General features: G+C 72.0%; 55 protein-coding genes (2 of these 55 running past the window's edge). 12 read left to right on the top strand and 43 right to left on the bottom strand.

From position 1 onward, the window contains the following. Both FHX78_RS09320 and FHX78_RS09325 read right to left on the bottom strand, forming a co-directional pair. Window positions 1-237, bottom strand: partial view of a hypothetical protein gene (locus FHX78_RS09320; protein ID WP_145866987.1) — the start only. The gene continues 294 nt to the left of window position 1, outside the view; the window shows 237 of its 531 coding nt (coding positions 1-237); its start codon is at window positions 235-237; its stop codon lies off the left edge, out of view. A gap of 107 nt (window positions 238-344) precedes the next feature. Next, a complete protein-coding gene (locus tag FHX78_RS09325; protein WP_145866988.1) occupies window positions 345-1784 on the bottom strand; it encodes a gamma-aminobutyraldehyde dehydrogenase in 1440 nt (479 codons plus the stop codon). Between the two features lie 207 nt (window positions 1785-1991). On the opposite strand from FHX78_RS09325, the gene FHX78_RS09330 reads away from it, so the two are divergent. The 7 genes from FHX78_RS09330 (at window position 1992) to FHX78_RS09360 (ending at window position 8724) form a co-directional block, all read left to right on the top strand. Further along, the gene (locus FHX78_RS09330; protein WP_145866989.1) at window positions 1992-2510 is read left to right on the top strand and encodes an Lrp/AsnC family transcriptional regulator; all 519 of its coding nucleotides are present in this window, start codon (window positions 1992-1994) and stop codon (window positions 2508-2510) included. A 2-nt stretch (window positions 2511-2512) separates the two neighbouring features. Next, on the top strand, window positions 2513-3886 hold the full coding sequence (locus FHX78_RS09335; RefSeq protein WP_145866990.1) for an aspartate aminotransferase family protein: 1374 nt from the start codon (window positions 2513-2515) through the stop codon (window positions 3884-3886). Window positions 3887-4102: 216 nt separating this feature from the next. Further along, the gene (locus FHX78_RS09340; RefSeq protein ID WP_145866991.1) at window positions 4103-4852 is read left to right on the top strand and encodes an ABC transporter ATP-binding protein; all 750 of its coding nucleotides are present in this window, start codon (window positions 4103-4105) and stop codon (window positions 4850-4852) included. Next, entirely contained in the window at window positions 4834-6147 is a 1314-nt protein-coding gene (locus FHX78_RS09345) for a hypothetical protein (RefSeq protein WP_145866992.1), read from the top strand. Before FHX78_RS09340 ends, FHX78_RS09345 begins: the two co-directional genes overlap by 19 nt. Window positions 6148-6321: 174 nt before the next feature. Continuing rightward, window positions 6322-6729 carry a VOC family protein gene (locus tag FHX78_RS09350; protein WP_145866993.1) on the top strand — a complete coding sequence of 136 codons (408 nt, stop codon included), beginning with the start codon at window positions 6322-6324 and terminating at the stop codon, window positions 6727-6729. 26 nt (window positions 6730-6755) lie between these two features. Next, on the top strand, window positions 6756-7877 hold the full coding sequence (locus tag FHX78_RS09355) for an LOG family protein (RefSeq protein ID WP_145866994.1): 1122 nt from the start codon (window positions 6756-6758) through the stop codon (window positions 7875-7877). Window positions 7878-8025: 148 nt separating this feature from the next. Continuing rightward, window positions 8026-8724, top strand: coding sequence for an LAETG motif-containing sortase-dependent surface protein (locus FHX78_RS09360; protein ID WP_145866995.1), 699 nt, complete (start codon window positions 8026-8028; stop codon window positions 8722-8724). 67 nt (window positions 8725-8791) lie between these two features. On the opposite strand, the gene FHX78_RS09365 is transcribed toward FHX78_RS09360, so the two are convergent. From FHX78_RS09365 to rpsB, 11 genes are all read right to left on the bottom strand, one after another. After that, window positions 8792-9592 carry a maleylpyruvate isomerase family mycothiol-dependent enzyme gene (locus tag FHX78_RS09365; RefSeq protein ID WP_145866996.1) on the bottom strand — a complete coding sequence of 267 codons (801 nt, stop codon included), beginning with the start codon at window positions 9590-9592 and terminating at the stop codon, window positions 8792-8794. A gap of 25 nt (window positions 9593-9617) precedes the next feature. Continuing rightward, on the bottom strand, window positions 9618-10637 hold the full coding sequence (locus FHX78_RS09370; RefSeq protein ID WP_145866997.1) for an ABC transporter ATP-binding protein: 1020 nt from the start codon (window positions 10635-10637) through the stop codon (window positions 9618-9620). Continuing rightward, window positions 10638-12239, bottom strand: coding sequence for an ABC transporter permease (locus tag FHX78_RS09375; protein ID WP_145866998.1), 1602 nt, complete (start codon window positions 12237-12239; stop codon window positions 10638-10640). A gap of 47 nt (window positions 12240-12286) precedes the next feature. After that, window positions 12287-13372, bottom strand: a complete 1086-nt coding sequence (locus tag FHX78_RS09380; protein WP_145866999.1) for a thiamine ABC transporter substrate-binding protein — start codon at window positions 13370-13372, stop codon at window positions 12287-12289. 210 nt (window positions 13373-13582) lie between these two features. Further along, complete coding sequence (gene rlmN, locus FHX78_RS09385; RefSeq protein WP_145867000.1) at window positions 13583-14689, bottom strand: dual-specificity RNA methyltransferase RlmN; 1107 nt, start codon at window positions 14687-14689, stop codon at window positions 13583-13585. A gap of 76 nt (window positions 14690-14765) precedes the next feature. Then, a complete protein-coding gene (locus FHX78_RS09390; protein WP_145867001.1) occupies window positions 14766-15215 on the bottom strand; it encodes an SRPBCC family protein in 450 nt (149 codons plus the stop codon). A 168-nt stretch (window positions 15216-15383) separates the two neighbouring features. Beyond that, window positions 15384-16508, bottom strand: coding sequence for a phosphatidate cytidylyltransferase (locus FHX78_RS09395; RefSeq protein ID WP_145867002.1), 1125 nt, complete (start codon window positions 16506-16508; stop codon window positions 15384-15386). After that, window positions 16508-17065, bottom strand: a complete 558-nt coding sequence (gene frr, locus FHX78_RS09400; RefSeq protein WP_145867003.1) for a ribosome recycling factor — start codon at window positions 17063-17065, stop codon at window positions 16508-16510. Before frr ends, FHX78_RS09395 begins: the two co-directional genes overlap by 1 nt. A 117-nt stretch (window positions 17066-17182) precedes the next feature. Further along, on the bottom strand, window positions 17183-17941 hold the full coding sequence (gene pyrH / locus FHX78_RS09405) for a UMP kinase (RefSeq protein ID WP_145867004.1): 759 nt from the start codon (window positions 17939-17941) through the stop codon (window positions 17183-17185). A 191-nt stretch (window positions 17942-18132) separates the two neighbouring features. Then, window positions 18133-18969, bottom strand: coding sequence for a translation elongation factor Ts (gene tsf, locus FHX78_RS09410; protein WP_145867005.1), 837 nt, complete (start codon window positions 18967-18969; stop codon window positions 18133-18135). Window positions 18970-19125: 156 nt separating this feature from the next. Continuing rightward, a complete protein-coding gene (gene rpsB, locus FHX78_RS09415) occupies window positions 19126-20028 on the bottom strand; it encodes a 30S ribosomal protein S2 (protein WP_145867006.1) in 903 nt (300 codons plus the stop codon). A 547-nt stretch (window positions 20029-20575) separates the two neighbouring features. Between rpsB and FHX78_RS09420 the strand changes: the two genes are divergently transcribed. Beyond that, a complete protein-coding gene (locus FHX78_RS09420; RefSeq protein ID WP_229924183.1) occupies window positions 20576-21064 on the top strand; it encodes a murein hydrolase activator EnvC family protein in 489 nt (162 codons plus the stop codon). A gap of 229 nt (window positions 21065-21293) precedes the next feature. Here FHX78_RS09420 and FHX78_RS09425 read toward each other — a convergent pair whose 3' ends face one another. From FHX78_RS09425 to FHX78_RS09505, 17 genes are all read right to left on the bottom strand, one after another. Continuing rightward, the gene (locus FHX78_RS09425; protein ID WP_145871808.1) at window positions 21294-21851 is read right to left on the bottom strand and encodes a TetR/AcrR family transcriptional regulator; all 558 of its coding nucleotides are present in this window, start codon (window positions 21849-21851) and stop codon (window positions 21294-21296) included. Between the two features lie 90 nt (window positions 21852-21941). After that, a complete protein-coding gene (whiG, locus tag FHX78_RS09430; protein WP_145867007.1) occupies window positions 21942-22784 on the bottom strand; it encodes an RNA polymerase sigma factor WhiG in 843 nt (280 codons plus the stop codon). Between the two features lie 272 nt (window positions 22785-23056). Next, window positions 23057-24217 carry a DNA-processing protein DprA gene (gene dprA / locus FHX78_RS09435; RefSeq protein WP_145867008.1) on the bottom strand — a complete coding sequence of 387 codons (1161 nt, stop codon included), beginning with the start codon at window positions 24215-24217 and terminating at the stop codon, window positions 23057-23059. After that, window positions 24214-25839 (bottom strand): YifB family Mg chelatase-like AAA ATPase, encoded by a 1626-nt coding sequence (locus FHX78_RS09440; protein ID WP_145867009.1) that lies wholly within the window; start codon window positions 25837-25839, stop codon window positions 24214-24216. Before FHX78_RS09440 ends, dprA begins: the two co-directional genes overlap by 4 nt. A 1-nt stretch (window position 25840) precedes the next feature. Next, the gene (locus FHX78_RS09445; protein ID WP_145867010.1) at window positions 25841-26242 is read right to left on the bottom strand and encodes a YraN family protein; all 402 of its coding nucleotides are present in this window, start codon (window positions 26240-26242) and stop codon (window positions 25841-25843) included. Between the two features lie 123 nt (window positions 26243-26365). Continuing rightward, window positions 26366-26674, bottom strand: coding sequence for a DUF2469 domain-containing protein (locus FHX78_RS09450; protein ID WP_003965949.1), 309 nt, complete (start codon window positions 26672-26674; stop codon window positions 26366-26368). 56 nt (window positions 26675-26730) lie between these two features. Then, complete coding sequence (locus tag FHX78_RS09455) at window positions 26731-27270, bottom strand: NUDIX hydrolase (RefSeq protein WP_145871810.1); 540 nt, start codon at window positions 27268-27270, stop codon at window positions 26731-26733. Between the two features lie 4 nt (window positions 27271-27274). Then, window positions 27275-28048 (bottom strand): signal peptidase I, encoded by a 774-nt coding sequence (gene lepB / locus FHX78_RS09460; protein WP_145867011.1) that lies wholly within the window; start codon window positions 28046-28048, stop codon window positions 27275-27277. A 33-nt stretch (window positions 28049-28081) separates the two neighbouring features. Further along, window positions 28082-29056 carry a signal peptidase I gene (lepB, locus tag FHX78_RS09465; RefSeq protein ID WP_145867012.1) on the bottom strand — a complete coding sequence of 325 codons (975 nt, stop codon included), beginning with the start codon at window positions 29054-29056 and terminating at the stop codon, window positions 28082-28084. Beyond that, entirely contained in the window at window positions 28944-30035 is a 1092-nt protein-coding gene (gene lepB / locus FHX78_RS09470) for a signal peptidase I (RefSeq protein ID WP_145867013.1), read from the bottom strand. Before lepB (FHX78_RS09470) ends, lepB (FHX78_RS09465) begins: the two co-directional genes overlap by 113 nt. Continuing rightward, window positions 30028-30768 (bottom strand): signal peptidase I, encoded by a 741-nt coding sequence (lepB, locus tag FHX78_RS09475; protein ID WP_145867014.1) that lies wholly within the window; start codon window positions 30766-30768, stop codon window positions 30028-30030. Before lepB (FHX78_RS09475) ends, lepB (FHX78_RS09470) begins: the two co-directional genes overlap by 8 nt. 45 nt (window positions 30769-30813) lie before the next feature. Continuing rightward, a complete protein-coding gene (gene rplS, locus FHX78_RS09480; RefSeq protein WP_004924850.1) occupies window positions 30814-31164 on the bottom strand; it encodes a 50S ribosomal protein L19 in 351 nt (116 codons plus the stop codon). Between the two features lie 135 nt (window positions 31165-31299). Continuing rightward, window positions 31300-32133 (bottom strand): tRNA (guanosine(37)-N1)-methyltransferase TrmD, encoded by an 834-nt coding sequence (trmD, locus tag FHX78_RS09485; RefSeq protein ID WP_145867015.1) that lies wholly within the window; start codon window positions 32131-32133, stop codon window positions 31300-31302. Next, window positions 32133-32687, bottom strand: a complete 555-nt coding sequence (rimM, locus tag FHX78_RS09490; RefSeq protein WP_145867016.1) for a ribosome maturation factor RimM — start codon at window positions 32685-32687, stop codon at window positions 32133-32135. Before rimM ends, trmD begins: the two co-directional genes overlap by 1 nt. An 83-nt stretch (window positions 32688-32770) precedes the next feature. Next, window positions 32771-33010: an RNA-binding protein gene (locus FHX78_RS09495; protein ID WP_003973401.1), complete on the bottom strand. Its 240-nt coding sequence runs from the start codon at window positions 33008-33010 to the stop codon at window positions 32771-32773. Window positions 33011-33012: 2 nt separating this feature from the next. Next, window positions 33013-33432, bottom strand: coding sequence for a 30S ribosomal protein S16 (gene rpsP / locus FHX78_RS09500; RefSeq protein ID WP_145867017.1), 420 nt, complete (start codon window positions 33430-33432; stop codon window positions 33013-33015). 291 nt (window positions 33433-33723) lie between these two features. Continuing rightward, the gene (locus tag FHX78_RS09505; protein WP_145867018.1) at window positions 33724-34323 is read right to left on the bottom strand and encodes a hypothetical protein; all 600 of its coding nucleotides are present in this window, start codon (window positions 34321-34323) and stop codon (window positions 33724-33726) included. Between the two features lie 594 nt (window positions 34324-34917). Here FHX78_RS09505 and FHX78_RS09510 point away from each other — a divergent pair. Beyond that, the gene (locus tag FHX78_RS09510; protein WP_145867019.1) at window positions 34918-35784 is read left to right on the top strand and encodes a methyltransferase domain-containing protein; all 867 of its coding nucleotides are present in this window, start codon (window positions 34918-34920) and stop codon (window positions 35782-35784) included. 61 nt (window positions 35785-35845) lie between these two features. Here the strand turns inward: FHX78_RS09510 and ffh are convergent, their stop codons facing one another. The 5 genes from ffh to nsdA form a co-directional block, all read right to left on the bottom strand. Then, window positions 35846-37396 carry a signal recognition particle protein gene (gene ffh, locus FHX78_RS09515; protein WP_145867020.1) on the bottom strand — a complete coding sequence of 517 codons (1551 nt, stop codon included), beginning with the start codon at window positions 37394-37396 and terminating at the stop codon, window positions 35846-35848. An 83-nt stretch (window positions 37397-37479) separates the two neighbouring features. Then, window positions 37480-39906, bottom strand: coding sequence for a [protein-PII] uridylyltransferase (locus FHX78_RS09520; RefSeq protein WP_373313135.1), 2427 nt, complete (start codon window positions 39904-39906; stop codon window positions 37480-37482). A gap of 43 nt (window positions 39907-39949) precedes the next feature. Beyond that, the gene (locus FHX78_RS09525) at window positions 39950-40288 is read right to left on the bottom strand and encodes a P-II family nitrogen regulator (RefSeq protein WP_003993253.1); all 339 of its coding nucleotides are present in this window, start codon (window positions 40286-40288) and stop codon (window positions 39950-39952) included. Then, window positions 40285-41625 carry an ammonium transporter gene (locus FHX78_RS09530; RefSeq protein ID WP_145867022.1) on the bottom strand — a complete coding sequence of 447 codons (1341 nt, stop codon included), beginning with the start codon at window positions 41623-41625 and terminating at the stop codon, window positions 40285-40287. Before FHX78_RS09530 ends, FHX78_RS09525 begins: the two co-directional genes overlap by 4 nt. A gap of 346 nt (window positions 41626-41971) precedes the next feature. Continuing rightward, on the bottom strand, window positions 41972-43468 hold the full coding sequence (gene nsdA / locus FHX78_RS09535; RefSeq protein ID WP_145867023.1) for a transcriptional repressor NsdA: 1497 nt from the start codon (window positions 43466-43468) through the stop codon (window positions 41972-41974). Between the two features lie 446 nt (window positions 43469-43914). On the opposite strand from nsdA, the gene FHX78_RS09540 reads away from it, so the two are divergent. Beyond that, a complete protein-coding gene (locus FHX78_RS09540; RefSeq protein WP_145867024.1) occupies window positions 43915-44580 on the top strand; it encodes a bifunctional DNA primase/polymerase in 666 nt (221 codons plus the stop codon). Between the two features lie 105 nt (window positions 44581-44685). Here FHX78_RS09540 and ftsY read toward each other — a convergent pair whose 3' ends face one another. The 5 genes from ftsY to FHX78_RS09570 form a co-directional block, all read right to left on the bottom strand. After that, on the bottom strand, window positions 44686-45888 hold the full coding sequence (gene ftsY, locus FHX78_RS09545; RefSeq protein WP_145867025.1) for a signal recognition particle-docking protein FtsY: 1203 nt from the start codon (window positions 45886-45888) through the stop codon (window positions 44686-44688). 219 nt (window positions 45889-46107) lie between these two features. After that, window positions 46108-47526, bottom strand: coding sequence for a sugar porter family MFS transporter (locus tag FHX78_RS09550; RefSeq protein WP_145867026.1), 1419 nt, complete (start codon window positions 47524-47526; stop codon window positions 46108-46110). Between the two features lie 195 nt (window positions 47527-47721). Next, on the bottom strand, window positions 47722-51276 hold the full coding sequence (gene smc, locus FHX78_RS09555) for a chromosome segregation protein SMC (protein WP_145867027.1): 3555 nt from the start codon (window positions 51274-51276) through the stop codon (window positions 47722-47724). Window positions 51277-51543: 267 nt separating this feature from the next. Next, a complete protein-coding gene (locus tag FHX78_RS09560) occupies window positions 51544-51747 on the bottom strand; it encodes a hypothetical protein (protein ID WP_029384211.1) in 204 nt (67 codons plus the stop codon). 377 nt (window positions 51748-52124) lie between these two features. Further along, a complete protein-coding gene (locus FHX78_RS09570; protein ID WP_145867029.1) occupies window positions 52125-52406 on the bottom strand; it encodes an acylphosphatase in 282 nt (93 codons plus the stop codon). Between the two features lie 175 nt (window positions 52407-52581). Here FHX78_RS09570 and FHX78_RS09575 point away from each other — a divergent pair, with 175 nt between their 5' ends. Continuing rightward, on the top strand, window positions 52582-53760 hold the full coding sequence (locus FHX78_RS09575; RefSeq protein ID WP_145867030.1) for a CAP domain-containing protein: 1179 nt from the start codon (window positions 52582-52584) through the stop codon (window positions 53758-53760). A 15-nt stretch (window positions 53761-53775) separates the two neighbouring features. Here the strand turns inward: FHX78_RS09575 and FHX78_RS09580 are convergent. Then, a protein-coding gene (locus FHX78_RS09580) for an IS5 family transposase (RefSeq protein ID WP_225252626.1) occupies window positions 53776-54608 on the bottom strand; the annotation gives its coding sequence in 2 pieces (ribosomal slippage) (window positions 53776-54269 and window positions 54269-54608; 834 coding nt in all). Between the two features lie 140 nt (window positions 54609-54748). Between FHX78_RS09580 and FHX78_RS09585 the strand changes: the two genes are divergently transcribed. Further along, entirely contained in the window at window positions 54749-55150 is a 402-nt protein-coding gene (locus FHX78_RS09585) for a winged helix-turn-helix transcriptional regulator (RefSeq protein ID WP_145867031.1), read from the top strand. On the opposite strand, the gene mutM is transcribed toward FHX78_RS09585, so the two are convergent. Both mutM and rnc read right to left on the bottom strand, forming a co-directional pair. After that, window positions 55123-55983, bottom strand: a complete 861-nt coding sequence (gene mutM / locus FHX78_RS09590) for a bifunctional DNA-formamidopyrimidine glycosylase/DNA-(apurinic or apyrimidinic site) lyase (RefSeq protein ID WP_145867032.1) — start codon at window positions 55981-55983, stop codon at window positions 55123-55125. The genes FHX78_RS09585 and mutM overlap by 28 nt on opposite strands. A gap of 77 nt (window positions 55984-56060) precedes the next feature. After that, window positions 56061-56521: the 3' portion of a ribonuclease III gene (gene rnc / locus FHX78_RS09595; RefSeq protein ID WP_145867033.1), read on the bottom strand. It continues 358 nt past the right edge of the window; only the last 461 of its 819 coding nucleotides appear in the window; its start codon lies beyond the right edge, outside the window; its stop codon occupies window positions 56061-56063.

Below are 56521 nucleotides of genomic sequence, written 5' to 3' on the forward strand. Positions count from 1 at the left end.
GCCGTAGAGGAGGAAGGGGTAGGTGGCGTCGGCCGTGTCGAGCCCGTCGCGTACGCGCTCGATCCACTCCATGAGGGCGGGAAGGTGCTCGGGCGCGGACAGCGACCGGAGCAGGTCCTCGGCCCAGCGCAGTTCGTGGACGAGGGGGAAGGCCGTGGCGCCGCTGAGCACCAGGCAGACGACGAAGAGGACCAACCACGCGCGGATGCCCTTGAGCAGGGCGGCTCTGTCGCTCATGGCAGCAGCGTACGCCTGGAATTGAACATGTTCAAAAATGCTGCCGGAGGCGGAAAACACGTCGGCCCCGGACGGTGGGTCACCGTCCGGGGCCGACGTTCGGACGCCTACGCGTCCAGGGACGTCATCACGTGCTTGATGCGCGTGTAGTCGTCGAAGCCGTAGGCGGAGAGGTCCTTGCCGTAACCGGACTTCTTGAAGCCGCCGTGCGGCATCTCCGCGACCAGCGGGATGTGGGTGTTGATCCACACACAGCCGAAGTCGAGCTTCTTGGACATGCGCATCGCGCGGGAGTGGTCCTTGGTCCACACCGAGGAGGCCAGCGCGTACTCGACGCCGTTGGCGTACTCGACGGCCTGGTCCTCGTCGGTGAAGCGCTGCACGGTGATGACCGGGCCGAAGACCTCCTTCTGGATGATCTCGTCGTCCTGGGTGAGGCCGGAGACGACGGTCGGCGCGTAGAAGAAGCCCTGCTCGCCGACGCGCTTGCCGCCGGCCTCCACGCGCGCGTGCGCGGGCAGCCGCTCGATGAAGCCCTCGACCTGCTTGAGCTGGTTGGGGTTGTTGAGCGGGCCGAACAGGACGTCCTCGTCGTCCGGCATGCCGGTCTTGGTCTCGGCGGCGGCCTTGGCCAGCGCGGAGACGAACTCGTCGTGGATCGACTCGTGGACCAGGACGCGGGTGGCGGCCGTGCAGTCCTGGCCGGCGTTGAAGAAGCCCGCCACCGAGATGTCCTCGACGGCCTTGGCGATGTCGGTGTCCTCGAAGACCACGACCGGCGCCTTGCCGCCCAGCTCCAGGTGGACCCGCTTGAGGTCCTTGGACGCGGACTCGGCGACCGACATGCCGGCGCGCACCGAACCGGTGATGGACGCCATCGCCGGGGTGGGGTGCTCGACCATCAGGCGGCCGGTGTCGCGGTCGCCGCAGATGACGTTGAAGACGCCCTTGGGCAGGATCGAGCCGAGGATCTCGGCGAGCAGGACGGTGGAGGCCGGGGTGGTGTCCGAGGGCTTCAGGACGACCGTGTTGCCCGCGGCGATCGCCGGGGCGAACTTCCACACGGCCATCATCATCGGGTAGTTCCACGGCGCGACCTGGGCGCAGACGCCGACCGGCTCGCGGCGCACGATGGAGGTCAGGCCCTCCATGTACTCGCCGGCCGAGCGGCCCTCGAGCATCCGCGCCGCGCCCGCGAAGAAGCGGATCTGGTCCACCATCGGCGGGATCTCCTCGGTGCGGGTGAGCCCGACGGGCTTGCCCGTGTTCTCCACCTCGGCCGCGATGAGTTCCTCGGCGCGCTCCTCGAAGGCGTCCGCGATCTTCAGCAGCGCCTTCTGCCGCTCGGCGGGGGTGGTGTCGCGCCAGCCGGGGAACGCCTCGGCGGCGGCGGCCATCGCGGCGTCCACGTCCGCCTGCCCGGACAGCGGAGCGGTCGCGTACGCCTCGCCCGTCGCGGGGTTGACCACCTCGGTGGTCCGTCCGTCGGCGGCGTCCCGGAACTCCCCGCCGATGTAGTTGCGCAGACGACGCAGCTCGGTGCTCACTGCAGGCCCTCCTGGTGTTCCTCGTGGGTGTCCGAGGTGTCTGGGGTGTCGAGAAATGTCGAGTGTCCAACCTCTGAGACACCCACCCTAAACCGAGGACTGACGTTTTCAACACCCCCACCCGCCCCACTCCTGCGAAATCCGCAAGCTGGAGTGCCACAGACAACGAATTTCATCGATCGAGCCTTGCGAAACTGTCGATACGTCGTGCACAGTGACCCCGTGGCCAGTCGAAGCGCAGACCCGAAGGACTCCCGCGAGTCCAAGAACGGCGGCGGTCCCCAGTTGGACGCCGTCTCCCTCGCCATCATCGAGCAGCTCCAGGAGGACGGCCGCCGGCCGTACGCCGCCATCGGCAAGGCCGTCGGCCTGTCCGAGGCGGCCGTGCGCCAGCGCGTCCAGAAGCTGCTCGACCAGGGCGTGATGCAGATCGTCGCCGTCACGGACCCGCTCACCGTGGGCTTCCGCCGGCAGGCGATGGTCGGCGTCAACGTCGAGGGCGACGTGGAGTCCGTGGCGGACGCGCTGACCGCCATGGCCGAATGCGAGTACGTGGTGATGACCGCGGGCTCCTTCGACCTGATGGTCGAGATCGTCTGCGAGGACGACGACCACCTTCTCGAGGTCATCAACAAACGCATCCGGGCCGTGCCCGGAGTGCGCTCCACCGAGAGCTTCGTCTACCTCAAGCTCAAGAAGCAGACCTACATGTGGGGAACCCGATAATCGTGAGCACCGACCGCACCGAGGACCTCAGCAGGACCGCGTACGACCACCTGTGGATGCACTTCACCCGCATGTCCTCGTACGAGAACGCCCCCGTCCCCACCATCGTCCGCGGTGAGGGCACCCACATCTACGACGACAAGGGCAAGCGCTACCTCGACGGCCTCGCGGGCCTGTTCGTGGTCCAGGCGGGCCACGGCCGTACGGAACTCGCGGAGACCGCCGCCAAGCAGGCGCAGGAGCTGGCCTTCTTCCCGGTGTGGTCCTACGCCCACCCCAAGGCCGTCGAGCTGGCCGAGCGGCTCGCCCACGAGGCCCCGGGCGACCTGAACAAGGTCTTCTTCACCACCGGCGGCGGCGAGGCGGTCGAGACCGCCTGGAAGCTTGCCAAGCAGTACTTCAAGCTCACCGGCAAGCCCACCAAGTACAAGGTCATATCCCGCGCGGTGGCCTACCACGGCACCCCGCAGGGCGCCCTGTCCATCACCGGACTGCCGGCCCTGAAGGCCCCGTTCGAGCCGCTGGTGCCGGGCGCGCACAAGGTGCCGAACACCAACATCTACCGGGCGCCGATCCACGGCGACGACCCGGAGGCGTTCGGCCGCTGGGCCGCCGACCAGATCGAGCAGCAGATCCTCTTCGAGGGCCCGGACACCGTCGCGGCCGTCTTCCTGGAGCCGGTGCAGAACGCCGGCGGCTGCTTCCCGCCCCCGCCCGGCTACTTCCAGCGGGTGCGCGAGATCTGCGACCAGTACGACGTGCTGCTCGTCTCCGACGAGGTCATCTGCGCCTTCGGCCGGCTCGGCACCACCTTCGCCTGCGACAAGTTCGGCTACGTCCCGGACATGATCACCTGCGCCAAGGGCATGACCTCGGGCTACTCCCCCATCGGCGCCTGCATCGTCTCCGACCGCCTGGCCGAGCCGTTCTACAAGGGCGACAACACCTTCCTGCACGGCTACACCTTCGGCGGCCACCCGGTCTCCGCCGCGGTCGGCGTCGCCAACCTCGACCTGTTCGAGCGCGAGGGCCTCAACCAGCACGTGCTGGACAACGAGGGCGCCTTCCGCGCCACCCTGGAGAAGCTGCACGACCTGCCGATCGTCGGCGACGTCCGCGGCAACGGCTTCTTCTACGGCATCGAGCTGGTCAAGGACAAGAACACCAAGGAGTCCTTCGACGCCGACGAGACCGAGCGGGTCCTGTACGGCTTCCTGTCGAAGAAGCTCTTCGAGAACGGCCTGTACTGCCGCGCCGACGACCGCGGCGACCCGGTCGTCCAGCTCGCCCCGCCGCTGATCTCCGACCAGGAGACCTTCGACGAGATCGAGCAGATCCTGCGCGCGACCCTGTCGGAGGCCTGGACCAAGCTGTAGGCCACCCGGGTTCCCGATCTTCCTTCTGGATGATCAACACCGGCCCCGGTGCCGCCCGTTCGAGTGAGAAACGGCGGCCCGGGGCCGCGTGCTGTCCGGCACGGCGCCGCCGCCTGCCTAGCGTGCCAGTGACCGATCGGCCCTGCCTTCGTTCCCCCGGACGGGGGAATTCACGAATCGCGCACGGCATTTCCGATCCGAACCGAGGTGTACGCCATGGTGGCCCCACCGGACAACGACGTGCTCTGGGCACGTGCCCTGCACTTCCGGTACGACGACGGCTCACCCGGCCTGAGCGGGGTCTCGCTCGGTGTCCGGGAGGGCGAGATCCTCGCCGTCGGCGGCCCGCGCGGGAGCGGCAAGACGACCCTGCTGCGCTGCCTCTCCGGCCTGCTGCCCGCCCGCAGCGGCGAGGTCTGGTTCAACAGCGTGCCCGTGCACACCATGGGCCCCGTGGCCCGCGAGCGGCTGCGCCGGGACCGGTTCGGCTGGGTCGACCCGGCGCCGGAACTGGTCCCCGAGCTGAACGTCTGGGAGAACGCCGCCCTGCCGCTGATGCTGCGCGGCACCGGCCGGCGCCGCGCCAAGACCGCCGCCATGGAGTGGCTGGAGCGCCTCGACGTCGGGGACAGGGCCCGCAGGCACCCCGGGGAGCTGACGCAGGCGGAGCGGCAGCGGGTCTGCATCGCCCGTGCGCTCGCCCCGGCACCCTCGGTGCTGTTCGCCGACGAACCCACCGCCCCGCTGTACCGCGTCGACCGGGGGCACGTCCTGCGCACCCTCACCACCGCGGCCCGCTCGCACGGCATCACCGTGGTCCTCGCGACCCACGACGCCCGGACCGCGGCCCTCGCCGACCGCACGGTGTCGCTGCTCGACGGGCGGCGGGTGCGCACCGTGCACCTGCCCCCGGTCTCCGGGACGCCCGAGACGGAAGGCCGGGCGGCGTGCTCGCTCTCCGTCTGACCCGAAGTGCCCATCCGGCCGTCCAGCTGCGCCGCCTCCTGGTCGCGGCCGCGTCGGCGGGCACGGGCTTCCTGCTGCTGTGCGCCCTCGGCCACGCCCTGGGCCACCCGGACACCCCGGCCGCCTCGACGCTCCGGCTGGCCTGGTGCGCGGCCCCGCTGGCGGCCACGGTGTACTTCGCGATCGCGGTCGCCCGCACCGATCCGGGCACCCGGCCCCGGCCCGGACTGTCGGCGGTCGGTCTCGGTCCCGCCCGTCTCATGGCGGTCTCCGCGGCCACCACGGCCCTGTCCTGCGCGCTGGGCTCGGTGCTGGCCCTGCTCGTCTTCCTCCATCTGCGCGGCGACCTGACCGGCATGCCCTTCGACGGTGCCGCGACGGACTTCCTCGCCGCCGGCCGGCCGCTGCCGCTCCCGGCCGCCCTGACCCTGCTGTCCCTGGTGCCGCTGAGCGCGTCGGCGGCGGTCGCGGTGGCCCTGCGGCCGCGCGAGCCGGGGGCGGGCGCGGCCCCGGCGGCACGGTCGTACGGGCGGTTCGGCGCGTACCGGCGCACGACGGTACGGGAGTCCTTCGGGGCGTACGGACGGTTCGGCAAGCAGTTCGGCGCGGCGGCGCGCGTCCGGCGCCCCGCGGTGGCGGCACCGGTGCCGGAGGGCGCGGCGGACGACGGCGCGGAGTCCCCGGCCGGCGTCCCCCCGGCGGGAGCGAGCGCCGCGCCGGCCGGGCTGCCCTGGGGCATCGCGGTGCTGGCGGCGGGGCTGGCCGTGGAGGCCTTCGCGAGCCGCACGGGCGCCGGGAGCAGCCCGGGCGACCGGCCCGCCGCGCTGCTCGGGCTGGCCCTGGCCTCCGTCGGGCTCGCCCTGGCCGGTCCCGGCCTGACCCATCTGTGCGGCCGGCTCCTCCAGACGGTCCGCCCGGGTGCCCTGCGGCTGCTGGCCGGGCGGGTCCTCATGGCGGAGGCCTCCCGCGTCGGCCGCCCGCTGGGCGTGGTGTGCGCCGTGATCTCGGCCGCGTACGCCATGGCCTCGGTGCAGGACGGCCGGGACGCCTCCTCCGGGCCGCTCGTCACGCTCGGGGTGCTGCTGGTGGCCGGCTGCACGGTGGCGACGCTGCTGACGGCCGCCGTCGAGGCCAAGCAGGCCCGGGCCGGCACCACCGCCGCGCTGCGGCGCCTCGGGGCGCCCACGGCGACGCTGCGCCGGGCCGCCGCGCTCCGCGCGGGCGCGCTGCTCGCGCTGTTCGGGCCGCTGACCCTGGCCGTGGCCGAGCTGTCGGCCTGGCCACTGGCCGGCTGAGGCGGGGCCGGCGGGCCGTACCGGTGCGGAACCGGTGCGACAGCCGGCACGGAAGCCGGTGCGAAAGCCGGTGCGAAAGCCGGTGCGAAAAAGATCCTCGCGGGCCGATGAGTTCCGCTCGGGCCCCCGGTCTACCCCCACGTACACGATGGAACGAACGGGAGAGGCCCCGCCATGTACCAGCAGATGATCTTCGTGAACCTGGCCGTCAACGACCTCGAGGCGTCGAAGAAGTTCTTCACCGGGCTCGGCTACTCGATCAACGAGCAGTTCAGCGACGAGACCGCCGCGTCCGTGGTGATCAGTGACACGATCTTCGCGATGCTGCTGACCCGGCCGAAGTACGCGGAGTTCACGAAGAAGGAGATCGTGGACGCCACGAAGAGCAGCGAGGTCATGCTGGCGCTGAGCGCCGAGAGCCGCGAGAAGGTCGACGAGCTGGTGGAGAAGGCCGTGGCGGCGGGCGGCTCGGACACCGGCGAGACGCAGGACCACGGCTTCATGTACGGGCGCGCCTTCGACGACCTCGACGGCCACACCTGGGAGGTCGTGTGGATGGACCCGGCCGCGATCGAGGGCTGAGCGGCGACAGGTCCTAGCATGGGCGGGTGCAGACGAGTCCCGCCCATGCCGCCCATCACGGGGACCGCGAGATAGAGACGATCGAGGAGTTCGACGCGATCGTCTCCGCCCGCGGCACGCTCTCCGGATTCCGCGTCCAGGCCGTCGATCTGACGGACCGGACACGGGAGTTGCTCACCACCGACACCTCCGAGGCCGTCTTCCTCGGCTGCCGGATGCGTCCGGACGCGGCGGAGAAGCTCCGCGGCGACGGCGCCCTGGTCCTCCCGCCCGTCCCGGGCCTGCCCTTCGACCCCTACCGGGGGCACCTCTACACGCCCGGTGACCTGTTCGCCTCGCTCGACAAGGGCTACGAGGCGACCCCCGACGCGCTGGCCTACGCCTGGTTCCAGCGGACCAGGACCGACGGCGACGTCTTCGCCTCCATGCTGCGCGCGGTCCACGACGACTCCATGTCCGACGCCCTCGACGAACTCCTGCGCGGGGCCCGGGTCGTGGGCGTGATGGGCGGCCACGCGATGGCCCGCGGCACCGAGGAGTTCCGCGGGGCCGCCCGGCTCGGCCGGGCGCTGACCCACGCCGGGTTCACGGTCGCCACCGGCGGCGGCCCGGGCGCGATGGAGGCGGCGAACCTCGGCGCCTACGCCGCCCCGTACGACGCGGAGATGCTGGACGCCGCCTGCGAACTCCTCGCCGCGGCACCGTCGTTCACGCCGTCGGTCACCGACTGGGCGCGCGCCGCCTTCGAGGTGCGCTCCCGCTGGCCGAAGGGCAACCACTCGATCGGCATCCCCACCTGGTTCTACGGCCACGAGCCGCCGAACGCCTTCGCCTCCCACATCGCGAAGTACTTCGCCAACGCCACCCGCGAGGACGGCCTGCTGGCCCGCTGCAACGCGGGGGTCGTCTTCCTGCCGGGCGCCGCCGGGACCGTACAGGAGGTCTTCGACAACGCGACGCCGAACTACTACGAGTCGCGGGGCGAGCCCACGCCCATGGTGCTGGTGAACCGGGCCCACTGGACCGAGAGGCTGCCGGCCTGGCCGCTGCTGCGCTCGCTCGCCCGGGAGCGGTCGATGGAGGCTCGAATCGCACTGGTTGACCGAATCGAGGAGGCTCCGGAGGCGTTGAAACGTCTCGCCGGTTAATAAGAAGGCAAAGCTCCGGTGCGCGGTGGGCATATGCGTTGACACTACTTATGTGGCGCTTATAGATGTGAGTGTCACACGGGAGTGCTGATGGTTCATCAACTCTCCCTCAACCCCCCGCATTTGCGTCTTCACGTAAAGGACAAACGTGGCAGTTCTGTCCGTATCCCGCCGCACCGTCGCGCGTTCCGTGCGCGCCCTCGGTGTCGTCTCCGCGTCGGCCGCCCTCGCCCTCGGCGTGGCCGGCAACGCCGCGGCCTGCAACATCAACGAATTCTCGGCCGAGGCCAAGTGCGACGGTGAGAAGGGTGTCATCACCGTCACCGACGTGGACCCGGCCGGTGTCCCCGCGACCATCACCGTGTTCCTCAAGAACAACGGCGCCGAGGAGAAGATCGGCGAGCAGGTGGTCAAGGGCACCCGTGAGGGCACCACCATCACCTTCGAGGAGGACTGGCAGCCCAACGCCCAGTACCGCATCCACGTCGAGGCCAAGCCCTACGTCGACGAGGACATCAAGCCGGACCTGACCACGCCGGCGACGGCGTGCGAGAAGCCGGAGGAGGAGACCCCGACTCCGACGCCCAGCACCCCGACGGAGACGGCCCCCGCCGAGCAGCCGCCCGCCACCCCGGCCCCGTCGGAGTCGGAGCCGGAGAGCGAGAGCACCCCTCCGGCGGACACCGCGAGCAACGCGCCGTCCCCCGCCGGTGAGTCCAACCTCGCCGAGACCGGCGCCGACTCCAACACCGGTCTGATCGCCGGTGTCGCGGCCGCCCTGGTCGTGGCCGGCGGTGGCGCGGTCTTCTTCGGCATGCGCCGCCGGGGCGCGAAGTCCGAGGGCTGACGCCTCACGGCAGCAGCGCGGCGGCCCGTCCCCTCCGGGGGGCGGGCCGCTTCCGTATGCCGGCGGTTCAGCCGAACGACGCCCGCTCCAGCCAGAACTCCAGCAGCTTCCGGTCGCCGAGCACCTCCAGCCCGGGCGCGTCCAGCGGCAGCCTGCGGTAGAAGGCGAGGAGCACGGAGGTGAGCGGACCGCGCAGGGCGACGGTGGCCCCGGCGTGGCCGCGGCGCCAGGCGATGCCGTCCTCGGTCAGCTCGATCAGCCACTCGGCGTCCAGGGCGGGGTCGGCGTCGGTGGCGTGCAGGTGGAGCGACCGGCCGGGCAGGCGCAGCTCGCCCGTCGGCCGGTCGGGCAGGTTCCGCTGGACGAACCGCACGATCCACAGCCACTCGTCCACCGCGTCCGCGGCGACGTCGGCCGGGACGGTGCCGAGGGGGTGGCCCGCGGCGAGCGCGGCGTCCGCGTGGTGGACGACGAGTTCGTGCGTCATCCGGCGGGCCCAGAATCCGGCGGTGGAGTCCCCGGCCCACGACCAGACGGGCGCCGTGGGCCCGGCCTCCCGCAGCGCGGCGACGACCGCCGCACCGGACTGCGCCAGCCACTCCTCCAGGGCGGCGGCGTCCCCTCGGACCCCGGGCCCCGACGCGCCTGGCACCCGCGCGACGGGGACGTCCTCGCGGGCCCGGGTGCGCACGAGCAGGTCCACCCAGCGCAGGGCCTCCCCGACGTGCAGGACCAGTTCCTCCAGCGTCCAGTCCGGGCAGGTCGGCACGGTGGCGGACAGGTCGGCCCCGGAGGCCAGTACCGTCCCGAACCTCTCCACCTGACGGTCGATCTCGTCGCAGTAGCGGTCGTGCGGCAGACGGGTCATGCCGCTCACCCTAGGAAAGGGACGCTCACTCCAGCACCACGATTTCCGCCGCGTCGAACTCCACCCCGACCTCGGCCCCGGTCTCCGGGGCGGCCCTGAGCGCGCAGGCCGCCTCCAGGCGCGGCGCGTCCTCGGGCCGGAGGCGGACCGCCACATGGGTGCCCCGGAAGGTGCGGGCGGCGACCGTGCAGCGCAGGCCCTCCCCGGCCGGGACCAGGCGGACACCGGCGGGGCGGACGAGGAGCGTCCGCGTGCCCTGCGGGGCGTCCTCGGGCACGGGCACCTTGCCCCAGGGGGTCACCGCGACCCCGTCCGCGACCATCGCCTCGACCACGTTCTCGAAGCCGAGGAAACGGGCCACGAACGCGTCGGCCGGCCGCTGCCACACCTCCAGCGGCGTGCCGGACTGGGCGATCCGCCCGTCCCGCATCACCACCACCCGGTCGGCCAGCGCGAACGCCTCGCCCTGGTCGTGCGTCACGGCGAGCACGGTGGTGCCCAGTCGGCCGAACAGCTCGCGCAGTTCGACGACGAGGCGTTCCCTGAGCGAGCGGTCGAGCTGGCCGAGGGGCTCGTCGAGCATGAGCAGACGGGGACTCGGCGCGAGGGCGCGGGCCAGCGCCACCCGCTGCTGCTCACCGCCGGACAGCGCGGCGACGGCCCTCCCGGCCGCCCCCGGCAGTCCCACGAGCTCCAGCAACTCCCGCACCCGCGCGGCCTGTTCGCCCCGGGAGGCGCCGTGCATGCGCAGCCCGAAGGCGACGTTCCCGCCCACGTCCCGCTGCGGGAACAGCTGGTGGTCCTGGAACATCAGCCCCACCCCCCGCCGGTGCGCGGGCACCCCCGCCTGGTCGCGTCCGTCGAGCAGGACCCGCCCGGAGTCCAGGGGCTGCAACCCGGCCACCGCCCGCAGCAGCGTGGACTTGCCGCTGCCGCTGGGCCCGAGCACGCACACGATCTCGTGCTCGGCGACCCCCAGGCCGACGGCGTCCAGCACGGCCCGCCCGCCGAAGCGGACGGTCGCGCCCTCCAGGCTCAGCAGCATCTAGAACTCCCCGGTCCGGTCGGTCCGCAGCCGCTCCAGCACGAGCAGCGCCACCGCGCACACGATCATCAGAATCGTCGACAGGGCCATCGCCTGCCCGTAGTTGAGGTCCCCGGGCCGCCCCAGCAGCCGCGCCACCGCGACCGGCAGCGTCGGGTTGTCCGGCCGCGCGATGAACACCGTCGCGCCGAACTCCCCGAGCGACACGGCGAAGGCGAACCCGGCCGCGATCAGCAGCGCCCGCCGCACCAGCGGCAGGTCCACCTCCCGCCACGCCCGCCACGGCGACGCCCCGAGCACCGCCGCCGCCTCCCGCAGCCGTACGTCCACGGCCCGCAGCACCGGCAGCATGGTCCGTACGACGAACGGGACGCCGACCAGCGCCTGCGCGAGCGGGACCAGGATCCAGGAGGCCCTCAGGTCCAGCGGCGGCTCGTCGAGGGCGATCAGGAAACCGAAGCCGACGGTCACCGCGGACACGCCGAGCGGCAGCATCAGCAGCACGTCGAACCCGCGCACCAGCCGGCCCGCGTCCCGCCGGGTCAGCGCGACGGAGGCGAGGCCGCCGATCAGTACGGCGATGGCGGTGGCGGCGACGGCGTACCGCAGCGAGTTGCCGACCGCCTCGACGGGCGGGACGAGGAACACTCCCCCGTCCTCACGGGTCAGCGCCCGGTAGTAGCCGAGGCCCGCGCCGGCGAAGGACCGTTGCACCAGCACCGCGAGCGGCAGCAGGAGCAGCACGGCGACGGTGGCGACGACCCCGGCGAGCAGCGCCCACTGCCCGGCGCCGCGCGGGCGGCGCGCGGTCGCCCCGGCGTCGACCAGCCGCAGCGCGGTCTCCCGGCGCCGCACGGTCCAGGCGTGCAGGGCGAGGATGGCGCCCACCGCGACGAACTGGATCATCGTCAGGACGGCGGCGGTGGACAGGTCGAAGATCTCGGAGGTCTGCCGGTAGATCTCCACCTCCAGGGTGGAGAAGGTGGGCCCGCCGAGGATCTGCACCACTCCGAAGGAGGTGAAGGTGAACAGGAAGACCATCAGCGCGGCGGCGGCCACGGCGGGCGCGAGCGCGGGCAGGGTGACGGTCCGCCAGGCCGCGAACCGGGAGGCGCCCAGCATCCGCGCCGCCTCCTCCTGCCGCGGGTCGAGCTGGGACCAGAGCCCGCCCACGGTCCGTACGACCACGGCGTAGTTGAAGAAGACGTGCGCGAGCAGGATCGCCCACACGGTGGTGTCCAGCCGTACGCCCCACAGCTCGTCGAGCAGTCCGCCGCGTCCGACGAGCGCCATGAACGCCGTGCCGACCACGACCGTCGGCAGCACGAACGGCACGGTGACCACGGCCCGCAGCAGCTGCTTGCCCGGGAACGCGAAACGGGCGAACACGTACGCGCCGGGCAGCGCGACCAGCAGGGTGAGGGCGGTGGAGACGAGGGCCTGCCAGGTGGTGAACCACAGGACCTGCCGGACGTCGGACTGCGCCAGGACGTCCCCGATCCGCCCGAGCCGCCACGTCCCGTCGGCCTTCAGTCCGCGCGCGACGATCGCGGTGACGGGATAGGCGAAGAAGACGGCGAAGAACGCGACGGGCACGGCCATCAGGCCGAGCCGCGCCGCGCTCCCGCGCCGTGTCGCCGCGGCCCGCGTCACTTCAGTACGAGCGAGGTCCACGACTTGACCCACTGGTCACGGTTGTCGGCGATCCTCGCCGGGTCCATGGTCTCCGGGTCCTTCGCCCGCGGCCCGAACTTCTCGAACTCCTCGGGCACCTGGGCGGCCTCGCGCACCGGGTACACGAACATGTTGAGCGGCATGTCGTCCTGGAACGGCTTGCTGATGAGGAAGTCGAGCAGTGCCTTGCCGCCCTCGGGGTTCTTCGCGTTGCTCAGCAGTCCGGCGTACTCGACCTGCCGGAAGCAGGTGCCCTCGGCGACACCGGTGGGCGCCGTGTCCGGCTTCGGGTCGGCGTAGATCACCTCGGCGGGCGGCGAGGAGGCGTAGGACACCACCAGCGGACGGTCGGCCTTGGCCTGCTTGCCGCCGGCCGAGCCGGAGAACTCCTCGTTGTAGGCCTGCTCCCAGCCGTCGACCACCTTCACGCCGTTGGCCTTGAGCTTCTTCCAGTAGTCCGCCCAGCCGTCGTCGCCGTACTTCGCGGCGGTGCCGAGCAGGAAGCCGAGGCCGGGCGAGGAGGTGGAGGCGTTCTCGACGACGAGGAGGTCCTTGTACCGGGGGTCGACCAGGTCGTCGAAGGTCTTCGGCGGGGTCAGGTCGTGCTCGCTGAACCACTCCTTGTCGTAGTTGACGCAGATGTCGCCGGTGTCGACGGGCGTCACCCGGTGCCGGTCCCCGTCCACGCGGAACTCGTCGAGGATCAGGTCGGCGTCCTTCGCCTCGTAGGGCTGGAACAGCCCGTTGTCGAGGGCGCGCGAGAGCAGGGTGTTGTCGACGCCGAAGAGGACGTCGCCCTGCGGGTTGTCCTTGGTCAGGATGGCCTTGTTGACGGCCTGTCCGGCGTCGCCGTCCTCGAGGACCTCGACCTTGTAGCCGGACTGCTTCTCGAAGGCGGCGATCACGTCCTTGGACGCGGCCCACGAGTTGTGACTGACGAGGGTCACGGTCTTGGACCCGCCGCCGTCCGCGCCGCCGTCGTCGCCGGACGACCCGCACGCGGACAGGGTGACCAGCCCCAGCCCGACGGCGAGGACGGTGACCTTCTTGGTTATGCCCACTGGATTCCTCCTGGAGTGACCAGGAAGAGACGCGGCCCTGCCCGGGACACCGGTGCGGTGTCCCGGGCAGGGCGCAACAGCTCGAGTGATGACCGATCTCCCTACCCAGAATGACCTGGGCGAGGTTCGGAGGGTCTGCGGCCGGTGCCGCACTCTCAGCGCTGTGGCGCTCCCCTGTCGGAATATGAAGATGTGCTTACACGGGTCACATTACCGCTCGCTCGCGGCGAGCTGACCGCATGCCCCGTCGATCTCCTGACCCCGGGTGTCCCGGATCGTCACCGGCACGCCGTGCGCGGCGATCGCCTCGACGAACGCCTTCTCGTCCTCGGGCCGGGAGGCGGTCCACTTGGAGCCGGGGGTGGGGTTGAGCGGGATGAGGTTGACGTGCACGGGCCGCCCCTTGAGCAGCCGCCCGAGCCGGTCACCCCGCCACGCCTGGTCGTTGATGTCCCGGATGAGCGCGTACTCGATGGACAGCCGCCGCCCGGACCTGGCCGCGTACTCGAACCCGGCGTCCAGCACCTCGCGCACCTGCCACCGCGTGTTCACGGGGACGAGGGTGTCGCGCAGCTCGTCGTCGGGGGCGTGCAGCGAGATCGCGAGACGGCACTTGAAGCCCTCGTCGGAGAACCGGTGGATCGCCGGGACGAGCCCGACCGTCGACACGGTGATCCCGCGCTGGGACAGTCCGAGCCCGTCCGGCTCGGGGTCGGTGAGGCGGCGGATGGCGCCGACGACCCGGTTGTAGTTGGCGAGCGGCTCGCCCATGCCCATGAACACGATGTTGCTCAGCCGCGCCGGACCGCCCGGGACCTCGCCGTCCCTGAGGGCCCGCATCCCGTCCACGATCTGGTGCACGATCTCGGCGGTGGACAGGTTGCGGTCGAGTCCCGCCTGCCCGGTCGCGCAGAACGGGCAGTTCATGCCGCAGCCCGCCTGCGAGCTGATGCACATGGTCACCCGGTCCGGGTAGCGCATGAGCACGGACTCCACGAGCGTGCCGTCGAACAGCTTCCACAGCGTCTTGCGGGTGGTGCCCTGGTCGGTCGACAGGTGCCGCACGACCGTCATCAGCTCGGGAAGCAGCGCCTCCTGGAGCTTGCCGCGCGAGCCGGCCGGGATGTCGGTCCACTGCTCCGGGTCGTGCGCGTACCGCGCGAAGTAGTGCTGGGACAGCTGCTTGGCGCGGAACGGCTTCTCACCGGCCGCCGCGACCGCCTCCTTGCGCTCGGCGGGCGTGAGATCGGCAAGGTGCCGCGGCGGCTTCTTGGCTCCGCGCGGCGCGACGAATGTGAGTTCTCCGGGCTTAGGCATGGCTGTACCAGTGTCGCAGATCCACTCGGGTGACCACGGCCGCCGCTTCCGCCGGGGCCGGGGCTCGCGGCCCCGGCTATTCGCCGATGTGCTCCAGGCGGTCCTTCAGGGCTCGCTCGTTGCGGGGGAGCTCCTTACGGGCCTGGGGGCGGACGACCAGCGGGACGAGGGCCCTGCCGAGGCCGTGGCCCTCGAAGTCGATCTCCAGGGTCAGCCGCGAGCGGCTCCCCTCGGCGAGCGGTTCGATCTCGCCGTGCACCCGGGCCCTGACCGGGCCGTCGAGGCCGCGCATGCCCCAGCTGCGCGGTGGGTCGTACTCGGTGTACTCCATGGTCGTCGGGATCTCCCGGGCGCCGATGCGGCGGGTGACGCGGACGCGGGAGCCGGTGTGGACGGGGCCGTCCTCCAGCGGCTGGGCGGACACCGCGCTGAGCTGCCATTCGGGCAGGTGGGAGGGGTCGGTGGCATAGGCGTGGACGTCGTCCGGGGTGCGGTCGACGACGATCGTGCGTCGGATCGTGGACACGGTGACTCCCTTCCAGGGAGCCCTGCCGGGCTTGTCCGCCCATCGTCCCACCCTCCGGCGGTACGGCGCCACGGTCGCCCCCGGCACACGAGCGAGCCCCCGTCCCAGCGCGGGACGGGGGCTCGGACGTGCGAAAAGCTCGCGGACCTCACACGGGCCGGGCGTCGGTCAGCCGGACCCCACGAAGATCACCAGCAGCAGCCAGACCACCGGTGCCGTCGGCAGCAGGGAGTCCAGGCGGTCCATGATGCCGCCGTGCCCCGGGAGCAGGGTGCCCATGTCCTTGATGCCGAGGTCCCGCTTGATCATGGACTCGCCCAGGTCGCCGAGCGTGGCGCTGGCGGCGACCGCGAGGCCCAGCAGCAGGCCCTGCCACCAACTGCCGCCGTCGATCAGGAACTCCATGCACAGGGCGCCCGCCGCCATCGCGAACGCCACCGCGCCGAGCAGGCCCTCGCGGGTCTTGCCGGGACTGATGCGCGGGGCGAGCTTGCGCTTGCCGAACCGCCAGCCGACGGCGTAGGCGCCGGTGTCGCTGACGACCGTCAGCACCAGGAAGGTCAGCACCCTCCAGGCACCGTCGTCGGCCGTCAGCAGCAGGGCGACGAAGGTGGCCAGGAACGGCACGTAGAACGCCGCGAAGAGCCCCGCCGTGACGTCCTTGAGGTAACCCTCGGGGGGTGCCGTCATACGCCACGCCAGCACCGCCAGCGCGGTGAGCGCCATGGCGACCCAGGCACCCTCGGCCCCCCGGGCGTACCCGGCGACGACCATGGCCGCACCGCCGAGCGCGAGCGGCACGAGGGGCGCCTTGATGCCCTTGCGCTCCTCCAGCCGCTTGGTCAGCTCCCACAGGCCCACCACGACGGCGACGGCGATCACGCCGACGAAGACGGCCTTGACGACGAACAGCGACGCGACGATCACCGCACCGAGTCCGACGCCGACGCCTATCGCGGCACCGAGGTCGCGCCCGGCGCTCTTCTTGTGCTGCGCGGGTGCCGGCTGCGGGGCGTCGGGCATGGGCTCCGGATTCTGCGGCACCTCCCCCGGCAGGGGGCGGGCCCGCGTCGGCTCGTCTCGGAACAGGGGGCCGCTCAGCCGAGCGGCCCCTCGGTCCACCTCCTGGTCACCGCCGTGTTCGGGTACGTCGGGCACGATGGGCATGGGGCGAGTCTGCTGCGCGTAGTGCGCATCGTACGCGGGACCCGCCGGGGCAGCCCCCCGGCCGGGTCCGTGGTCGGACGGCCCCCAGTACCCGGTCTGCGGCGCCCCCCAGGAAGAGTCGTTCATCAGACCTCGAGCAGCTCCGCTTCCTTGTGCTTCAGGAGCTCGTCCACCTGGGCGACGTACTTCGCCGTGGTGTCGTCGAGCTCCTTCTCCGCGCGGCGGCCCTCGTCCTCGCCGACCTCGCCGTCCTTGATCAGCTTGTCGATGGCGTCCTTCGCCTTGCGGCGCACGGAGCGGATGGACACCTTGGCGTCCTCGCCCTTGCCCTTGGCGACCTTGATGTAGTCGCGGCGGCGCTCCTCGGTCAGCTCGGGGAACACCACCCGGATGATGTTGCCGTCGTTGCTCGGGTTGACGCCCAGGTCGGAGTCACGGATCGCCTGCTCGATGTTGCGCAGCGCGCTCTTGTCGAACGGGGTCACCACGGCCATGCGCGGCTCGGGCACGGAGAACGAGGCCAGCTGGTTGATCGGCGTCGGCGCGCCGTAGTAGTCGGCCACGATCTTGTTGAACATCGCCGGGTGCGCACGGCCGGTGCGGATCGCGGCGAAGTCCTCCTTGGCGACCACGACGGCCTTCTCCATCTTCTCCTCGGCCTCGAGGAGGGTCTCTTCGATCACCACTTGCTCCTGCGTGTCTTGAGTAGGCCCGGCTGCTGTTCCCTGTCGGGGCGGCCGGCTGCGTCGCGTCTTCTTCCTGCACGGTTCCCGACCGGCAGGACATTGTCCATCCCCCGGTCAGTCGCGACCGGCTTGGTCACCCACCAGCGTGCCGATCTTCTCACCCTTGACGGCGCGGGCGATATTGCCCGCCTTCAGGAGCTCGAAGACGACGATCGGGAGGCTGTTGTCCCGGCAGAGCGTGACGGCCGTGGCGTCGGCGACCTTCAGGTCCCGGGTGATGACCTCGCCGTAGCCGAGCGCGTCGAACTTCACGGCGTCCGGGTTGGTCTTCGGGTCCGAGTCGTAGACCCCGTCCACCCCGTTCTTGCCCATGAGCAGCGCCTCGGCGTCGATCTCCAGGGCGCGCTGGGCGGCGGTGGTGTCGGTGGAGAAGTACGGCATGCCCATACCGGCGCCGAAGATGACCACACGGCCCTTCTCCAGGTGCCGCACGGCGCGCAGCGGGATGTAGGGCTCGGCGACCTGCCCCATGGTGATGGCGGTCTGCACGCGGCAGTCGACGCCCTCCTTCTCCAGGAAGTCCTGGAGTGCGAGGCAGTTCATCACCGTGCCGAGCATGCCCATGTAGTCCGAGCGGGCCCGGTCCATGCCCCGCACCTGGAGTTCCGCGCCGCGGAAGAAGTTGCCGCCGCCGATGACGATCGCGATCTCCGCGCCGTCCCGTACGACGGCCGCGATCTCGCGTGCGATGGCGTGCACCACGTCGGGGTCGACGCCCAGGCCCCCGCCCCCGGAAAAGGCCTCTCCGGACAGCTTCAGCAGAAACCGGCCGCGTACTTTGCCGTCGTCGCTCTTCTCAGCCTTGGTGGTCATCGTCGGATCCCGCCTCTTTCACGTGTTGCACATACGAAGAAGGCCATTGCCGTCGGGGCGTGTTTCGCATCCCATGCGGCAATGGCCTCCTCGTCAGATCTGCTGTCCCACGGCACGCGCGCGCGTGTGCGCGCGTGTCCGGGCGACTGCTGTCGACCCTATCGGGGTCGCGCGCCCGTCGCGGTACGGACTCAGATGCCGACCTTGATGCGCGTGAAGCGCTTCAGGGTGACACCGGCCTCGTCCAGGACCTTCTGGACGGACTTCTTGTTGTCCAGCGCGTAGGGCTGGCCGAGCAGGGTGGCGTCCTTGAAGAAGCCGTTGACGCGACCCTCGACGATCTTGGCGATCGCGGCCTCGGGCTTGCCCTCGGCGCGGGTGGTCTCCTCGGCGATGCGACGCTCGGACTCGATGACCTCGGCCGGCACGTCCTCCTTGGAGAGGTACTTCGGCGCGAAGGCGGCGATGTGCTGGGCGACGCCCTTGGCGATCTCCGCGTTCGGCTTGTCGAGCTCGACGAGCACACCGATCTGCGGCGGCAGATCGGGCATCGTGCGGTGCATGTACGCCGTCACGTAGCCGTCGGTGAACTGGGCGAAGCGGTCCAGGACGATCTTCTCGCCCAGGTTGGCGTTGGCCTCGTCCACGAACGCCTGGACGGTCTTGCCGGCCTCGATCTCGGAGGCGAGCAGGGCCTCGAGGTCGGCCGGGGCGGTCTTGACGACGTGCTCGGCGATGGCCTTGGCCACGGCCTGGAACTTGTCACCCTTGGCGACGAAGTCCGTCTCGCACTTCAGCTCGACCAGGACACCGGAGGAGTTGTCGTCGGCGATGATCGAGACCACGGCGCCGTTCTCGGCGGAGCGGCCCTCGCGCTTGGCGACGCCCTTCTGGCCCTTGATGCGGAGCGCCTCGACGGCCTTCTCGACGTTGCCGTCGGCCTCGTCCAGGGCCTTCTTGCAGTCCATCATGCCGGCGCCGGTGAGCTCCCGGAGCTTCTTGACGTCGGCGGCGGTGTAGTTCGCCATGAGTCTGTGAATCTTTCTCGAAGTCTGGAGGATCGGAGATCCGCGGGGTCAGGACCTACTTGAGGGCAGGTGCCCGACGCGCCACCGACCTACGGGTGAACGGCGGGAGCGGACGAGGTGTCACCGCTCCCGCCGTCATCGGCTCTGACGGAGCGGTCAGGCCTGCTCGGCCTCGGCGGCCGGAGCGGCCTCGGCGGCGGGGGCCTCCTCAGCGGGGGCCTCCTCAGCAGGGGCCTCGGCCGGCTTCTCGCCCTCGGCGGCGGCCGGAGCGGCCTCCTCGGCCTTCTTCTCGCCCTCGAGCAGGTCGCGCTCCCACTCGGCCAGCGGCTCGCCCGCGGCCTTCTCGCCCTTGCCCTCGGTGGCGACACCGGAGCGGGCGATGAGGCCCTCGGCCACGGCGTCGGCGATCACGCGGGTGAGCAGGGTGACGGAGCGGATCGCGTCGTCGTTGCCCGGGATCTTGTAGTCGACCTCGTCGGGGTCACAGTTGGTGTCGAGGATGGCGACGACCGGGATGTTGAGCTTCCGGGCCTCGCCGACCGCGATGTGCTCCTTCTTGGTGTCCACGATCCAGACGGCGCTGGGCACCTTCTGCATCTCGCGGATACCGCCGAGGGTCTTCTCCAGCTTGGCCTTCTCGCGGGAGAGGACCAGCAGCTCCTTCTTGGTGAGGCCGGAGGCGGCCACGTCCTCGAAGTCGATCTGCTCGAGCTCCTTGAGGCGCTGCAGACGCTTGTAGACGGTCGAGAAGTTGGTGAGCATGCCGCCCAGCCAGCGCTGGTTCACGAAGGGCATGCCGACGCGGGTGGCCTGCTCCGCGATGGCCTCCTGCGCCTGCTTCTTCGTGCCGACGAACATGACCGTGCCGCCGTGGGCGACGGTCTCCTTGACGAACTCGTAGGCGCGGTCGATGTACGACAGCGACTGGAGCAGGTCGATGATGTAGATGCCGTTGCGCTCGGTGAAGATGAAGCGCTTCATCTTCGGGTTCCAGCGACGGGTCTGGTGACCGAAGTGGACGCCGCTTTCCAGCAGCTCCCGCATCGTGACGACGGCCATGGCCGTATCTCCTTGAATTTCTCGGTTGTGCCGCGGATGCCGGACGGCTTCCGCGCCTGACGCCCACGACGCGCCGTTGCCACGAAGGACCGAGGGGCGCTGGCATCCGGGTTCCGGCCGTGACCGGCCCAGATGTCGGGGCGTGCGAAGTCGACCCGGTGGCCCGGGTCGCCACCAGAAGTGTACGGGACCCGCGGACCGCCGGGTGACGCCGTTGTCCACAACGTGGGTGGTGGTCCACAGGTCCGGGCAGTGATCGCGACTTTCCGGAACGCTTCTCGTCATGCGAGCGACACGAGCGATGCGAGCGGGCCGTTGCGTGCGGGCCTGTGCCCGGCTGGTGCTGCTGGTGGTCCTGACCCTGACGGCACTCCTGTCCCCACCCCCGTCCCGCCTCCTGGCGACGCCCCCGACGGGCGAGGACGGCGCGGCACCGGCCGCGGGGAGGCCGGACGAGGACGCCGCGACACCGGCGGTGGTCCGCGCGGGCGACGGCAGTGCGACACCGGCGGTGGCCCGGGCCGGCGAGGACGGTGCGACGCCGGCCGTGGCCCCCGCGGCCGAGGACGGTGCGACGCCGGCCCTGGGGCGGGCGTGGCCCGTGGGGTCGCGGCCGCGGGTGCTGCGGGGCTGGGAGCCGCCGGCGACGGCGTACGGGCGCGGGCACCGGGGCGTGGACCTGGCGGCTGCGCCGGGGACGCCGGTACGGGCGGTGGCGGCCGGCCGTGTCTCGTTCGCCGGACGGGTGGCCGGAAGGGGCGTGGTGTCGGTGGAACTGACGGGCACGGGTGATCCCCCGTTGCGCACCACCTACGAGCCGGTCCGCGCGTCCGTCACCGAGGGCGCCGAGGTGACGGCGGGCGAGGTGGTCGGCACGGTGGAGCCGACCGGCTCCCACTGCCCGGCCGCGTGCGTGCACTGGGGCCTGCTGCGGGGCGACGTGTACCTGGACCCGCTCACCCTGCTCCCACCGTGGCTGCTGCACCGCGGCCCGTCGAGACTGCTGCCGGTGCTGGGGGTACCGCTGCCGCGATGAGCCCTGCCCACCACCCGCACCGGCCCGGCGAACGAGTCACGGCCGCCACGGGCCCGGACCCGCGCGGGGTCCGCGACAGCTGCCCATACCCCGCACCCCGGCGACCGCCTCCGATGGCCGGAAACAGCCATGCCGAACGGTCGGCGGTCGAGGCTGCGCGGCACCGAGGAGAACCGCACGACGACCCGCGCACACTGAGGGGCGCACGCCCCTCGCGGCCCCTCGGCCGTCAGCCCCTCACGCCCCTGAGGGCCATGGAGACCGCCGCCTCCGTGACGGCGTCCGGGTGTTCCGCCGCTCCCAGCTCGATCCGGCGGACGGCCGCGTCGACCACGCCCTGGAGCAGCATCGCCGCTAGACGGGGCTGGGCGTGCCCGAGGTCGCCCAGGGCGTCGACGATCATCGCGATGAGCCCGCCGTGCGCCGCGCGGATCTTCTCCCGCGCGTTGGCGTCGAGCTCGCTCGCGGAGATGGCGACCACGGCGCGGTGCCGCCGGTCCCCCACCAGTTCCAGCTGCTTGCGCACATACGCCTCGATCTTGGCCTCGCCGCCGTCGGCGGCCGCCATCGCCGCCTCGACCTCGGCCGCCCAGACCGGGAAGTCGACCTCGCACAGCTCCTCGACCACAGCGGCCCGCGAGCGGAAGTACTCGTAGACGGACGAGCGCGCGAGGCCGGTGCGCTCGGCGAGGGCCGGAAAGGTCAGCGCCTCCGTACCGCCCTCGGACAGCAGGGAGCGTGCCGCGTCCAGCAGGGCGGCTCGCTGCATCGACCGGTGCTCGGCCACGGAGGCCGCTCGAATCCTTGGCACGTCGACCACTGTACGGACGCCCCGCCCACCGCGGCCAGGGGATCGGCCGGGTCCGCGCCGTCCGGGTCAGCGGCCGAAACTCGCCAGCTTCGCGCGGAGCTGGAGCACGGACTTGGTGTGGATCTGGCTGACGCGGCTCTCGGTCACGCCGAGCACGTTGCCGATCTCGGCGAGGGTGAGGCCTTCGTAGTAGTAGAGCGTGACGACGGTCTTCTCGCGTTCCGGCAGCGTGTTGATGGCGCGTGCCAGGAACCTGCGCAGCTCCCGGTCCTCGGCCACCTCCACCGGGTTGTCGGCAGCGGTGTCCTCCAGGGTGTCCATGAAGCTGAGCTGATCGCCGTTGTCGCCCCCGGCGTGCAGCAGCTCCTCCAGGGCGACGACGTTCGCCAGTGACAACTGGCTGAAAACCGCGTGCAGATCGGCCACCGTGATGCCCATCTCGCCGGCGACCTCGCTCTCCGACGGTGTGCGGCGCAGCCGCGCCTCCAGCGTGGCGTAGGCGCGCTCCACGTTGCGCGCCTTCTGCCGCACCGAGCGCGGGATCCAGTCCAGCGCGCGCAGTTCGTCGATCATCGCGCCGCGGATGCGGGTGATCGCGTACGTCTCGAACTTGATCTCCCGGTCGACGTCGAACTTCTCGATCGCGTCGATCAGCCCGAAGACCCCGGAGGAGACGAAGTCCGCCTGCTCGACATTGGGCGGCAGCCCCACGCTGACCCGGCCGGCGACGTATTTCACCAGCGGCGAGTAGTGCAGGATCAGTTGCTCCCGCAGCCGTTCGTCCCCCGTCGCCTTGTACGACCGCCACAGCTCGTCGAGCGTCGAGGGAGCGGGCGGCCGCACGCTGCCACCGTCGCGGGCGGCTGGGGGGATCGCCGCCCGGTCGGACCCGGAGGTGTGCTGGGGCATTCGTCGCCTTGTGCCGTTCTGCCGTGGACTGGTGCTGCCTGGGTGCGCCGTCTGTCCGATGTCGAGTTGCCTGTCCGTGTCGGGATCCTCGTGAGCGTAGCGTGACTGTGGCGTCGCGGTGTGCGAAGAAGCGAGGTAGGACCCTGCGTGGATTCGTTCAGGGGGCCGCCCCGCCGCTGCACACCCGTCGCTCTGCGTCATCACCCGGACACCCCAACTGACGTGTTTTCCAGGGCGTGTCGGGGTTCCCCCGGACGGCCGAACACGCTGCGTCAGCGAGGAGCGGGGTCATCGCGGACCGAGATCATCGCCTGGCGCGTCAACTTCCAGCCGTCGCCGTGTCGTTCGACGTAACCAAGTGCTCGTAGTTCGTACAGTCTCGCGACGGCGTCGTCCGGGGTGGTCTGCGCGGCGCGCGCGACCTCCTCCGGCCGGGCCGCTCCACGGGCCGGCAGCGCGGCGAGGACCTGGCGGCCGGCCGGGTCCAGCAGGTCCCGGGGCAGTACCGGCCCCCGGCGTTCCGGCGCGAGCTCGCCCATGTCGCCGACCAGCTCGACGACCTCGGCGGCATCGGTGACCAGGACCGCGTCCTGGCGCAGCAGTTCGTGCACCCCGGCGGAGAGCCCGCTGGTGGCCGGCCCCGGCACTCCCATCGTGTGCCGTCCCAGGCGCCGGGCCGCCCTGACGGTCACCAGCGAGCCGCTGCGGTGGGCGGCCTCGACGACCACGGTGCCCCGGGTGAGCGCGGCGATCACCCGGTTGCGGAGGATGAACCTGCTCGGTGTCGGGTGCTCGCCCGGCGGCAGTTCTCCGATCACCAGCCCCTGTTCGGCGATCCTGGCGATGAGCCCGGTGTGTCCGCGCGGGTAGGGCCGGTCGACTCCGCTGGCGAGGACGGCGACGGTGGCACCGCCGGAGCCGAGCGCGCCGCGGTGGGCGGCGCCGTCGATTCCGTAGGCGCCGCCGGAGACCACGACCCAGCCGCGTTCGGCGAGGCCGGCCGCGAGGGTGGCGGCCATGTGCGCGCCGTACTCCGTGCAGGCGCGGGCGCCGACGACGGCGACCGAGCGCAGCGCCCACATCCGCGGGTCCGCGCTTCCGCGCACCCACAGCCCGACGGGACGCGCGTCGCCCAGGTCGTCGAGCTGCCGGGGCCAGTCGGCGGCTCCGGGGCACACGAACCGCGCCCCGGCGTCGCGCGCGGCGGCGAGGTCCCTGTGCGGTTCGGCCGCCGCGGCCCGGGCGAGCAGCCCGGCCCACCGCTTGCCGCTCACCCCGGGCAGCGGCTCGCCCCGCTCCCGTAACCTCCTGACCACCGCGCCCACGCCCCGTTCCCGCATCCAGCGCCCGCAGGTCTCGTCACCCGGCTCGACGACCCGGGTGAGGAAGATCCGGTCGAGCAGGTCGTCCTCCGGTCCGGCCGCGGGGCTCATGCCGTCGCCCCGATGGCCATCGGCACACCGCGCGGGACGCCGGTGCGCAACTGCAGGGCGAGGGCCACGTCCCCGGCGTCGGGCCGGTCGTGGCCGGTCAGGTCGGCGACGGTCCAGGCGACCCGCAGCACCCGGTCGAGTCCCCGTGCGGTGAGCGCTCCCCGCTCGAGGCTGCGCTCGGCCTCGTCCATGGCGCCGGGGGCGGCGTGCCAGCGGCTGCGCAGTTCCCGTCCGGGGATCTCGCTGTTGGTGCGCCACGGAGTGCCGGTGAGGCGGGCCGCCGCGCGTTCCCGCGCCGTCCGCACCCGGTCGGCGACCGTGGCGGTGGTCTCGCCGCGGGCACCGCTCGCCGTGAGTTCCCTACGGGTGACCCGGTCGACCTCGACCCGCAGGTCGACCCGGTCGAGCAGCGGCCCGGACAGGCGGGCCTGGTAGCGGCGGATCGCCGAGGGCGGGCACTCGCACTGCTCGTGCGTCCGGGAGAAGCGCCCGCACGGGCAGGGGTTGGCGGCCAGCACCATCAGGAAGCGCGCCGGGAAGCGGACGACACCGGCGCTGCGCGCGATGACCACGTGTCCGGCCTCCAGCGGCTGGCGCAGGGCGTCCAGGGCCCGGCTGCTGAACTCGGGCGTCTCGTCAAGAAAAAGCACGCCTCGATGGGAGAGGGACACCGCCCCCGGCCGTGCCGTCCCCGGCCCGCCCCCGACGAGTGCCTGCATCGTGGCCGAGTGGTGCGGGGCGCAGTAGGGGGCCACGTCGATCAGGGGCTTGCCCGGTGGCAGCAGCCCCGCCACCGAGTGCACGGCCGTCACCTCCAGCGACGCCTGCCGGTCCAGCGGCGGCAGGATCGACGGCAGCCGCTCGGCGAGCATCGTCTTGCCGGCGCCGGGCGGGCCCTCCAGGAAGAGGTGGTGTCCGCCGGCCGCGGCCACCTCCGCCGCCGTCCGCGCCGAGAGCTGGCCCACGACGTCCGCGAGGTCATGGCCCTGGTCGTGCCGGGTCGCGTCGGCACTGTGCATCGCGGTGGCCGCCCCGGTGCCGGGGACGCGCAGTCCGGCGAGCAGTGGGTCGGGGCGCTCCGGCTCCTCGGTCTCCTCGTCGGGCACGGGCTCGTCGGTGAGCACCGCGATCAGCTGGCGCAGGCTCCGCACGCCGAGCACGGACACGCCCGGCACCAGTGAGGCCTCGGCGGCGGCGCACTCCGGCACCACCACCTGCTCGTAGCCGGCGTCGGCCGCGGCCAGCACCGCCGGCAGGATGCCGCGCACCGGCCGCACCCGTCCGTCCAGTCCCAGTTCGCCGATCATGACGATGTCGGCGAGCACCCGTGGATCGATCCGCTCGGCGGCACCGAGCACCGCGCAGGCGACCGCGAGATCGAATCCGCTGCCGGCCTTCGGCACCGAGGCCGGGCTGAGCCCCACGGTGAGTTTCTTCTGCGGCCATTCACCGCCGGAGTTGACCACGGCGGCCCTGACCCGGTCCCGGCTCTCCGTCAGGCTCTTGTCCGGCAGCCCCACCAGCGTGAAGGCGGCGACGCCCGGTTCCAGGTCGGCCTGGACCTCCACGACCACGCCCTCGACGCCCACCAGCGCCACCGAGCACGTACGGGCGAACCCCATGTCAGGCCACCCCCCGGACGTGCTCGACGACGGGTGCGCCGCGGGTGGGCAGTACGACGCCGACCAGGTCGATGCGGACCCCGCCGGGCGGTGCTCCCCCGTGTTCCTGCAGCCAGCGTGCGGCGAGGTCCCTCAGGCGCTCGGCCTTGGCCGGTGTGACGGCCGCCATGGGGTGCTGGTAGGGGCCTGCCCTGCGGGTCTTCACCTCGCAGACGACCAGGGCGTCCCCGTCCCTGGCCACGATGTCGATCTCGCCGGTCCTGCCACAGCGCCAGTTGCGCTGCAGCACCGTCATCCCGGCCTCGGTCAGCCGGCGTGCGGCCAGTGTCTCGCCGTACCTGCCGAGTGCACTGCGTGCCCGTTGTGCGTTCATGTCGGCACCACCTCCGGCGCCAACCGTCACGCATCCCGCCCCACGCAGTGGATCTTGGTGGGCAACTCAGCGGTTGTGGACAACTCCCTCACCCGCGCGAGGGCTCCGGATCAACCGCAGGAGAGCCCCGGATCAACCGCACTAGACGTCCGGTCACCCGCCCGGAAGCTCCAGGTCGCTCTTGTTGAGCTCCTCGATGTTCACGTCCTTGAACGTGAGGACGCGCACCTGCTTCACGAACCGGGCCGGCCGGTACATGTCCCAGACCCAGGCATCCGCCATGGACACCTCGAAGAACACCTCGCCCTGGACCGAGTGCACCTGCATCTCGTAGTCGTTGGTCAGATAGAAGCGCCGCTCGGTCTCGATCACGTATTTGAACAGACCGACGACATCGCGGTACTCCCGGTAGAGCTTCAGCTCCATCTCGGTCTCGTACTTCTCGAGGTCCTCGGCGCTCATGGCATGTTCCCCTTCAGCCGTGCGATCCCACCATTGTGCGCCAGTCCCGGGAGTACCTAGACGATTTCGGTGTCCAGGGTCACGGGTCCGGCCGGGGGACCTTCGTCGAGCAGAGTGCGCAGCAGCTCGGCGAGTCTGGTCGGATACACCGTCTCATGCGCCCGGGCCAGTTCCGGGTACGTCCACCAGCGCGCACCGGCGACACTGCGCCGCTCCAGCTCGGTCAGCGCCGTGGCCGCGGTCGCCGTCTGGGTGGTCCGGGCCAGGTAGTACCACTCGTCCTGGTCCCAGCGGCGCCCCGCGAACGGGAAGGAGCACCGCCGCCGCCACAGCACCGGCCCCAGTTCGACCCGCGTGATGCCGGTCTCCTCCGCGAGTTCCCGCAGTGCGGCCTGTTCACGGGTCTCGTCGCCCTCCACACCGCCCCCGGGCGTGAACCACCAGTCGTCGGCCGGGTCGTCCGGTTCGTGGCCGTGCAGCAGCAGGATGCGGTCCTGCGGGTCGAGCAGGACGACCCGGGAGACTCTGCGCAGTCCGCCCCGGTAGGAGTCCTCGGCCGCCGGAGCCGGCCCGGCGACGGCCGGCCGCGGGGGCACCGGGTCAGCGGCCACCGGCGGACCCCGTGTTCGCCCGGGCGCGGGAACCCGCCGCCCGCTGGGCGAGCGGACCGTACGCGGCACCGCCCAGCACGAGCACGGCACCGGCGATCACCATCGCCACGACCGTCCGCAGCGGGCCGGGTGAGGAGAGGTCGCCCAGCCGCTCGAATCCGGTGGGTGCCGTCAGCATGCCGTCCATCGGCCAGACCACGGCGTCGACCCGGGCCCGTACCGCGTCGCGGGAGACGGTGCCGCCGGCGGCGTCGGTCAGATGGGCCGTGGAGTCGACCGACCCGGCGCGCTCGTCACCGAGCAGGAAGAGGCGTCCCTCCGGCACGGTCACCTCGGGGAAGGCGCCGAACTCGGCCGCCGCGCCCCCGCCGAGGTACGGCTCCTCGATCGCCTCGCCGTTGACCTTCAGCTTCCCGTCCCGGCAGCAGGAGACCGTGTCGCCGCCGACGGCGACCACCCGCTTGATGAGGGGAACGTCCGCCCATGTGGTGTCCGTGAAGACGACGACGTCACCGCGGCGGACGTCGCCGCCGTCGATGCGCTCGGCCAGCACGCGGTCCCCGGCGTCGATCGTCGGCGCCATGGACGGGGTGGGCACGGTGTACGGCCGGTACACCACCGCTCCCCAGGCGAACCCGCCGAGGAACAGCACCAGCCCCAGGGTCACGGCCAGGCCGGACAGGCGCTGCCCGGTCCGGCCGGCCGAGCGGGCGGTGCCCGAGCCGCCGCCGGAAGCCGTACGTGTCGTGCTCTGACCACTCATGGGCGGCACCCTACCCGGCGGTACTACACCCGGTCAGCCCTCTTCGGCGCCGATCCGGCGACGCCGCCAGAGCACCAGCGGCACCGCGCCCACCAGCGCGAGCCCCTGGGGCGCGGCCGACAGGGCGGCGGACGACGCCGAGGCCTGGAGGCCGGGCTGGTCGAAGGTGTCCGGGACGGGCAGGTTGGTCCAGCGGTTGACCGGCCAGGCGATCACGACGGCGCGGCCGACGACCTTGTCCACGGGGACCATGCCGTCGTTCTTGTCGGCCCGGTTGTAGCGGGAGTCCCGGGAGTTCTGCCGGTGGTCGCCCATCACCCAGATGTGGCCCTCGGGAACCTCGACCTTGAACTGGCCGCCCTGGTCGTCCTGGCTGCACGGGGTGTTGCCGGGATACACGTACGGCTCGTTGAGCGCCATGCCGTTGACCGTGAGGGGGCCGGTGCCCTTGCACTCGACCGTGTCGCCGCCCACGCCGACGACCCGCTTGATCAGGTCCTTCTCCTCCGCGGAGGGCATCAGACCGATCCAGCTGAGGACCTTCTGCAGGGCGTTGGGATCGGGCGTCGGCTCGCCCGCCAGCCAGTTGTCGGGGTCGTGGAAGACGACGACCTCACCGCGCTCGGGCTCGGAGCCGAACCAGGGGGTGAGCTTGTCGACCAGGACCCGGTCACCCTGCTGGAGGGTGTTCTGCATCGAGTCGGAGGGGATGGAGAACGCCTGCACCAGGAACGTCTTGATCAGCAGCGCCAGCACCAGCGCGATGCCGATCAGGATCGGCAGCTCCTTCCAGAAGGAGCGGGGCTGCTTCGGCTGGGGCGGGCGGTCGCCCGGGCCCTGGTCACCTGTTTCCGTCCGGTCATCGCTCACTGCGCCGTCCTCGACCGCCCGCGTGTCACTCCCGGAGGGTACGGCGCGGTTCGCGGCCGGGTCGGCCGACTCCGCGGGGCGTCCGCGGTGTTCCTCGCCGCCCTGACCGGACCGTGCGCCAACCGCCACATCCCCCACGCCAACTCCTCACTCTCTGCCGCCGCCCGCGCCAAGCCCGGCGCAGGCCCACCACTCCCATAACGAGCGGGAGTTCCGCAGGGCTCGGGAGCTGGACGATTCCGTTCGGATCCTCCGGGGCAACCCTATGCGACAGCGGGGCGACAGCGGTCGACCCGGACGCCGCGTCCGACACGGAGGCGTAGGCCGTGGGTTCGTCCAGCGTGCTCCAGTGGCCGAGCGGCCAGGCGATGACCATGGCCCGGCCCACCACCTCCTCCTCGGAGACGGTGCCGCCGTAGGCGGTGTCCTGGTGGGAGCGGGAGTCGGCGGAGTTCTCTCGGTGGTCGCCCATCACCCACAGCCGCCCCTCGGGGACGGTGATGTCGAACGGCGTCGCGGAGGGGGCGTTGCCCGGGTACAGGTAGTCCTCGTCCAGGGGGACGCCGTTGACGGTGACCCGGCCCTGTGCGTCACAGCACTGGACGCGGTCGCCGCCGACGCCGACGACCCGCTTGATGAGGTCCTTCTCGTCCTCGGAGGGCAGCAGTCCGATGAAGGTGAGCCCTTCCTTGATCTGCTTGATCCCGACGGGGTCGTCCTTCTTCGGTGCGGTCTGCTCACCCTGGAGCCAGCCGCCGGGGTCCTTGAACACGACGACGTCCCCGCGCTGCGGCGTGGAGCCGAACCACGGGGTGAGCTTGTCGACGAGCACCCGGTCGCCGATCCGGATCGTCTGCTCCATGGAGCCGGACGGGATGACGAAGGCCTGCACGAGGAAGGTCTTCAGCACCAGCGCTATCAGCACGGCGACGCCGATGAGGAGGGGGATCTCCTTGACCGCGCTGCGCCTGCGGCGCCGCTTGACCTTGCGCTGGAGTTTGCGCCGCTCGGCGCGGGTGCGCCCGGGGGCGGGGCCGGACGCGCGGCGGGAGCCGGTGGGCAGCAGGTTCTCCGCGGCGCTGTCCGGGGCGCCGCGCGGCTTGCCGCGGTTACCCATGGGCGTCCTCCGCCGGGTGCGCCGGGTCCACCCCCGGGGCGGGCACGCGCGCGTAGGCGTCGGGCCGGTGCAGCCGGGTGGCGTGGCCGAAGGGCCAGACGATCCCGTCGGCGCGGCCGATCACCTCCGTCACGGGGATCATGCCGCCGCCGGGCGAGCCGAGGTGGTCCCGGGAGTCGCTGGAGGCGCTGCGGTGGTCACCGAGGACGAACAGCCGCCCGTCGGGCACGACGACGTCGAACGGCACCGTGGAGGGGCTGTCCCCGGGGTACAGGAAGCCCGACTCGTCGACCGACCGGCCGTTCACCCGGATCCTCCCCTCCCCGTCACAGCAGACCACGTGGTCCCCGCCCACCCCGACGACCCGTTTGACGTAGTCGGCCTCACCGAAATACCCGGTGCCGTCGAACACAATCACGTCGCCGCGGCGCGGCTCGGCGCCGAAGCGGTACGCCAACTTGTTTACGAGAACGCGGTCCCCGACCCTCAATACCCGTTCCATCGATCCGCTGGGGATCTGGAACGGGCGCGCCACGAACGTGTTGAGCGCCAGCAGGAACAGCAGACAGAGCAGCAGGGTCAGGGTAATGCGCCCGCCGGGCACCGATGCGGTGAGGCGCGACACCAACGCGGAACGCGACCGCCCCTCCGGGCCCGGCCGGTCCGAGGTGTCCTCGGGTCCGTCCGGGGGGAGGGAGCGGTCGCGCTCCGTCGGCTGTGCTTCGGTGTCCATCGGGGCCAGATGCTATCCGGCCGCGATATGACGCCGGTAAAGCGCTCAGTTCTCGCGCTTCTCCTTGATCTTCGCCGCCTTGCCGCGCAGCTCGCGCAGGTAGTACAGCTTGGCGCGGCGGACGTCACCCCGGGTGACGAGCTCGATCTTCTCCACGATCGGGGTGTGCACCGGGAAGGTGCGCTCGACGCCGACGGAGAAGGAGACCTTGCGGACCGTGAAGGTCTCGCGGACGCCGGCACCCTGGCGGCGGATCACAACGCCCTTGAACTGCTGCACACGGGAGCGGTTGCCCTCGATGACGCGCACGTGGACATTGACGGTGTCGCCGGGGCGGAAGGCCGGGACGTCGCTGCGCAGCGACGCGGAGTCGACGGAGTCGAGGAGGTGAGACATTTCGTCTGCTTTCTTCGCTGATGCCGCAGGTCATCAACGGCAACTGGGAGTTCCGGGATTCGGGTCGCGCGGTTCGGGGCGGGCGTCGTGTCCCCCTGCGGCAGGGGCGCTCGCCGGTCGACGCACAACAGCCGCCTATTCTTCCACGCCGTCGGTCCTGCGCCAAAATCGGCCGTACGGCTCCCCCGCGGGGTCCGGTTCCCAGCCGAGGATGGACAGCATCTCGCGGTCCTTCTTGTCGAAGGCCTGGGGATCGCAGCGTTCGATGAGGTCGGGGCGGTGGGCGGTGGTGCGCCGCAGCGCCTCGTCGCGCCGCCAGCGGGCGATCCTTCCGTGGTGGCCGCTGAGCAGCACCTCGGGTATCCCCCGGCCGCGCCAGCCGGGCGGCTTGGTGTAGACGGGGCCCTCCAGGAGGCCGGCCATGGCGCCGGGTGCGAAGGAGTCGTCGCGGTGGGACTCGGCGTTGCCCAGGACGCCGGGGAGCAGCCGGGCGACGGCCTCGGTGACGACGAGGACGGCCGCCTCGCCGCCGGCCAGGACGTAGTCGCCGATGGACACCTCGTACACGGGCATCCGGGTGGCGTACTCGTCGATGACGCGGCGGTCGATGCCCTCGTAGCGGGCGGGGGTGAAGACCAGCCAGGGGCGCTCGGAGAGCCGGACGGCGAGGTCCTGGGTGAAGGGGCGGCCGCTGGGGGTGGGCACGATCAGGGCGGGCTCGCGGGAGCCGGCCTCGTAGCCGTCGGCCAGGACGGTGTCCAGCGCGTCTCCCCACGGCTCGGTCTTCATGACCATGCCGGGGCCGCCGCCGTACGGGGTGTCGTCGACGGTGTTGTGCCGGTCGTAGGTCCACGCGCGCAGGTCGTGCACGTGCACGTCGAGCTGTCCGCGGGCGCGCGCCTTGCCGACGAGGGAGACGTTCAGCGGCTCGAGGTACTCGGGGAAGATCGTGACGACGTCGAGCCGCATCACGACTCTCCCTCGGCGGCGTCCCGCGCGGAGGCGATCTCGGCCCGGTCGTCGATCAGGCCGGGGGGCGGGTCGATGACGGCCCGCTGCTCCTCCAGGTCGATCTCGGTGACGATCTCCTCGACGAACGGCACGTACACCTCGCTGCCGTCGGGGCGCTCGACGACGAAGAGGTCCTGGGAGGGCAGGTGCGAGATCTCGGTGATCCGGCCGACCTCCTCGCCGTCCTTGGTGACGACGTCGAGGTCGATCAGCTGGTGGTCGTAGTACTCGTCCTCGTCCTCGGGCCGCTCGTCGGGGTCGACGTCGGCGATGAGGAGGGTGTTGCGCAGGGCCTCGGCGGCGGTGCGGTCGAGGACGCCCTCGAAGCGCAGCAGGAGGCGGCCACTGTGGACGCGCCCGGTCTCGATGGTGAGCGGCCCGACGGAGGCGGGGTCGGTGGTCAGGACGGCGCCGGGCCCGAGCCTGAGCTCCGGTTCGTCGGTGCGGACCTCCACGGTGACCTCGCCCTTGATGCCGTGGGCGCGGCCGATGCGAGCGACTACCAGCTGCACTGTGCTTGATCTCCTGTCATACGACTACGGGCCGGGGACGGCCCTGTGGCCCTCCCCGGCCCGAGCCGGCGCTGCGTTTGACGTCAGCGGACGTGGTCCACGTCGACGAGGTCGACACGGACACCGCGGCCGCCGATGGCGCCCACGACGGTGCGCAGAGCGCGTGCGGTGCGGCCGTTGCGGCCGATCACCTTACCGAGGTCGTCCGGGTGGACCCGGACCTCGAGCACACGCCCGCGACGCAGGTTGCGCGAGGCGACCTGCACATCGTCAGGGTTGTCGACGATGCCCTTCACGAGGTGCTCGAGAGCCTCCTCGAGCATGCTCAGGCCTCGGTCGACGCGGACTCGGCGGCGGCCTCGTCCTTCTTCTCAGCCTTCTTCTTCTGGGTGATGGCCTCACCCTTGCCCTCGTCGTCACCGCCGAGCGCCTCGAACGACGGGCGGGCAGGCTTCTCGGCCTGCTGCAGCAGCGGAGCCGGGGCGGGCTCGCCCTTGAACTTCTGCCAGTCGCCGGTCTTCTTCAGGATGGCGAGCACGGGCTCGGTCGGCTGGGCGCCGACACCGAGCCAGTACGCCACACGATCGGCGTCGACCTCGATCACCGACGGGTTGTACGTCGGGTGGTACTTGCCGATCTCCTCGATGGCCCGGCCGTCACGGCGGGTACGGGAGTCGGCGACGACGATGCGGTAGTGAGGCGAACGGATCTTGCCCAGACGCTTCAGCTTGATCTTGACTGCCACGGGAGTGGGTTCTCCTGGATTTGACGTGGTTGGGCACGGCGAGATGTGCCGCGTGGGGTTGCGGTACCCGAGTGCCCGATGGACGCGTCAGCCGGAGGAGAGAGGGGTCCTGTGCGGCTGTCGAGTACAGCTAGCCATTGTGCCACACGCTGCGGGACGGGTCCGACCGCGGGGGCACGCCCGACGGCCCTGAGGCGCTGCGGTGACCGTGCGCCGCGGGGCGCGGCCCCGCTCCGGGGTGCCGCACCGGGCGGCACCCCGCTTCCGGCACCCACGAGATGCCGGAGTCGTTCAGCCGGCGGCGGCCACCACGTCGGGGATGCGGAACGGCTTGCCGCAGCCGCCGCAGACGATGGGGGCCTGGGCCAGGACCGAGGGGACCACGCGCACGTTGCGGCCGCAGTCGCAGACGGCCTTGACGCGGACGCCGCCCCCGGAGGAGCCGTGCCGTGCGGCCGGCCCCCGGAAGCTGCGCGCGGTGTCCCCCGCGGTCGCGGCGGAGTGGGCCTTCAGGGCGCGCTGGAGGCGCTCCGTGGTCGGGCGGTAGCGGCGCTTCGCCTCGGGGGTGAGCGTGACCAGCGAGAAGCCGCTGCTGGGATGCGGTTCGTCGGGGTGGTCCAGGCCCAGCTCCTCGGCGATCGCGAGGAATCTGCGGTTGTGGTAGCGACCGGCGCGGGATGTGTCGCGTACGCCGCGCGCGGCGGCGACGCCGTGGACTGCCTCGTGCAGCAGTCGTTCGAAGGAGAGTTCGTGACCGCACGCGGACGACGACTCCCCGATCAGTGACTCGGGCGCGGCAAGATCGGGCAGCTCGGGGTGGTACCGCTGAATGTCGGCCCACGCCTGTGCCAGCTCTGCGGCGAGAACAGGTGGTGTCTGTGTCGTGCTCACGTAATCACAACGAGGCGGGGTGCCCCAGTGTTCCGATTCCGGGGCATCCCAAATAATTTGCACGTACCCGTCAGTTGCCGCTGATGCGCGCTGACGAGGGCGGGTGCGCTGATCTGCGGAGAAGCCTCGCAGCTCACCTCAAGGTGGTGCGTAGGCTGACGTACGCCCCCACGTGCAGGCGGGGCTCACGCGCCGGTGCGCGTGGGGTCCGTGAAGGCGCAAGAGGCGTTTCGGCCGCGCTCACGCCGGCCGGGTGTCCGGCCCGCCGGACGCGCCACGCCCGCGACGTTACCGGGTCCGCCACCGGGACCCCGCACCGCCCCTCCCCGGCCCGTTCCCGGCGCCTCCCGGCCCGGTGGACCTTGGCCGGAACCGGCGTCCGGGTGCCTTCGCCGTGGCCGGCCGTCCGGCCCGGGATTACCGGAATGTGAATTCTTGCCACTGGCACGAGCAACTACCAAGCCGCCGCCCCTTTCCACTGGACGACACGTCGAGGGCGGAGTTTCCTGGCATACGGGGGGTGTGCGGGCGCACTGCACGGGGGCCAGGGAATCGGGCACGGCGGCAACTCTCGGCTGATTGGGGCGCTTACCTATGACACCTACGCTCGTGCGGCAGCACCTGCCTCGTACGGGGACCGGTCCCCGCGTGGACCAGCGGTCCCGCGCGCGTGACTGGTCCGAGATCCAGGAGCGGATGCTCGTACCGCTCTACGAGGCCGTCTACGAGCGACTGGACGTCGGTCCGGCGACACGGCTGCTGGGCCTCGGCTGCGGCTCCGGGCTGGCCCTGCTGATGGCTGCCTCGCGCGGTGCCGCCGTCACCGGTGTGGACACCTCGGCCGACCGGCTGGCCCTCGCGCGGGAGCGGCTGCTGCCCGGTGAACGCGACGAGCGGTCACGCCCCGGAGGAGGGGACGGCACCCGGATCGTGCGGGGCTCACCCCGTGAGGCGGCCCGGGCGGACGCGCCCGCGTACACCGTGGTGACCGCCTTCGAGCCGATCGGCCCCCGCGCGGGGGACGTCGAGGAACTGGGCGGGCTGCTCTCCGAGGCGACGCCGCTCACCGGGCGCGGGGCGGCCGTGGTGCTGGCCGGCTGGGGGCCGCCGGAGCGCTGCGCCACGGCGTCCGTGCTCCGGGTGGCCGCCAAGCTGGCCGAACCGCTGCGCACCACCGGCGGCGCGCGCGCCGCGGACCGCGACGACCTGGAGCGGGCGGCGGCACGGGCGGGACTGCGGCCGGACGGCTCGGGGCGGGTGGCCTGCCCGTTCGGCTACGCCGACGTGGACAGCGCGGTGCGGGGCCTGAGGTCGACCGGCCTGTTCGACGCGGCGATCACGGCCACGGACCAGGTGCAGGTCGACAAGGAGCTGGCGGAGGCCCTGCATCCGTACCAGCGGCCGGACGGGACGGTGTGGATGCCGAACGTGTTCCGGTACCTGATCGCGCGCACTCCCTGAGGAACGCCTCGGGGGCGCCCCTGCCATGAGGGGCGCCCCCGAGGGCGGACCGGCGCGGGCCTCAGCCCATGAACTTCTTGAACTCGTCGGGCAGCTCGAAGTCCTTGCCGCCCTGCTGCGGCAGCCCGAAGGCGTTACCGCCCTCCGCGGCGGCGGCGCGGCGCGCGGCCTCCTCCTGCTCCTGCTGCTTGCGCTTCATCGGGTTGCCGGAGCGCTGCTTGCCCTTGGCCTGCTTCTGCTTCTTCTTCGTCCGGCCGGGACCGCCGCCCATGCCCGGCATCCCGGGCATCCCCGGCATGCCGCCGCCCTGGGCCATGCGGGACATCATCTTGCGCGCCTCGAAGAACCGCTCGACCAGGTTCTTCACCGCGCTGACCTCGACGCCGGAGCCCTTGGCGATACGGGCGCGGCGCGAGCCGTTGATGATCGTCGGCTCCTGGCGCTCGGCCGGGGTCATCGACTTGATGATCGCGGCCGTGCGGTCGACGTCCCGCTCGTCGAGGTTGTTGATCTGGTCCTTGATCTGGCCCATGCCCGGCAGCATGCCGAGCAGCTTGGAGATGGAGCCCATCTTGCGGACCTGCTCCATCTGGGCCAGGAAGTCGTCCAGGGTGAAGTCCTGGCCCTTCTTCGACGCCAGCTTGGAGGCCATCTTCTCGGCCTCTTCCTGGCTGAACGTCTTCTCCGCCTGCTCGATCAGGGTGAGCAGGTCACCCATGTCGAGGATGCGGGAGGCCATCCGGTCCGGGTGGAAGGCGTCGAAGTCGTCGAGCTTCTCGCCGTTCGAGGCGAACATGATCGGCTTGCCGGTGACGTGCCGGATCGACAGGGCGGCACCACCGCGCGCGTCACCGTCGAGCTTGGAGAGCACCACGCCGTCGAAGCCGACGCCGTCGCGGAAGGCCTCGGCCGTGTTGACGGCGTCCTGGCCGATCATCGCGTCGACGACGAAGAGGATCTCGTCGGGCGAGACCGCGTCCCGGATGTCCGCGGCCTGCCGCATCATCTCCTGGTCGATGCCCAGGCGGCCGGCGGTGTCCACGATCACGATGTCGTGGACCTTGGTCCTGGCGAAGTCGATGGAGTCCTTGGCGACCTTCACCGGGTCGCCCACGCCGTTGCCCGGCTCGGGCGCGTAGACGGCCACGCCCGCGCGCTCGGCGACGACGCTGAGCTGGTTGACCGCGTTGGGGCGCTGGAGGTCGGCGGCGACCAGCACGGGCGAGTGGCCCTGCTCCTTCAGCCAGCGGCCGAGCTTGCCGGCGAGAGTGGTCTTACCGGCACCCTGCAGACCGGCCAGCATGATCACGGTGGGCGGCTGCTTGGCGAAGCGGAGACGGCGGGTCTCGCCGCCGAGGATCGTGACGAGCTCGTCGTTCACGATCTTCAGCACCTGCTGGGCGGGGTTCAGCGCCTTGGAGACCTCGGCGCCGAGCGCCCGCTCCTTGACGTTCTTGATGAACATGCGGACGACCGGCAGGGCCACGTCCGCTTCCAGCAGGGCGATGCGGATCTCACGCGCCGTGGCGTCGATGTCCGCTTCGCTCAGCCGGCCTTTTCCGCGGAGGTTTTTGAAGGTCGCGCTGAGGCGGTCGGAGAGAGTATCGAACACGGCGGCGTCGGTCCTCGGAGTCGGAGACAGGCTGGGGAATCGCCCTCCAGGGTATCCCGGCGCGCCGGGACACCGGAGTGTCCTCACCCACGCAACGTCTCCTCCAGTTTCCGCGCCACCTCGACCGCCTCGTCACCCGGCAGCCGCACACCCCGTTCCCGCGTCACGTAGAAGGCGTCCACGGCGTTCGCGCCCAGCGTGGAGGCGTGCGCGCTGCGCACCCGGACCCCCGCGTCCTCCAGCGCCCGCCCGATGCGGAACAGCAGGCCGGGCGCGTCCTGGGCGCGGACCTCGATCACCGTGGCGTGCCGGGAGGCGGCCGGGGCGACCGTCACGCGCGGCGGCGGGGCGACCACGCCGCGCCGCCTCGGGTACGCGGCGTCCCGTTCGGCGAGGCGCCCGGCGACGTCCAGGGTGCCGTCGAGGGCGCGCACGAGGTCGGCGCGGAGCCGGGCGGCCTGGGGCAGCGAGCCGTACTCGGCGGCGACCCGCCAGTCCAGCAGCAGCACGGAGCCCTCGACACCGGCCGGGAGGTCCAGGGCGCGCAGTTCGGCGGTGCGCACGGTCAGCCGGTGCATGGCGAGCACCCCGGCGACCGCGGGCAGCACGCCCGGCTGGTCGGGTACGGCGACGACCAGTTCCACGCCGAGCGGCTCGGGGTCGCCGGAGGGCTCGGCGGGCGGCTCGGTCTGCGCGCGCAGGGCCAGCACCGGCGCGCCCGTGGCGACCGCCTCGAGCGCGAGGCGCTCCTGTTCCGCGGTGGGAGCCGCGCCCCCGGGATCGGCCGGTACGTCTCCGGACAGCACGGCGCGGACGCGTCCGACCAGGTCGGTGACGAGCGAGGCGCGCCAGGACGACCAGGCGGCCGGGCCGGTGGCCAGCGCGTCCGCCTCGGTGAGGGCGTGGAGCAGTTCGAGGGTGCCCTGGGAGCCGACGGCCTCGGCGACCGCGCGCACGGTGGCCGGGTCGTCCAGGTCGCGCCGGGTGGCGGTCTCGACGAGCAGCAGGTGGTGGCGTACGAGGGTGGCGATCACGGTGACGTCGTGCTGGTCGAAGCCGAGGCGGGCGGCCGTGTCCCGGGCGATGACCTCGCCGGCCACCGAGTGGTCGCCGGGCCAGCCCTTGCCGATGTCGTGCAGCAGCGCGGCGACCAGCAGCAGGTCGGGCCGGTGCACGCGCCGGGTGAACTCGGAGGCGCGGACGGCGGTCTCGATGAGGTGCCGGTCCACGGTCCACAGGTGCACGGCGTTGCGCTGGGGGCGGCAGCGGACCCGTTCCCAGTCCGGGAACAGGCCGTTGACCAGGCCTTCGGCCTCCAGTGCCTCCCAGACCTGCACCGTCGGCCGGCCGGAGCCGAGCAGGGTGACCAGTTGTTCGCGTGCCTCGGCGGGCCAGGGGGTGGGCAGGGGGCGTGCGGTGGTCGCCATGCGCCGTACGGCGTGCAGGGAGAGCGGGAGTCCGGCCTGCGCGGCGGCGGCCGCGGCGCGCAGGGGGAGCACGGGGTCCCGTTCGGGGCGCGCGGTACGGGCGAGCACCACTTCGCCGTCCTGTTCCACGACGCCTTCGGCGAGCGGGGAGCGCTCGGCGGTCGGTCTGCCGCCGCCCAGCATGGCGCGCAGCCGGGGCCGCACCGCGCGGGAGCGCAGCACACGGCCCACTTCGCGCCAGGTGACGTCACCGGCGTAGGCGATGACGCGCGCGGACTCGTAGACCTGCCGCAGCAGCGCGTCCGCGTCGAGCACGCCGAGTGCGGCCGCGACCTGGTCCTGTTCCTGGAGCGCGAGCCGGTCGGTGGCGCGGCCGGTCGTCAGGTGCAGGGCGTCGCGTACGTCGAGGAGGCGCCGGCGGGCTTCGGCGAGGCCCTCGCGCGGGGCGTCGGCGAGCCAGGAGGCGGCGACGGCGCGCAGCGCGGTGGCGTCGCGCAGTCCGCCGCGGGCCTCCTTGAGGTCGGGTTCCAGGAGGTACTGGAGCTCGCCCTGGCGTTCGGCGCGTTCCTCGCAGAGTTCCCGCAGGGCGGGGAGCCGTTTCGGGGCCTGGTTGCGCCAGTCGGCGAGGACCGCCGTGCGCAGTGCGGTGGTGAGACCGAGGTCACCGGCGAGGTGCCGGGCGTCCAGCAGTCCGAGCTGCACCTTGAGGTCCTCGCCCGCGGTCTTGCGGGCCTCCGCCGGGGTGCGGACGGAGTGGTCGAGGGCGAGCCCGAGGTCCCAGACGGGGTACCAGAGGCGGTCCGCGAGGGCGGCGACCGCCCGGGGGTCGCCACCGTCGTGCAGCAGGAGCAGGTCGAGGTCGCTGCGCGGGGACAGTTCCGCGCGCCCGTAGCCGCCGACGGCGACCAGGGAGACCCCGCGCGCGCCCTGCGCGCCCGCCGCGAACAGCCCGGTGAGCCAGTCGTCGGTGAGGTCCGCCAGGGCGGTACGGCGCGGCGGCCCGGACCGCGTCTCCTCGGTGAGGAGGCGCAGCCGGGCCGCCGCGTAGCCGCCGGGTCCCGAGTCCTCTGTCTCGTCGTGCATGTCCGTGCCCGTCACCCGGCGGCTCCTGTTCTGTTCGGCTGCCTCAGAGCGCGTCCGGACCGCGCTCGCCGGTCCGCACCCGTACGGCCGTGTCCACCGGGATCGACCAGACCTTGCCGTCGCCGATCTTGCCGGTGCGGGCCGCCTTGACGACCACGTCGATCAGCTGCTCGGCGTCGTCGTCCTCGACCAGGACCTCGATGCGGATCTTGGGCACCAGGTCGACGGTGTACTCGGCGCCGCGGTAGACCTCGGTGTGGCCGCGCTGGCGGCCGTAGCCGCTGGCCTCGGTGACGGTCAGACCGTGTACTCCGAAGGCCTGCAGGGCCTCCTTGATCTCGTCGAGCCGGTGCGGCTTCACGACGGCGGTGATGAGCTTCATGCGTCCACCTTCTTGCTCTCGGCCGGGGCGACGGGGGCGGCGGTGGCGGTGCGGGCCGCGCCGCCGCCGGCACCGCTGAAGTCGTACGCGGTCTCGGCGTGCTCGGCCTGGTCGATGCCGGCCACCTCGTCGTCCTCGGAGACTCGCATACCGATGGTCCTGTCCAGGAGGAAGGCGAGGACCGCGGAGACGACCAGGGAGTAGGCGAGGACCCCGAGGACACCGGCGCACTGCTTCCAGAACTGGTCCGGGCCGCCGCCGTAGAAGAGGCCCGCGACGTCGGACTGGCCCTTGCCGGTGGCGAAGAAGCCGATGAGCAGGGAGCCGAGGATGCCGCCGACGAGGTGGACGCCGATGACGTCGAGGGAGTCGTCGTAGCCGAACCGGTACTTCAGGCCGACGGCCATGGCGCACAGCACACCGGCGATGACGCCGATGGCGATCGCGCCGAGCGGGGAGACCGCGCCGCCCGCCGGGGTGATGGCGACCAGGCCGGCGACCGCGCCGGAGGCGGCGCCGAGCGTGGTGAAGGCGCCGTGGCGGATCTTCTCGTAGGCGAGCCAGCCGAGGACCGCGGCGGCGGTGGCGACCTGGGTGTTGACGAACATCAGCGCGCCGACGCCGTCGTCGTTGCCGAGCCAGGAGCCGGCGTTGAAGCCGAACCAGCCGAACCACAGCAGGCCGGCGCCGAGCATGACCAGCGGGAGGCTGTGCGGGCGCATCGGGTCCTTCTTGAAGCCGATGCGCTTGCCGATGACGAGGATCACGCCGAGCGCGGCGGCACCGGCGTTGATGTGGACGGCCGTGCCGCCGGCGAAGTCGATGACGCCCAGCTCGAAGGCCCAGCCGCCGGCGCCCCACACCCAGTGCGCGACCGGGAAGTAGACGATCGTGGCCCACAGGGCGACGAACAGCGCCCACGCGGTGAACTTCACGCGGTCCGCGAGCGCGCCGCTGATCAGGGCGGGCGTGAGGACGGCGAACATCAGCTGGAAGACCAGGAAGACGAAGACGGGGATGGTGTAGCCGTCCCACAGTTCGGTCAGGCCGATGTCGCTGAGGCCGACCCAGTCGGAGTTCCAGCCGATGACGCTGCCGGAGTCGGTGCCGAACGCCATGGAGAAGCCGTACAGCACCCACAGGACGGTGACGATCCCCAGGCTGATGAAGCTCATCATCAGCATGTTCAGGGTGCTCTTGACGCGGACCATGCCTCCGTAGAAGAAGGCCAGACCCGGGGTCATGAGCATCACCAGGGCGGAACAGATGAGCATGAACCCTGTGTTGGCGGCAGACAGCTCGGGCGCGTCTGCGGCCAGGGTGATGGCTGGTGCCATCGGCGTCTCCTCGTCGTTGGTACGGCCCCGTGCGGGCGAAGCCTCGAGCGGATCGAGGGGTGGGCCGGTTATGCGCCATGAGATTGGCGCAGCGCCGTTTCGGCGGAAGCCCCTCGTTGTTTCGCCGCCGTGACGAAGGCACCGTGCGTGTTACGGGTCGATGAACCGCCGGATCCGGGGCGCGACGATCGTTATCGTGACGCAACCTTCGGTGGACGGCGGTGAGCCGCGGCCGGGGGAGACGAAACCGGCCGCGGCCGGCCTCCGCATGACTTGGCACGGGGGGAGCCGAGTCGGGCAGTTCGGGAGGGCCGGCCACGGCCGGGGACTGGCGGTGTTCCTGGTGTCAGACCGCTTCCGCGGTCTCGGGCAGCTCGATCGCGAGCCGCTCGGTGAGCCGCACGACTTCGGCGAGGTCCCCGAAGTCGCGCACGGCCGTGTCGACCGTCTTTCGGATACGAGTGTTGAGGCGCTCGGAGCGGACCTTCTTGGCCGCCTTGATGGCCTCGGTGGCGAGGACCGCGCCCTGCTCGGGCTCGAGCTGGAGCAGGTGGACCGTGGCCATGCCGATGAGGTTGAGGGCGTAGGACCGCTGGTGTTCGCCGCCCTCCTGGCCGAACAGTTCCACGGCCCGCCTCATCAGTGGTTCGGCGAGGGAGGCGTAGGTGGGGCTGCGGCCGGCGACGTAGGCGAGGTCGCGGAAGGAGTGGGCGTTCTCCGCGTAGAGCTCGGCCTCGGAGAAGAAGCGGATCCAGTTGGGGTCCGGCTCGTCCCACTCGTCGGCCTCGGCGAAGGTGTCCTCGGCCATCCGGACCGCGCGCTTGCACCGGCCGGGCTGCCCCATGTTGGCGTAGGCGCGGGCCTCCATCGCATACAGCATCGACTGGGTGCGCGGGCTCGCGCAGTCCCGGCTGCCGTACTGGGCGAGGTGGATCAGCTCCAGGGCGTCCTCGGGCCGGCCGAGGTGGATCATCTGCCGGCTCATGCTGGACAGGACGTAGGAGCCGAGCGGCCGGTCACCGGCCTCCTTGGCGGCGTGCAGGGCGAGCACGAAGTACTTCTGCGCGGTGGGCTGCAGCCCGACGTCGTACGACATCCAGCCGGCCAGTTCGGCGAGTTCGGCGGCGACCTTGAACAGCCGCCGGGCGGTGGCCTCGGGCTGGGGTTCCTGGAGGAGGTCGGTCACCTCGTGCAGCTGCCCGACGACGGCCTTGCGGCGCAGGCCGCCGCCGCACTGGGCGTCCCACTGCCGGAACATCACGGTGGTGGTCTCCAGCAGGTCCAGCTCGGGCTGGGAGAGCCGGCCCCGGGCGCGCGCGGAGGAGGACACCGGGTCGGGTTCGGGCCGGGACGAGGGGGCGGAGGGGGTGGGGACGAGCCAGCGCTGCATGGGCTCGATGAGGGACGGGCCCGCGGAGAGGGCCAGCGAGCTCCCGAGGAAGCCGCGCCGCGCCAGCATCAGGTCGCTGCGCGAGAACTCGCTGATCAGGGCCACGGTCTGCGGGCCCGTCCAGGGCAGGTCGACGCCGGTCGCCGAGGGCGCCGGGCGGGTGGTGCGCAGGCCCAGGTCCTCGACGGAGACCACGACACCGAAGCGTTCGGAGAACAGCTCCGAGAGGATCTTGGGGATCGGCTCGCGCGGGTTCTCCCCGTCCAGCCAGCGGCGGACCCGGGAGGTGTCGGTGGAGATGTGGTTGGCACCCAACTGGCGTGCTCTGCGGTTGACTTGGCGGGCGAGCTCGCCCTTGGACCAGCCGCTGCGGACGAACCACGAGGCGAGCAGCTCGTTCGGGCGTTTCTCCGCACCGGTCGCGTTCGCCCCGCCACCGCCGTTGCCGCTCACTGGAACGCCCCCATCCCTGAAGACCACTTGTCGCCGAGTGCGCCAAGCCCTATCAGAATGCCGGTCGTCGAAGCCGCCCGTCCGGCGGTTGTCACCCTTCGAACGGAAACCCGAGTTGCCCCCGGCATACCCACGAGTGCATGTGCCCCAAGAAGCCGTGCACACAAAGTAACCCTACGATCACCCGTCCCACCATGGCGGAATCACAATCGCCACCATTCGCCACCCCTTCGAATGAACTCAGCGTCGCCGAGGCGCGATTGACTTGACACAGGACAGCCAGGAGTGGATGCAGCGATGCGCACAGGGGCGCGCATCGCCGGACACACCACCCCGGGCACCCCCAGGCGCCGATTGTGCGGAGCGGCACGGGGAAGTCGGAAACAGAGAGTCACATTCTGCGTTCGCTACGTGACCAGCGGTACGTCGGACCCGTTGGAGGGGGCATGGGCTTCACGATCGGTATCAGCCGGGGCATCCGCGACATCCGGTCCGGCTCGCGCCGCCGCGGCCGCGGGTCGGACGGCACGGCCGTGGCGGAGTACACCGGGCTGTGGGGCTGGGACGTGGTGCCGGGCGTCCGGGCCGCCGCGGGCGCCTGCTCCTGCGGGCGGGCCGACTGCCGGGCACCGGGCGCGCATCCGCTGCACCTCGCCCCGGTGATCCGCGCCGGGGCGCCGCTGGACGAGGTGACCGGCATCTGGTCGGAGTTCCCGGGCGCCTCGGTGATGCTGCCGGTGGGGCGGGCGTTCGACGTGATCGAGGTCGCCGAGGCGGCCGGGCGCCACGCCCTGGCCCGGCTGGAGCGCATGGGCCTGCCGGTCGGCCCGGTCGCCGCCACTCCGGACGGCCGCGCGCAGTTCCTCGTCGCCCCCGGTGCCGCCGCCGGCCTGCCCGAGCTGCTCTACCGGATGGGCTGGGACGACCCCGGTGCCCTGGACCTGCGGGGCCTGGGGCCCGGCGCGCACATCACCGCTCCGCCGTCCGACCGGGGCGGCCTGGGTCCGGTGCGCTGGCTGCGCTCCCCCGCCCTGGACTCGGGGTCCCGGCCGCCCGAGGCGCGGCTGCTGCTGGGCACGCTGGCGTACGTGGCGCACCGGTCGGGGACGTAGCGCGCCCCGCGCGGTGTCCGGCCCGGACACGGCGAAGCGCCCGTCCCCCGAGCGGTTCGGGGGCGGGCGCTTCCTCGCGTCTGCCGGATCCTCCTGGGTGCGACGTCACTCCCCGATGAGGGCGTCCACGAACGCCTCCGGCTCGAAGGGCGCCAGGTCGTCCGCGCCCTCGCCCAGCCCGATCAGCTTGACCGGCACGCCCAGCTCGCGCTGCACGGCGATCACGATGCCGCCCTTGGCGGTGCCGTCCAGCTTGGTGAGCACGATGCCGGTGATGTCGACGACCTCGGCGAAGACCCGTGCCTGCACGAGACCGTTCTGACCGGTGGTGGCGTCGAGCACCAGCAGCACCTCGTCCAGCGGGGCCTGCTTCTCCACGACCCGCTTGACCTTGCCGAGCTCGTCCATGAGACCGGTCTTGGTGTGCAGCCGGCCGGCGGTGTCGATGAGCACGGCGTCGGCGGCCATCTCCTTGCCCTCCTTGACCGCGTCGAACGCGACGGAGGCCGGGTCACCGCCCTCGGGGCCGCGCACGATGTGGGCGCCGACCCGCTCGCCCCAGGTCTGCAGCTGGTCGGCGGCGGCGGCACGGAAGGTGTCGGCGGCGCCGAGGACGACGGTGTTGCCGTCGGCGACCAGCACGCGGGCGAGCTTGCCGGTGGTGGTGGTCTTGCCGGTGCCGTTGACGCCGACGACCATCACGACGCCGGGGCCGCCGGCCGCGTTCTCGGTGTGCACGGTGCGGTCCATCGTGGGGCCGACCAGCGTGACGAGTTCCTCGCGGAGCAGTCCGCGCAGTTCCTCGGGGGTGCGGGTGCCGAGCACCTTCACGCGCTCGCGCAGCCGCTCGACCAGCTCCTGGGTGGGCAGCACGCCGACGTCGGCGGTGAGCAGGGTGTCCTCGATCTCCTCCCAGGTGTCCTCGTCGAGGTGCTCGCGGGACAGCAGGGTGAGCAGGCCCTTGCCCAGGGCGTTCTGCGAACGGGAGAGCCGGGCGCGCAGCCGGACCAGCCGGCCCGCGGTGGGCTCCGGGATCTCGATCGCGGGAGCCTCCGCGGCGGGCGGCTCCTCGATGACGACGGGACCGGCGCCCGTCGGAAGATCAACCTCCTCTATGGTGCGCCGCGGTTCCTCCCGCGGCGTCTCGGCCTCGTCGCCGACGTGCGGCTCGGCCGGAGGGGCGGTGATGTCGGGCGCGGCGGGGGGCGGCGGGGGCAGCGGCTTCTTGCGCCGGCTGCCGACGATGAGCCCGCCGAGCGCGCCGAGCACGACCACGGCGATGACTACAGCAAGGATGACGATGTCCATAACGCGTCCAGTATCGGCCATGGGCCCCCGGCCGACCCGACGCCGACCCGCACGGGCCGCCCGCGCGGCGCGGCGCGCACCGGACCCGCCCCGCCCGCGCCCGCGGCACGCACGCCGCCGCCCCGGCGCGAGCGGTGCTCGGGCCGGGGCGGCGGCGTGTACGGGGAGAGGGGCAGCGGGGACTTCGCCCTTCTCCCCGGGTCCGGGGAGGGCGGACGGTCAGCCCATCTCCTCCAGGGCCTTGCCCTTCGTCTCCTTCACGAACTTCAGGACGAAGGGGATGGAGAGCGCGGCGCAGACCGTGTAGATCACGTAGGTGACCGACAGGTTCCAGTCGGCCAGCGAGGGGAAGCTCGCGGTGATGGCCCAGTTGGCGATCCACTGCGCGGCGGCGGCGACACCCAGGGCGGCGGCGCGGATCCGGTTGGGGAACATCTCGCCGAGCATGACCCAGACGACCACACCCCACGACAGGGCGAAGAAGAGCACGAAGACGTGGGCGGCGATCAGGGCGACCCAGCCCTGGGTGGCGGGCAGCTGTCCGTCGACGAGGTCGGAGGAGAAGGCCCAGGCCTCCAGTGCGAGGCCGATCACCATGCCGACCGAGCCGATGATCGCCAGGGGGCGGCGGCCGATGCGGTCGACGAAGATCATCGCGATGACGGTGCCGACGATGTTGATGATCGACGTGGTGAAGGAGTAGAAGAACGAGTCCGCCGGGTCGACGCCCACCGACTGCCACAGCGTCGCCGAGTAGTAGAACGCGACGTTGATGCCGACGAACTGCTGGAACACCGACAGGCCGATACCGATCCAGACGATCGGCTTGAAGAAGAAGCTGCCGCCGAGCAGGTCCTTGAAGGACGACTTCTCCTCGCGGTGCATCGCCGACTCGATCTCGGTGACGCGGGCGTCGAGGTCGATGTCCTTGCCCTCGACCTCTTCGAGGATCTGCCGGGCGCGCTCGTGCTTGCCGACCGAGATCAGGTAGCGGGGGGACTCGGGGATGGCGAAGGAGAGCAGGCCGTAGAGGACGGCCGGGACGACCATGACGCCGAGCATCAGCTGCCAGGCCTCAAGGCCCAGCAGCTCACCGCGCTGGTCGCCGTCGGCGGCGTTCAGGATGCCCCAGTTGACCAGCTGCGACACGGCGATGCCGACCACGATCGCGGCCTGCTGGAAGGAGCCGAGCCGGCCCCGGTAGGCGGGCGGGGCGACCTCGGCGATGTAGGCCGGGCCGATCACGGAGGCCATGCCGATGGCGAAGCCGCCGACGACCCGCCAGAAGGCGAGGTCCCACAGCGAGAACGGCAGCGCGGAGCCGACGGCGCTGACGGTGAACAGGACCGCGGCGATCTGCATGCACCGGATGCGGCCGATGCGGTCGGCTATCCGGCCGGCGGTCGCGGCGCCCACGGCACAGCCGATCAGCGCGACGGCGATGACCTGCGCGAGCGCGGCCGAACCGATGTCGTAGCGGTCCCGCACGGCCTCGACCGCACCGTTGATCACGGAACTGTCGTAGCCGAAGAGGAAACCGCCCATCGCGGCCGCCGCCGCGATGAAGATGACGTGCCCGAGATGTTCGGGATGAGCCGTCCTGGCTCCTGATGTCTGTGCCTGCGCGGTGCTGGTCACGTGTACTCCTCGGGCCACCGGCAACATCGCCGGATGGGGGGTCAGCCCTTCGAGGTCCAGCTGAAGGTACCTGAAGGTGAAAGCAACGTTTCAGAGACTATGCCTTCAACTTTTGAAGTCAATAGGCGATGCATTGTGAGTTACGAGACGCACCACACCTGAAGGATGTTCAGAACTTGAAGGGTTTGTGTCGCTCTAGCGCAGACGCTGGCTGATGACCTTGGACACGCCGTCGCCCTGCATGGAGACGCCGTACAACGCGTCGGCGACCTCCATGGTGCGCTTCTGGTGCGTGATCACGATCAGCTGTGAGGCCTCCTGCAGCTCCTGCATGATCCGGATCAGCCGCTGGAGGTTGGTGTCGTCGAGGGCGGCCTCGACCTCGTCCATGACGTAGAACGGGCTGGGCCGCGCCTTGAAGATCGACACGAGCATCGCCACGGCGGTCAGCGACCGCTCGCCGCCGGAGAGCAGCGACAGCCGCTTGACCTTCTTGCCCGGCGGACGCGCCTCGACGTCCACGCCCGTGGTGAGCATGTGGTCGGGGTCGGTCAGCACCAGGCGCCCCTCACCGCCGGGGAACAGCCGGGAGAAGACGCCCTCGAACTCGCGGGCGGTGTCCCGGAAGGCCTCGGTGAAGACCTGCTCGACGCGTTCGTCGACCTCCTTGACGACCTGGAGCAGGTCCGCGCGGGTCTTCTTCAGGTCCTCCAGCTGCTCGCTGAGGAACTGGTGCCGTTCTTCCAGCGCCGCGAACTCCTCCAGGGCGAGCGGGTTCACCTTGCCGAGCTGCTGGTAGGCGCGCTCGGCGGCCTTCAGTCGCTTCTCCTGCTCGGCCCGCACGAAGGGGCGGGGCCTGTTGCGCGGGTGCTCCGGGTCCTCCGGGAGCTGTTCGCCCTCGGCGGGGGGCGAGGGCGGCACGAGCTGGTGCGGGCCGTACTCCGACACCAGCCCGGCCGGTTCGACACCCAGCTCCTCCAGCGCCCTGGTCTCCAGCTGCTCCATCCGCAGCCGCTTCTCGGCGCCGAGTACCTCGCCGCGGTGAACCGAATCCGTCAACTTGTCGAGGTCCGCCTTGAGATCGCGCCCCTCGGTGCGGGCGCGGGCGAGGTCCTGCTCGCGGCGGGCCTTGGCGGCCTCGGCGGCGGTGCGCTCCTCGTCGGCGCGGGCCAGGGAGACCTCGACGTGCGCGAGCAGCTGCCGGGCACCGGAGGCGACGGCGCCGGCGACGGCCGCCTCGTGCCGCAGCCGGGCCCGTCGCTGCTCGGCCCGCGCGCGTGCCTCGCGCTCGGCGCGGGCCGCCCGGTCCAGGGAGTCGGCGCGCCCGGCGAGCCCCTTGACCCGCTCCTCGTGCGTACGGAGCTGGAGGCGGGCCTCCATCTCGGTCTGGCGGGCGTTGGCCCCGTCGGCGGCCAGCCGGTCGCGCACGGAGGTGTCGGGTTCCTCCTCGAACGGCATCTCCTCCGCGACGGCGAGCCGTTCGGCGAGTTCCTCGACCTCGCCGAGTGCCGTGTCGAGGGCCTCCTGCGCCCGGGTGGCCGCGGCACCGGCCCGTTCGGCCTCCCCGGCGGCGCCGCGCGCCTGCCCGGCGAGCCGGCCGAGCTGCTGGGCGACGGAGGACTTCTCCCGGTCGGCGGCCCGGCGCCGCTCCCCCAGCTCCTCGACGAGCGTCTGGCACTCCCGGCGGCGTTCGGCCGCCGCCTCCTGCGCCTCGGCCAGCTCCGCGCACCGCACGGCCAGCTCGTCCAGCTCGGCGGCGGCCTCGTCCACGGACGCCCGCACTTCCAGCAGGCTCGGGGCCCCGGCGGACCCGCCGTGCGCGAAGTGCGCGCCCAGCAGATCGCCCTCGGCGGTCACGGCCGTCCACTCGGGCCGCGCGTACACCACCTCCTCGGCCTCCTCGAGGGTGGCGACGACGACGATCCCCCGCAGCAGCCGGCGTACGGCGGGCATCAGCTCGGCGGGTCCCCGCACCAGGTCGGCGGCGTGGGGCGGCCCGTCGGTGTGCTCGGGGCGGTCCGCGTCGTCGGGGACGCCGGTGAGCAGCAGCGCCGCCCGGCCGGCGTCCTGTTTGCGCAGGAGGCGGATGGCGTCGGCGGCGGCGGAGGGGGTGGTGACGGCGAGGGCGTCGGCGGCGGCGCCGAAGGCGGCGGCCAGGGCGGTCTCGTGGCCGGGGGTGACGGTGAGGAGTTCGGCGGCGGGGCCGAGGAGCCCGGAGAGCCGGTCCCGTGCGGCGAGCAGGGCGCCGGTGCCGTCCTTGCGGCGCAGGCCCAGGGCCAGGGCGTCGTGGCGGGCCCGGGTGGCGGCGCGGGCGCGTTCGGCGGCGGTGGCCGCCTCGCGGGCGGCGGTGAGGGCGGTCTCGGCCTCGGCCAGCCGCTGTCTGGCCGTCTCGTGCCGCTCGGCGAGTTCGGCGTCCCCGGCGTCCAGGCCGTCGACCTCGGCCTGGAGGGTCTCGTACTCCTCCTGGGCGGCGGCGGCCCGTTCGCGGGCCTCGTCGCGGGCGGCGGCCAGGCGCTCGATCTCGGCCTGCGCGGCGGCGGCGCGCGAACGGGCCGCGCCGACCTGTCCCTTGAGCCGGGCCAGTCCCTCCCTCCGGTCGGCGATGGCCCGCGCGACGTCCTTCAGGCGCCGTTCCTCCTGGGCGAGTTCGCGTTCCAGCTCGGCGCGGTGGGCGACCGTGTCCTCCAGGGCGCGTTCGGCCGCCTCCAGGGCGGCCTCCAGCTCGGCCTCCTGCTCGCGGACGCGGGCGGCCTCGCGCTCCATGTCCTCCGGGTCCCGGCCGCGCCGCTCCTCGGGGGGCGCGGAGGTCGCGCTCTTCACGCGCGCGTCGGCCAGGGAGATGGTGCCGCGCACCCGCTCGGCGAGCTGGGACAGCTCGTACCAGGTCTGCTGGGCGTTCCGCAGCCGCGGGGTGAGCCGGCGGACCTCGTCCTCCAGCAGGGCCTCCCGCTGGAGGGCCTTCCTCAGCTCGGTCTCGGCCGCCTCCTTGCGTTCCTTGAGGGCGGCCTCGTCGGCGATCTCGGCCCGCAGCGCCTCGCGCAGCCGGACGAGGTCGTCGGCGAGCAGGCGCAGCCGGGCGTCGCGCAGGTCGGCCTGGATGACGGCGGCCCGGCGGGCGACCGCGGCCTGCCGGCCCAGGGGCTTGAGCTGCCGCCGCAGCTCGTCGGTGAGGTCCTGCACGCGGGCGAGGTTGGCCTGCATCGCGTCCAGCTTGCGCAGCGCCTTCTCCTTGCGCTTGCGGTGCTTGAGGACGCCGGCCGCCTCCTCGATGAAGGCGCGGCGGCCCATGGGGTCGGCGTGCAGGACGGAGTCGAGCTGGCCCTGGCCGACGATGACGTGCATCTCGCGGCCGATGCCGGAGTCGGAGAGCAGTTCCTGGATGTCCAGGAGGCGGCAGGTGTCACCGTTGATCTGGTATTCGCTGCCGCCGTTGCGGAACATGATCCGCGTGATGGTGACCTCGGCGTACTCGATGGGGAGGGCGCCGTCGGAGTTGTCGATGGTCAGCGACACCTCGGCGCGGCCCAGCGGCGGCCTGCCGGTGGTGCCGGCGAAGATGACGTCCTCCATCTTGCCGCCGCGCAGCGACTTGGCGCCCTGTTCGCCCATGACCCAGCTGAGGGCGTCCACGACGTTGGACTTGCCCGAGCCGTTGGGGCCCACCACGCACGTGATGCCCGGTTCGAACCGGAGCGTGGTCGCCGAGGCGAACGACTTGAAGCCGCGGAGGGTCAGGGCCTTGAGGTGCACGCCGCCGGACTCTACCCGCCGGGAAAGTCCCACTCCATGAACGCACGGTTTCGCGGGTGAACGCGCAGGGCACATCAGACGTTGAAGAAGGTGAAACGATGCGCGGGACAGGGACCGCCGTGCGCGGGGCGCGGGGGGCGGAGGACCCGGAGGGGAAGGCGCGCAAAGAAAGAAGGGACGCCGTGGCGTCCCTTGCACTTCTGACAGCTGGGCGGTTGTGTCGGGCGGCCCGACCACTGCTGTGCTGTGTGTGGAGCGGTGCAGTGATCAGGTGAGCGCAGGCTCCGCCTGGTGTGCGTCAACGCTCTCCATGATCCTGTCGTGAGAAGCGGCAGCCGCCAGCGCGTCGTTCTCCGCCTGGATCCGCACGAGCTCGGATTCCAGGTCCTGCACACGCTGCTGGAGCCGTCGCATCTCGGCGAGGAGTCGCGGGTCGGAGCCGCCGACGTAACCGAGAAGCGCCTTTGCCATGATGGATGGTCCTCCACAATGAGTGACCGACCGATGCGGTGTGGGTCGTGAGGGATGAGCACCCGCGATGCTTGGCAGGCCTGGAGTTGTGCTGCCGTTCAGCCATGCCAAACAGCTAAGGTGCGCGGGGCTTTCAGCGTCTCACCAAAAAGTTTGAGGGTCAACACGATCACGCCCCGTATCGGCGGACAACCGGGCGCGCACGGCCGTGGAACGGCGGCGCCGCGATACTCACGGGTCCTCGGGGCGTGGCGATCATCTTGGCGGCTGGAGCCGCCCACGGCAAGCGGCTGTCGGCAATCACCTGGACGTTTTCGCCGCGGCGGCCCGGTCGCGCGGCGCCCGCGGGGGCCGGGGGCGCGCCGTGGAGCGCGGAATCAGCGGACGGCGAAGCCGTCGTAGCCGCCGCGCGGTGTGTCCCAGATCTCGGTGACTCCGTCCACGCGCCCGGGCGTGTCGCCGGCCTGGAGCCAGCCGAGCAGTCCTTCGCAGCGTTCGCGGGAGCCCTCGGCGACCACCTGGACCCGGCCGTCGCCCAGATTGAGAGCAAAACCACTCAGGCCGCCGATCTCCAGCGCCTTGGCCCGCGTGAACCAGCGGAAACCCACACCCTGGACGTGTCCTCGGACCCAGGCGACCAGTCGCACTTCCTCGCTCATGGCTGCAACCTAACCGGACAATGTCCCGCGAGGCACTCCGCCCCCTGGCCCCATGCGGTACCGTCCCGACCCATGAATCTCAATGAAACTCACTCGTTCGTGTGAGTTTCGTGATCATCGAGTTTTGATCGGTCGCGAGGACGAGTCGACCGCACAGGACGAGGAAGGCCAGGACATGGGACGCCACCGACGCTCCGCCGCCGGCCGCGCCGCCACGAGCCGCGCCACCGGGGCCACTCACCACGACGGCGGCCCCGGCCCGCTGAACGACCGGACGGACGGCCCACCCACGATGGGCACGGCCCCGTACCTGAACCCCGAGGCCTACGCCGAGACGTACGCGAGGAGCGAGGCGTACCTCTACGGGACGGACGGCGGCGCCGGGTACCCCGCCGAGCAGGACTTCACCCGGGGCGGTTTCCCGGGCGGTGACTTCTCCACGGGCGGCCGGGACCGGTCCGCCCCCTCCTTCGCCGGTGACGGCGGTGTGGCACCCGGCGAGGACGGCCGGGGCGCCGGCGGCCACCGGCGCAGGAAGAAGAAGGCCGCGCCGGTCCGCACGGGCCTGTTGGGGGTCTCCGCCGCGGTGGCCCTGGGCACGGTCGCGGTGGCCACGGGCGCGGTGCCCGGCCTGGACAACTACAAGCTCGGCGGCGACAGCGCCCCGGGCGACACCGTGCAGGCCGGTGGCACGCCGACCAACCTGCCCAGCGAGCAGGGCGGCACGTCCGGCAGCGCGGAGACCGAGGGCCGCGAGAGCGGCACCCCGGAGGCCCGCGGCTCCGAGCGCTCCACCTCGCCCGAGGCGTCCGCGTCGACGTCCGCGTCGGCCGAGCCGACGAAGACCGCGGAGAAGGAGAAGGAGCCGGAGAAGAAGCCCGCGGCTCCCCCGAGCGAGATGGCGCAGGAGACGCCGTCCCGCAAGGCCTCGCCGGAGCCGGAGAAGGAGACGAGCAGCCCGGTGACCGTGCCGGCGGAGTCCGCCGCCGGTGCCGAGGTGCTCAGGCTGGTGAACGAGGAGCGGGCCAAGGTGGGCTGCAGTCCGGTCGCCGCGAACAGCGCGCTGACCGATCTGGCCACGGCGTTCAGCGACGACATGGCCGCGCGGGGGTTCTTCGACCACACCGACCCGGACGGCGACACCCCGTGGGACAGGGCCAAGGCGGCCGGCATAGGCAATCTGGGCGGCGAGAACATAGCCCGCGGCCAGGGCGACGCCGAGGCCGTCATGCAGGCCTGGATGGACAGCCCCGGCCACAAGGCGAACATACTGAACTGCGACTTCAAGACGCTGGGCGTGGGCGTCCACATGGGGCCGGGCGGCCCGTGGTGGACCCAGAACTTCGGCTACTAGGTCGTGTCCGCAAAGTCAGGGCAGCCAGAGTCTGAGGCAGGCCAGGGTGACCAGGGCCTGGTAGTGGCGGGCGCGTTTGTCGTAGCGGGTGGCCAGGGCTTTGTTGTGCTTGAGCTTGTTGAAGCAGCGCTCGACGACGTTGCGTCGCCGGTAGGCCGCCCGGTCGAGTCGGCAGAGGCTTTCGCCCCTGCGGATGCGGCCGTTGATCTGGTCGATCCGCTCGGGAATCGCCGCCTTGATGCCGCGACGTCGCAGGTAGGTGCGGATCTTCATGGACGAGTAGCCCTTGTCCGCCGCGACCCGCTCGGGCCTGGTTCTCGGTCTGCCGGGTCCGCACCGCTGGATGCGGATGCGGGCCATGACCTGCTCGAACTGGGTGCAGTCGTTGACGTTGCCGGCGGTGAGGGTGAAGGCCAGGGGGCGGCCTTCACCGTCGCAGGCAAGGTGGATCTTCGTGGTCAGCCCGCCACGGGACCGGCCGAGTGCCTCGCCCGGCCAGTCCTGCCCCCTTTTCGGGCTCCCGCAGCGTGCTGATGGGCCCGCACGGTCGTGGAGTCCACGCAGACAACGGTCCAGTCGACCGCACCGACCGCGTCCGAGTGCTGCTGGACGTGGGCCAGAAGGCGGTCCCAGGTGCCGTCTGCAGACCAGCGGCGGAAACGTTCATAGACCGTCTTCCACGGGCCATACCGCTCGGGCAGGTCCCGCCAGGCAGCCCCGGTGGACAGTTTCCACAGGATCCCGTTGACCACCTGCCGGCGATCCCGCACCGGACGACCCATCCGCGGCGGAGCCAGCAACGGCTCGATCACCGCCCACGACTCATCAGTCAGCTCATGACGACGCACCACAAACAGAACAACGACCGAGGCACTTTGCGGACACGACCTAGGGGTACGCGGCACGGGTACCGCGGACCGACCGCGAAGCGCTAACCCCTGGTTAGTGCAACCTGTTGGTTAGCGCTGCTCTGACGTAGGCTTGAGCCATGACGACCACGCGGCCGGCCCCGGAGGAGCAGGAGCTCCCCTTCAACGTGTTCGCCAAGGCGTGCCCCTCGCGCGGCACGCTGGAGCACGTGACGGGACGCTGGGGCGCGCTCACGCTGGGCGCGCTGTACGAGGGCTCGCTCCGGTTCAACGAGCTGCGCCGACGGGTCGACGGCGTGAGCGAGAAGATGCTGTCCCAGACTCTGCACGCGCTGGAGCGCGACGGCCTGGTGCACCGTGAGGCCCAGCCGACCAACCCGCCCCGCGTGGACTACGAACTGACCGCGCTCGGCCGCGAGGTCGCCGAGCGGCTGCTCTCCCTCATCCACTGCGTCGAGGGCAGCATGGAGACCGTGCTCCGGGCGCGCGAGCGCTACGACGAGACGCGCGGCGCCCGCTGACACCTCGGGCAGAAGTAGCTGGAGCGGTTCATCCACGCCCGCCGGCGCATCGGCGTGCCGCAGCGGCGGCAGGGCAGTCCCTCGCGGCCGTAGGCGTCCAGGGACCGGTCGAAGTAGCCGGACTCGCCGTTGACGTTCACGTACAGGCTGTCGAAGCTGGTGCCGCCCACCGCGAGGGCGGCGTTCATGACGTCCCGGACGTGGCCCAGCAGGAGGAGGGTGCGCGGGCGGGTGAAACCCGCCGTCGGGCGCTCGTAGTGGATGCGGGCCCGCCACAGCGCCTCGTCGGCGTAGATGTTGCCGACGCCGCTGATCAGTGACTGGTCCAGCAGGGCGCGCTTGATGGTGGTGCGCTTGCCGCGCAGCGCGCGGTGGAAGGCCTCGTCGTCGAAGAGCGGGTCGAGGGGGTCCCGGGCGATGTGCGCGATGACGTCGGGCAGGCCGTCGGGGGTGGTGTCGTGCAGCGACAGTCCGCCGAAGGTGCGCTGGTCGACGAAGCGCAGCTCGGTGCCGAGGCCGTCGGTGAAGCGGACGCGGACGCGCAGGTGCTTCTCGTCCGGCGCGGTGTGCGGCTGCACCAGCAGCTGGCCGCTCATGCCGAGGTGGGCCAGCACCGACTGGCCGGTGTCCTCCAGCGGCAGCCAGAGGTACTTGCCGCGGCGGCACGGCACGCCGACGCGGTGGCCCGTGAGGCGCAGCGCGAAGTCCTCGGCTCCGGCGAGGTGCCGGCGCACCGCGCGCGGGTGCAGCACCTCGGCCTCGGCGACCGTCCGGTGGGCGACCCACCGTTCGAGACCGCGCCGTACGACCTCGACCTCGGGCAGCTCGGGCATGATCCCCTTCCAACGGCCGGTGGTGCAGCGCCGAGCGCCCGCCCCGGGCGGGGCGGGCGCTCGGATCTCGCTCTTGGTCAGGCGGAGGCCGACGGGGCGTCGGCGCTCCTTCCGGAGGCTTCGGCTTCGGCGGCCTGGACGACCTCTTCGGCCTCCGCGGCCGCCTTGGCCCGCTCGTCCGCCGCGGCCTTGATGGAGCGCCAGGCGGACTCGGCGGCCTGCTGCTCCGCCTCCTTCTTGCTGCGGCCGGTGCCGGTGCCGTACGAGACGCCTCCGACGCGGGCGGCAGCAGTGAAGGTCTTCTCGTGGTCGGGGCCGGTCTCCGTGACCAGGTACTCGGGCACGCCGAGCCCCTCGGTCGCGGTGAGCTCCTGGAGACTGGTCTTCCAGTCCAGGCCGGCGCCCAGGTTCGATGACTTCTCGATCAGCGGGTCGAACAGGCGGTGCACCAGCTCCGCCGCCGAGTCCAGCCCCTGGTCGAGGTAGACGGCGCCGATCACCGCTTCGAGGGTGTCGGCGAGGATGGATGCCTTGTCCC

Source organism: Streptomyces capillispiralis, assembly GCF_007829875.1.
In the GTDB taxonomy this organism is placed as follows: domain Bacteria; phylum Actinomycetota; class Actinomycetes; order Streptomycetales; family Streptomycetaceae; genus Streptomyces; species Streptomyces capillispiralis.

Excerpts from the sequence above, each read along its gene's own strand:
- FHX78_RS09340 (WP_145866991.1), top strand. The coding sequence starts at position 4,103 with ATGGTGGCCCCACCGGACAACGACGTGCTCTGGGCACGTGCCCTGCAC.
- FHX78_RS09350 (WP_145866993.1), top strand. The coding sequence starts at position 6,322 with ATGTACCAGCAGATGATCTTCGTGAACCTGGCCGTCAACGACCTCGAG.
- FHX78_RS09365 (WP_145866996.1), bottom strand. The coding sequence starts at position 9,592 with ATGACCCGTCTGCCGCACGACCGCTACTGCGACGAGATCGACCGTCAG.
- FHX78_RS09370 (WP_145866997.1), bottom strand. The coding sequence starts at position 10,637 with ATGCTGCTGAGCCTGGAGGGCGCGACCGTCCGCTTCGGCGGGCGGGCC.
- FHX78_RS09375 (WP_145866998.1), bottom strand. The coding sequence starts at position 12,239 with ATGGCCGTGCCCGTCGCGTTCTTCGCCGTCTTCTTCGCCTATCCCGTC.
- rlmN (WP_145867000.1), bottom strand. The coding sequence starts at position 14,689 with ATGCCTAAGCCCGGAGAACTCACATTCGTCGCGCCGCGCGGAGCCAAG.
- FHX78_RS09395 (WP_145867002.1), bottom strand. The coding sequence starts at position 16,508 with ATGAACGACTCTTCCTGGGGGGCGCCGCAGACCGGGTACTGGGGGCCG.
- pyrH (WP_145867004.1), bottom strand. The coding sequence starts at position 17,941 with ATGACCACCAAGGCTGAGAAGAGCGACGACGGCAAAGTACGCGGCCGG.
- tsf (WP_145867005.1), bottom strand. The coding sequence starts at position 18,969 with ATGGCGAACTACACCGCCGCCGACGTCAAGAAGCTCCGGGAGCTCACC.
- rpsB (WP_145867006.1), bottom strand. The coding sequence starts at position 20,028 with ATGGCCGTCGTCACGATGCGGGAGCTGCTGGAAAGCGGCGTCCACTTC.
- whiG (WP_145867007.1), bottom strand. The coding sequence starts at position 22,784 with ATGCCCCAGCACACCTCCGGGTCCGACCGGGCGGCGATCCCCCCAGCC.
- dprA (WP_145867008.1), bottom strand. The coding sequence starts at position 24,217 with ATGAGCCCCGCGGCCGGACCGGAGGACGACCTGCTCGACCGGATCTTC.
- FHX78_RS09440 (WP_145867009.1), bottom strand. The coding sequence starts at position 25,839 with ATGGGGTTCGCCCGTACGTGCTCGGTGGCGCTGGTGGGCGTCGAGGGC.
- FHX78_RS09450 (WP_003965949.1), bottom strand. The coding sequence starts at position 26,674 with ATGAGCGCCGAGGACCTCGAGAAGTACGAGACCGAGATGGAGCTGAAG.
- lepB (WP_145867011.1), bottom strand. The coding sequence starts at position 28,048 with ATGAGTGGTCAGAGCACGACACGTACGGCTTCCGGCGGCGGCTCGGGC.
- lepB (WP_145867013.1), bottom strand. The coding sequence starts at position 30,035 with ATGGGTAACCGCGGCAAGCCGCGCGGCGCCCCGGACAGCGCCGCGGAG.
- lepB (WP_145867014.1), bottom strand. The coding sequence starts at position 30,768 with ATGGACACCGAAGCACAGCCGACGGAGCGCGACCGCTCCCTCCCCCCG.
- rplS (WP_004924850.1), bottom strand. The coding sequence starts at position 31,164 with ATGTCTCACCTCCTCGACTCCGTCGACTCCGCGTCGCTGCGCAGCGAC.
- trmD (WP_145867015.1), bottom strand. The coding sequence starts at position 32,133 with ATGCGGCTCGACGTCGTCACGATCTTCCCCGAGTACCTCGAGCCGCTG.
- FHX78_RS09495 (WP_003973401.1), bottom strand. The coding sequence starts at position 33,010 with ATGCTCGAGGAGGCTCTCGAGCACCTCGTGAAGGGCATCGTCGACAAC.
- FHX78_RS09510 (WP_145867019.1), top strand. The coding sequence starts at position 34,918 with ATGACACCTACGCTCGTGCGGCAGCACCTGCCTCGTACGGGGACCGGT.
- FHX78_RS09520 (WP_373313135.1), bottom strand. The coding sequence starts at position 39,906 with ATGCACGACGAGACAGAGGACTCGGGACCCGGCGGCTACGCGGCGGCC.
- FHX78_RS09525 (WP_003993253.1), bottom strand. The coding sequence starts at position 40,288 with ATGAAGCTCATCACCGCCGTCGTGAAGCCGCACCGGCTCGACGAGATC.
- FHX78_RS09530 (WP_145867022.1), bottom strand. The coding sequence starts at position 41,625 with ATGGCACCAGCCATCACCCTGGCCGCAGACGCGCCCGAGCTGTCTGCC.
- FHX78_RS09540 (WP_145867024.1), top strand. The coding sequence starts at position 43,915 with ATGGGCTTCACGATCGGTATCAGCCGGGGCATCCGCGACATCCGGTCC.
- ftsY (WP_145867025.1), bottom strand. The coding sequence starts at position 45,888 with ATGGACATCGTCATCCTTGCTGTAGTCATCGCCGTGGTCGTGCTCGGC.
- FHX78_RS09560 (WP_029384211.1), bottom strand. The coding sequence starts at position 51,747 with ATGGCAAAGGCGCTTCTCGGTTACGTCGGCGGCTCCGACCCGCGACTC.
- FHX78_RS09570 (WP_145867029.1), bottom strand. The coding sequence starts at position 52,406 with ATGAGCGAGGAAGTGCGACTGGTCGCCTGGGTCCGAGGACACGTCCAG.
- FHX78_RS09575 (WP_145867030.1), top strand. The coding sequence starts at position 52,582 with ATGGGACGCCACCGACGCTCCGCCGCCGGCCGCGCCGCCACGAGCCGC.
- FHX78_RS09585 (WP_145867031.1), top strand. The coding sequence starts at position 54,749 with ATGACGACCACGCGGCCGGCCCCGGAGGAGCAGGAGCTCCCCTTCAAC.
- mutM (WP_145867032.1), bottom strand. The coding sequence starts at position 55,983 with ATGCCCGAGCTGCCCGAGGTCGAGGTCGTACGGCGCGGTCTCGAACGG.